We start from the raw sequence: 55,054 nt of genomic DNA, 5'->3' as shown, positions 1-55,054 counted from the left end.
GCGAACGGGTCGGGGTTGCTGCGCCACCACCGCGCTCCTGGCGATTTTGTCACCGCGGGCGAGCAGCTGGCGACCCTCGACTGACCCTCAACTGAACCTAAAGGCGGAGATTCCCGGGACACGCCGCGTCCGCCGCCCTGAGCTACGGCGTTTCGGGAACATCTCCGCCTTTAGTTCCGCTTGGGGTGAGGATCACGGCAGCCGCAGCATCAGGGTGTCGGCCACTCGGTCGGCAGCGGCCCGCCGATGCGGCGAGTCGCGACTTTGCCTGTACGAACAGGCGAGCGACGGGATCTGCCTGAAATCAGTCGGCGCGCGGAACCAGCCGGAACGTCGTCGCTTCGGCATCCGGCCCGGTGACGGTGCCCACGATCGTGGCCCCGTAGCGGTCGTACTTGGCGTGGTACGCGGCGTCGACAGCGGCGTGTGCCTCCGGTGCTGCCTCGGCGAAGGTCACGTCCTTCTCCACTCCGCCGGCCCGGATGCGGCCGGTGCCGCTTTTCCCGGCCCGCACGAACCAGGGGTTCGCCGAGCCGTAGGCGGAGCGGATGTAGATGTCGTCGCCGGCGCGCACCACCCAAATGGTGACGTAGGGGCGCAGCGTGCCGTCGGCGCGGGTGGACGACACCTGCAGTTCCTCGGCGGCGCCGATGCGGGTGAGTTCGTCAGCGGTCCAGGCGTTCATTCGATGCTCCGTTCAGGGAAGAGGGCTCGGTCGGCGGTGGGCCGGTGCCTCTCTGACGACGACGTTACCCACGAGCGGCCGCGGCGAACAGGCTCTGTCAGTACCGGCCGGCGGCCCCGGATGCGGACGCCGCCACAGCGCGGTGTGCCACGCTGGAGATCCGTTCCTTCACTGCCAGGAGTCCCATGCCCTTCGCCGACGAACTTCTCGCAGCGCCCGCCGCGCGGGCGCTCACCGCGGCGATCCAGGCCGCCGCCCCGCACGCCGCGCTTCCCGCGCTCGCCGCCGCCGCCGAGGCGCTCGACCCGCTGTCGCTGCGCGAGCGCAGCGACCTGCTCCGCGATGCCCTGCTGGCCGACCTGCCCGGCGACTACGACAGCTTCGCCGGCACCATCCGTTCGGCGCAGGCCGGCGCCCTGCCGTTCGCCGGCTGGCTGATCTGGCCGGTCACCACGGCCATCGCCGTGAAGGCCATCGAGGCCGGCACCGACGCCGCGTTCGATGACGGCATGCGGATGCTCGCCGCGCTCACCCCGCGGCTCACCGCCGAGTTCGCCATCCGGCTGCTGCTCGCGCACGACTTCGCCCGGGCGATGCCGATCGTGCAGTCCTGGACGACCGCGGCCGACCCGGATGTGCGCCGGCTGGCCTCCGAGGGCACCCGCCCGTTCCTGCCCTGGGCCATCCGGGTGCCGGCGATCCTGGCTGACCCCACCGCGACCCTGCCCGTACTGCACGCGCTCTACCGCGACGAGGATGAGGTGGTGCGCCGCTCGGTGGCCAACCACCTCAACGACCTGAGCCGGCTGCAGCCCGAACTGGTGGTCGCCACCACGGCCGCCTGGCTGGCCGCGCCGGACGAGAACACCGGCCAGCTGGTGCGGCACGCGCTGCGCACCCTGGTCAAGAAGGGCAACCCGCAGGCCCTGGTCCAGCTCGGCTTCCACCCCGCCGTGGTGGACGTGCACGGGCCGGAGCTGGATGCGCAGACGGTGGTCTTCGGCGGCACGATCGGCTTCACCATCGGCATCCGCAACGCCGGCACCGAGCCCACCCGGCTGGCCGTGGACTACGTCATGCACCACCAGAAGGCCAACGGCAGCCTCACCGGCAAGACCTTCAAGCTCGCCACCGTGACCCTGGCGCCGGGCGAAGACGTGCAGTTGACCCGGTCGCACTCCTTCCGGGCGATCACCACCCGGCGCTACCACCCGGGCGCGCACGCCCTCGAGGTGCAGGTCAACGGAGTGGTCTCGGGTCGGGCCGAGTTCACCCTGTTGGCGGAGTAACCGACGCCGGGGCCTGCGATGGAGCAGATCAGACGGTGACGAGCAACTGTGCGATCGAGTCCAGCGCCCCGGGCACGAGCCGGTAGTAGGCCCAGGTGCCGCGCTTGTCGCGGGAGAAGATGCCGGCGTCGACGAGGATCTTCAGGTGGTGCGAGACCGTGGGCTGCCCCAGGCCGAGCGGTTCGGTGAGATCGCAGACGCAGGCCTCGGAATCCTCGTGCGCGGCCACCATCGAGATCAGGCGCAGCCGGGCCGGGTCGGCGATGGCCTTGAGCGTGCGCGCGAGCTTGTCGGCGCCCTCGGCGCTGATGGTTTCCCGAGTCAGGGGGGCGCAGCAGGCGGTGACGTCGGTGAGAGGGAGGAGCTCGGTGAACGACATGGGTCCATCCTCGCAGATAAATTGACAAGCGTCGATGTACGAGGCTACTTTGTATCGACGGTGATCAATGTTCGCCGTCGTCAACGTTCGGAGCCCGATGACTTCCCCCTCCGCCAGCACGCCGCCTGCGCGGCTCAGCACGGTCGACCGGTACTTGCCTGCCTGGATCCTCGCGGCGATGGCGGTCGGTCTGGTGCTCGCGGTGTTCGCGCCGGCGGTGGGGGAGCTGCTGCACTCGTTCCAGGTCGGGTCTGTGTCGGTGCCGATCGCGGTGGGCCTTCTGGTCATGATGTACCCGGTGCTGGCCAAGGTTCGCTATTCGGATGCGCGGGCGGTGGCCGGCGACCGGTGGCTGCTGATCTCGTCGCTGGTGCTGAACTGGCTCCTGGGGCCCGCGCTCATGTTCGCCCTCGCCTGGATCCTCCTGCCCGACCTGCCGGAGTATCGCACCGGGCTCATCATCGTGGGCCTGGCCCGCTGCATCGCCATGGTGCTGATCTGGAACGACCTCGCCTGCGGCGACCGGGAGGCCGCCGCGTTCCTCGTCGCGGTGAACTCGGTGTTCCAGGTTCTCGCCTTCTCGGCACTGGGCTGGTTCTACCTGCAGATCCTGCCCACCTGGCTGGGCCTGGCCACGACCAGCGCGTCCTTCTCGTTCTGGGCGATCACGCTCAGCGTTCTCGTGTTCCTCGGCATTCCCCTGGCCCTGGGCTATCTCTCCCGCCGCGTCGGCGAAGCCACCCGCGGACGTGACTGGTACGAGGAGCGGTTTCTTCCCAGGGTGAGTCCGTTCGCTCTGTACGGCCTGCTCTTCACGATCGTCATGCTCTTCGCCCTGCAGGGTCAACAGGTTCTCGACCGGCCGCTGGACGTGGTGCGTATCGCGCTGCCACTTCTGGTCTACTTCGTGGTGATGTTCGTGGCCGGATACCTCGCCGGCCTGCTCATCGGGCTGACCTACGAACGCACCACCACCCTCGCCTTCACCGCAGCCGGCAACAACTTCGAGCTGGCCATCGCCGTGTCCATCGGAACGTTCGGCGCCACCAGCGGGCAGGCGCTCACCGGAATCATCGGGCCGCTGATCGAGGTGCCCGCCCTGGTCGCCCTGGTCTATGTTGCGCTGTGGCTGCGCCCCCGGCTCTTCCCGTCCCGCATCGACGAGCCGTCGGATGCGGCGGCCCGGCACCTCACTCCCGAACGTGTCTGACCCCACTCAACCAAGGAACCCGCTCATGACCGACAAGCCCACCGTCCTCTTCGTCTGCATCCACAACGCCGGCCGCTCGCAGATGGCCGCGGGCTACCTGACGGCCCTCTCCGGCGGCGCCGTGAACGTGCGCTCCGGTGGTTCCGAACCCGGCACCGAGATCAACCCCATCGCGATCCGGGCGATGCGGGAGGAGGGCATCGACATCAGCCAGGGCGTGCCCCAGCTGATGACTACCGAGGCCGTGCGGGCCTCCGACGTCGTGATCACCATGGGCTGCGGCGACGTCTGCCCGATCTTTCCCGGCAAGCGCTACGAGGACTGGGAGCTGGCCGACCCGAAGGGCAGGGGGATCGACGAGGTCCGCCCCATCCGCGACGACATCAAGGCCCGCGTCACCGCTCTGCTCACCGAACTCCTCCCCAGCCGCGACTGAATTCGACCGAAGGAGCACATCATGACCGCGACATCCGACGCCACCGAAAAGGCCGAGATCACCGGGCGCGTCCGGCAGCGTTACGCCGCTGCGGCGCTCCAGCTCACCGACGTGTCCGGCACCGCGAATGCCTCCTGCTGCGTGCCCACCGATCTCGGGAACGGCGACGTGTTCGGCTCCATCCTCTACCCGACCGGCGAGGGCGCCGAGATCCCGCGGAGGCGCTTCTGGCCAGCCTGGGCTGCGGCAACCCCACTGCCGTTTCCGACCTCCGAGCCGGCGAGACCGTTCTCGACCTCGGCTCCGGCGGCGGCATCGACGTGCTGCTCTCGGCCCGGCGGATGGGCCCGACCGGGTTCGCCTACGGCGTCGACATGACCGACGAGATGCTGGCCCTGGCGCGCGCCAATGCCGTCACGGCCGGCGCCACGAACGTCGAGTTCATCAAGGGGCAGATCGCGGCCATCCCGCTGCCCGAGAAGAGCATCGACGTCATCATCTCGAACTGTGTGATCAATCTCTCCGCCGACAAGGACGCCGTCATCACCGAGATGTTCCGGGTGCTCAAACCAGGCGGACGCCTCGGAATCTCCGACGTGGTCGCCGAAAACCCTCTCAGCGACCAGGACCGCGTCGACCGCGGCCACGGCGCCATCGTGAAGGCCGCAAAACCCGGTTAACTATAGGGTGTAGGTTATTAACTACACCGGATAGGGAGAGTGCATGAAGCGTCCGGGACTCACGGAAGCCAGGCTTGCCGAAGCTGCCGCCGAGCTGGCCGACGAGACCGGGCTGGCCACCGTCACGATCTCCGCCCTCGCCCGCCGCTTCGACGTGCGGCCGGCGAGCATCTACTCCCACGTCACCAGCCTGGATGCCCTGCTCGATGCGACCACTGCCCTTGCCCTCCGCGAACTCGCCGACAAGCTCGCCGAGGCACTGCCGGGCAAGTCCGGGCGCAGCGCCCTGTTGGCGTTCGCCCACACGCACCGCGACTATGCACGAGCGCACCCCGGCCGGTGGCAGGCGGCAGCGCGCCGGGTCGCCCCCGGGAACACGGCCGCCGACGCCGGCGGCCGGATTGCCCGGTCGGCGCGGGCCATCATGAGCGACTACGGCCTCACCCCCGACGACGAAGTCCACGCGGTGCGCTTGCTCGGCAGCGCCATCAACGGCTTCGTGGCGCTCGAGGCCGGCGGCGGCTTCGACCACTCCACCCCGCCTGCCGCCGACAGCTGGACCCGGGTGCTCGACGCCGTCGACACCTCGCTGCGCAACTGGCCGAGGGCCGACCCGCACCCCACCGACCGCTCCATCGATTGAGACCTTGCATGCTGCCTCTGACGCCCGAAACCATCAAGACCTCGTTCGTGAACGCCTCCCGCAAGGTCGTCGCCGACATCACCCTCCCGCCCCGATTCGCCGAGGTCGACTGGACCGAACTGGACTACTTCGGCTGGATCGACCCCAAGATGAAACGGCGTTCCTACGCCGTCGTGCCCCTCGACGGCGAACCCGTCGGCATCGTCCTACGACAGGCGGATGCGTCACCGCACAAGCGCGCCCAATGCTCGTGGTGCCGGGACGTCAGGCTGCCCAACGAGGTGGTGCTCTACAGCGCCCAACGGGCCGGCGCCGCGGGCCGGAACGGCAACACCGTCGCCACCTGGGTGTGCGACGAATTCCAGTGTTCGCTCATCGTGCGGAAGCTCGCGTCCCTGGCCTACATCGGCTTCGACGTGGCTTCGGCGCGCACCGAGCGCATCGAGATGCTCCGCCTCCGCTCGGCCGGCTTCATAGCGGAGGTCGTCAACGCCGGTTAGGTGAAGGAGCTCTCGTACACGGCCCGCAGGCCGGGAAGCCCGCCGGCATGGAACGCGCGCTGCTGCGTTTCCGCGCCCGTTCCGGTCTGCCAGAGCCGGTCGAGCAGCTCAACCACCCGGGGCCGGTCGCCGGCGGCATCCAGAACGTCACTGACGTGGCGCAGCAGGGCGTCGGTCACCCGCACCTCGAGCGTGGGATAGCGCTCGGACAGTCGGGCGTGCCAGGCCACCGTGGCCCGGTCGACGGTGCCGCCCACTCCCACCAGCCGCTCCACGCGGCGGTTGCCGGTGAGCACCATCAGGGTGGGCAGCCAGACCCGGGTGCGGTTGAGGGCGCGCACGCCGGCCTCCCGATCCGGCACGCCCACATGCACCTGGGTGGCGCCGATCTGGTGGTCGTCCAACACTCCACGGGCCTCCGCGCCGAGTGCGCGGTATCGGGGGGTGGCGGTGACGGTGGGCGTGGCCGCTTCGAACGGGGTGCCGGTGCCGGCCGGGAGGACCCCGTGCCGACGGGCGGCTACCGCGACATCGGCCCGGCACGCGACCAGGTCGCTCTCCGCCTCGGCGAGCTCCGTGCAGACCACCGTGGCCCGTTCGAGTTCGAAGGCAAGGAATTCGTGGGTCAGCTGGCCGTCCTCCTGTGGCGGCAGATCGTCCAGGACCGCCTCGGCCAGGCTAACCGGCTGAAGAGTGCCGGGATCTACGAGGAAATATTCCTCCTCGACGCCGAACGTCGTCATGCTCCCCGCCCCACTGTCCGAAGGTCTCGCCTGGCTCGGGATCATGGATCCGCGCGGGCTCGAACACGAACATCCTGACACCGCCCGGCGGCAAGGGAAACCGTGGCGCCGGGCTGGCGCACATCAGGCGTGCGTGTGCCCGCTGAACCGGTGGATCTGTGACGGAGTGTTCATGGCCCGCTGGTACATCTGCGTGAACGGGGCCGCGAAGACGCTGTTCGCGGCGTCGAGGCGGTCCTGCCAGGCGCGCAGTTCCACCAGCCGCTCCCCGAGCTCGGCGCGCACGGCCGCCTCGTCGATCGTGGTGATCGTGCCGTGGTCGACCACGATCCGGCCGGCCACCATCACGGTCTCGATGGAGGAACCGTTCTCCGAGTAGACCAGCTGCACGTCGAGCTTCTGCCGGGGCGTGAAGGCCAGGGTCTCCAAATCGAAGATCACGAGGTCGGCCTGCTTGCCGGCCTCGAGCGACCCGATCGTCGCCTCCCGCACGGCGCTGCGGGCGCCGCCCAGCGTCGCCGCGTGCAGCACCTCGCCCACGGTGGGCCAGGCGGTGAAGTCTGGCTCGGTCACCTTGTGCAGCAGGGCGGTGGCCTTGATCACGTCGAGCAGCCGCGGGGAGTCGCTGCTCGAGCAACCGTCGGTGCCGAGCCCGAGGTTCACGCCCGCGTTCAGCAGTTCCCGCCACGGGGCGATGCCGGAGCCGAGCTTCATGTTCGAGATCGGGTTGTGCGAGACGGACGCGCCGGCATCCGCCACCATCTCGATGTCCTCGGGGGTCAGCCAGATGCCGTGCGCGAAAGTGGTATTGCGCACCAGCGCGCCGATGCCCGACAGGTACCTGACCAGGGACTGGCCGTACTTCTCGGTGCCGGTGACCAGCTGGGTCTTGGTCTCCAGCACGTGGATGTGGAACTCCGCGTCGAACTCCTTCGCCAGCGCGGTCGCGCCCACCAGCACATCCTCCCCGCAGCGCTGTGGGGCCGACGGGGCGACCATGTATCGCAGCCGGCCGTCGCCGCGGCCGTCCAGGGTCTCGAACGCCCGCCGGCTCAGCGCCAGGTACTCCGCCGCGGTGGGCACGGTGAGGGTGCGCACCTGGGCGGCCACCGCCGGCGGCAGGTACTCGTCCATGAACGGGAGCGTGTCGGTGAACGGTTTGCTGATGATGTGGCCGCTGATATTCGCCCGCACCCCCACCTCGTCGTACGCGTCGAAGACGGCGGTGAGCTGCTCGAAGTCCTGGTCGGGGTTCTCGAGCACGTCGTCGACCAGGGTGGTCACTCCCGACTTCAGCGACTCGATCGCGAACAGCTTGCTGCGGAGCGCAATCAGGTCGGGTTCCACCCGGCTGTTGCCGAGGATCGGGTAACACAGCGCCATCCACAGTTCGAGCGGCAGGTTGTCGTAGCGGCCCTTGTACAGCGCCTCCCAGGAGTGGGTGTGTGCGTTGACAAGCCCGGGGATGACCAGCTTGTCGGTGCCGTTGATCACGGTGTCGCCGGCGACGGGTTCGAGGGTCGGAGCGATGCTCTCGATCACGTCGTCGACGATGCGGATGTCGCGGCGAACCGGGTCGCTGCCCGAGACGGGGTCCATGGTGATGACGGTGGCGTTCTGGATGAGGTACGGCATGGGAACTTTCGAGTCGGTGGAGCGGGTGCGAGAGGCTACGCGGGCAGGTTGCTGAGTTCTGAGTCGGCCGGCGCCGGGGTGGCGACCACGGCGCGCTGCCTGGTCAGCCAGACGCCGTGGCTCGTGCGGGCCAGGAGGTAGTAGCTGAGTGCGGCGCTCAAGCCGCCGGCCAGCCAGGACAGGTCGATGCCGCCCAGCAGCGCCGACACCGGGCCCTGCAGCACCGCGACGGAGCTGCTCAGGAACAGCCAGGTGAAAATCATGCCGATCAGGAAGGAGACGAGGGCGCGGCCGCCGATGTCGGCCATCCGCTTGCCGCCGATCGGGTCGAAGACGAACCCGAAGTCGGTGGAGCGGCGGTCGAAGACGAAGTAATGCACCATCATGACGCCGGCCCACGGGGCGACCCAGGCGACGATGCCGATCAGCCAGGCGTCGAGCACGGCGGCGACATCCTCCTGGAAGATGAAGACGATGCAAGCGATGAAGGCGAGCGCGCCCATCACGACGTTGAGCACCCGGCGGGGCACCTTCACGTCGAGGGCCTGCACGGCGAGGCTGAACGAGTAGATGTTGAGCACGTTGGTGGCGATCGGCCCATGCAGCACCAGCAGCAGCACCGGGATGGCCAGGGCGCCGAAGTTGCTGACGATCAGCTCGCCGGGGTCGACGCTTCCGTTGGTGGTGGCCAGGGTGGCGCCGAGCAGGCCGAGCCAGACGACCGGGATGAACTGGCCGAGGGCGCTGGCGAAGAACAGCTTGCGCTTGGGCTGCTTGGGGCCGATGAAGCGGGAGTAGTCGCCGGCGTAGGCGAGCCAGGTGATGCCCCAGCCGATGCCGATGGCGGTCATCACGATGGACATCGCGACGAGTCGTTCGGTACCGGTGAGGCCGACGCCGGCCGGTCCGGCGTAGTTCCAGTCGATGTCGATGAAGAACCAGGCGAACACCGACATCAGCGCGAGCACGACGAGGGTGGGCGGCACGGTCCAGCGTTCGAACGCGGCGATGGCCTTGTAGCCGGCGAGGGCGATGGCCACCTGAACGGCCATGATCAGGGCGGCGACGGCGATCTTCCAGGCGTAGTTGGGCTCCTCGGGGTTGAGCCAGCCGAGCTGGCCGAACAGCGCGATGACCAGGTCAAGCACGATCCAGGTGTTCACCGCGCACCAGCCGATCACGACGCCGGCCTGGATGGCGGCGGGCACATAGTTGCCACGGCGGCCGAAGACGGCGCGGCTGAGCAGCAGGCCCGTGACGCCGGTGCGCTGGCCGAGGAGCACGAACAGGCCGAAGATCGCCATGCCCACCACGTTGCCGGCGATCAGCACGGTCATGGTGTCCCACAGGCCCAGGCCCATTTGGATGCCCAGGGCGCCGAGCACCCAGTTGATCGGCGCGATGTTGGCGCCGGCCCAGATCCAGAACTGCCCGGACATGCGGGCGGTGCGCTGGTCCTCGGGAATGGGTTGAAGGCGGTCTTCGACGTCGTGCGTGCCTGAACTCGAGGCGGCGGTCATGGCTACTCCTCAGAAGGGTGAAAGTGTGGGGGCTCGGTGCGAGCTCGTGACTCAGTTTGCGAGGGCCGTATTTCCTGCGCCCGCGATGTTGTGTAAATTCGTCGTGACGCGGATTGGACAGAACGTATGGTGATGACGGTGCGGCAGATTTTCGAGGATGCCTACTTCTTCGCGGCGGACCCCACCGTGGTCGCTGGCTTCGCGCACCTGGATTCGCCGTTGCGGTGGGTGCACGCGAGCGAGCAACGGGACATCGCGCCGTTGCTCCGCGGCGGTGAGCTGGTGCTGATGGAGGCCGTGAACCTCGCGGCCGACACCGCCACCGATTCCGATCGAACCGCGTATCTGCGGGCCCTGCACGGCGCCGGGGTGGCCGCCCTTGCGATCGAGCTGACCGGCCGGATGCCGCAGGTCCCGCTGCAGATGGTGGAATGCGCCACCGAACTGGGGCTGCCGCTGATCGCGCTGGGGCGGCGTATCCCGTTCGTGCAGATCTGCGAGAGCATCAACACGCAGCTCGCCGACAGCTCGCTGGTGCGGTTGCGCTTGGCGGACAGTATGTCCATTGCGCTATCGGGCACGGTGCGGGAGCTCACCGAAATCCCGGCGATGCTCGCCGTGCTCAGCGCGCAGACGCACGCTGAAGTAGTGCTGATGTCGCTCTCCGGCGAGGAAATCGGCCGCGCCGCGGGCCCGGGCGGGCCGGTGTTGCCGCTGTCCTTTTCCGCCCCGGTCAGCTTCGGTGGGACCGTCGTGGCGCACCTCACCCTGCGGCCCAGGGAAGAGGCCGATATCTACCTCATCAATGCGGCGCTGGAGCGGGCGCCGGAACTGCTGGCGATCGCGCTGCTGCAGCTGCGCCCGCCGAGCATCGACGACCGGCTGATCGGCCAGTTCTTCGCCATGCTCAACGCGGGCGTGCCGGCGGAGGCGGCGCCGGAGCGTTTGCCGGAGATCGCCGACAGGCTGGGCGTGCCCGCCGCCGGCGCCTTTGTGGGCATCGTCGCCGACCTGTCCGGGGACATCCAGTCGCTACGGGCGGTGCGGGCGGCGCTCGACGGTCAGGCGCCGGGGCAGTTGAGCCACCTCGTCGGCACCGACTTCATAGTGATCCTGTGGTGCGCGGACCGCCTGGAACTGGAGAAGCTGCGCTCCGTTGTGCGCGCTAAACTGGACGACCTTGTGGCCGGCGGGCTGCCCGCGATCGTCGGCATCGGACCGGGCGGCTCCGGCCGGGCCAACCTGGTGCGGGAGGTCGCTGCCGCCCGGGGCGCCGTCGCCGCGGCCGAATCCTCGGCCGGCGGGCTGGTCGCGGATGCCCGTGAACTCGCCTTGCCCCGGCTCGTGCGCATTCTGGGTGGGCTGCAGGCCCAACCGGCGCTGGACGCCTTCGTCGAAGAACAGCTCGGCGCCCTGAAGGCCCTCGATCCCGACTTGCTGGCGACCGTCGCGGCCCTCATCGACAACTGGGGCAGCAAGACCGCGGCAGCGCGAGCGCTCGGCGTGCAGCGCCAGACGTTGCATCACCGCATCACCCGGATCGAGGGCGTCGTGGGACCCCTCTCGAGCCTGGGGGCGAGCACCGCACCGCTGGTGGCCGCCGCCCTGCTCGATCGGGTGCTGCAGGAGAATTAGAGCTTGAAGGGGAAGCCGAGGTCTTCGGGGTAGTCGCCGAGCGCGGTGAGCGTCGTGGCTGCACGCTGCAGGGAGGCGAGGGCCAGGCCGAGGGTGCCGGGGCCGAAGCTGACCCGGGAGATGCCGAGTTCGGCCAGGCGCCCCAGCGGAACCAGGCCGGGCGCGCCGATCACGGAGATGCGCCCGTTCACCTCGTCGAGGGCCCGCTTGACCTTGTCTTCATCGGAGAGGCCGAGAAAGAAGATCACGTCGGCGCCGGCGTCGAGGTATGCGTTGGCGCGCTCGACGGCCTCGGCCCATTCGCCGCCGCCGGCCAGGGTGTCGACGCGGGCGTTGATCACCAGGGGGACCCCGGCGGCTTCGGCGCCGGCACGGGCCGCGGCCACCCGAGCGGCGGCGGTCGGAATGTCGTACTGCGGGGCCTTGGCGGCGCCCACCGAGTCCTCCAGGTTGATGCCTGCCGCGCCGGCTTCCTCGATGAGGCGACGGACGTTCGTGGCCACGCCCGCGGCATCCGCGGCGTAGCCCTTTTCGAAGTCGATCGAGACCGGCAGCTCGGTGGCGCCGGTGATGATGCGGGCGGCGATGATCGCTTCGTCGACGCTGAGGCCTTCGCCGTCCTGGATGCCGCGCACATTGGAGACCGAGTGCGAGGCGCTGGCGAGCGCCTTCACGCCGGGGGCCTCTGAGACGATCTTCGCGGTGATGGCGTCCCACACGTTCGTGACGATGAGCGGCGTGCCGGGCACATGCAGTGTGTTGAGGAGTTCGGCCTTCTGGATCACTGAATTGGTCATGGCATCAGTCTGCCCGGCTCCCGGCGACGCGTGCCAGCGAATGTCGGACAATGACGCACTACTCAGCGCAGTGCCAGAGTGCACTCAGGTTCGCGGTCGCGCGGCCGCCGGCTTGTAGGCCGATACCGACGGCTCGCCGGGCAGCCAGTAGCGCCAGGGAAAGGCGACCCCGTCGCCGCTCGGGCCGCTCAGTCCCACCCGGGCGCCGGTGGCGTGCGGCAGCACCGCGAGGGTTTCCGGCAGCCAGACGCTCCACTGCCCGCCGAACAGGTCGGCGCCGTCGACGTCCCTGGTGGCGGCCAGGCATTGGGCGACGCAGGCCGGGCCGCGGGCCAGTTGCCAGTCGGGCAGCGGGCTGCTGCGCGGCTTGGCCTCGCGTCGGGCCCGGGCCAGGTCGGCTCCGAGCACCACTTCCCCGGCCCGCACCAGACAACCGTACGGCTGCCCCACCTGACCGGTGACCAGGTTGACCGCGTGGTGCATGCCGTAGGTGAAGTAGCAGTACACGTGCCCGGCCTCGCCGAACATGCTCGCGGTACGCGCGGTCTTGCCGCGGAAGGCGTGGGCGCCCGGATCGCGCTCGCCACCGTACGCTTCCACTTCCGTGAGCCTGATGGCGACGGTGCCGTCGGCGTCCGTGCGCGCCAGCACCGTGCCGAGCAACTGGGGCCCGACGACCAGCGAGTCGCGGGCGAAGAAGTCGCGGGTCGCCGGCACGAAGCCGGGTAGGAGGTTCATTGCACCACCCTAATCCGGGCGGGCCGGCGTAGCCGTACCGCCGGCACCGGCTTCGCCCCGGCGGGCGTCTCGTTCGGGCCCGTGTGGTGTCACGCGGTATACAGTCGGTGGCTTTGGCCCTAGCCTGAGGTGTTGGTTGAGGAGGCGCAGTGCAGGCAGTCACACTCACCATTGGCGAACGCCCGTTCCGGTTGCGCTTGACCACCGACGTGGCCGAGCTCTCTGCCCGCCTCACCACCGCGGTGCGGGCCGGCGGCGGCATGGTGGAGATCCCGGTGTGCGGCGAGGGCAGCAGCGTGACGGTGCTGGTGTCGCCTGGCGTGAGTGTGGTGCTGGAAACCCGCAAGGTCGAACCGGAGCAGATCTTCGATGAGGCTCGGATCATGCCGTGGCTGCCCGCGGACGACCTGGAGTTCTAACTCGGTCGCTTTCCGATTCCGGTCCGACGACGAGCGTGGTTGTATGCAACTTGGCGGGCTGGTCGGCGGAGGTGTTCCCGATCACCGGTACTCGCCACCACGCCGCTGCGCTAGCCGCGCCGCGCGGGTCAGGCGCCGCTACGCCCGTGGCACGCCACCCGCGTAGCGGCGCAGCACCCGCGTTGCGCAGGTGGCGGAGCCGGGCTGGCTGCGCAGCGCGGGTCAGGCAGGCGGACTAAGCCGCCGGCCGGGGCCGGGTGAGCACGAGCGGCCCGGTCTCGGTGATCGCGATGGTGTGCTCGGAGTGCGCGCCCCGGCTGCCGTCGGCGCTGCGCAGGGTCCAGCCATCCCGGTCGGTCTTGAGCTTGTCGGTGCCCTGAAGGAACCAGGGTTCGATCGCGATCACCAGACCGGGTCGGAGCGGATAGCCGCGGCCCGGCCGCCCGTTGTTGGCCACGTGCGGGTCGCCGTGCATGGTGCGGCCCACGCCGTGGCCGCCGAAGTCGAGGTTGACGCGCAGGCCCGCCGCTTCGGCCAGGCTGCCGATGGCGTGTGAGATGTCGCCGATCTTGTTGCCCACCACGGCCGCGGCGATGCCGGCGGCCAGCGCGTCTTCGGTGAGCTGGATCAGCGCGAGGTCTTCGGCGCGGGCGGTGCCCACCACCACGCTGACCGCCGAATCGGCCACCCAGCCGTCCACGGAGGCCGCGAAGTCCAGGGTGAGCAGGTCGCCGTCGGCGAGGGTGTAGTCGTGCGGCTTGCCGTGCAGCACCGCGTCGTTCACCGAGGTGCAGAGGACATAGCCGAACGGGCCGCTGCCGAACGATGGCGCGTAGTCGAGGTAGCAGGACTCGGCTCCGCGCTGCCGGATCAGGGTGTGCGCGTAGGCGTCCAGCTCCAGCAGGTTCATGCCGACCGCGGCCCGGGCCTTCAACGCCGCCAGGGTGTCGGCGACGAACGCGCCGGCCGCCTGCATCTCGATGATCTCCGCCGGGGTGCGCAACTCGATCATTCCGCCACCTTTCCTATCGTGTGAACTGGCGCACCGGTTGCGGCGCCACTCCTAGTGTGGCGGATGCGTCAGGCTGGCTGGACCCGCCGAGCCTTCACCGGCAGCAAGAACAGCAGCCCGACCAGCAGCACCAGCACGATGCCGAGGATGCCCCAGTAGGTCTCGCCGAAAATCGTCACCATGAGCGCGAACGCGGTGGGGGCGAGGAAGCTCGCCGCCCGGCCGGTGGTGGCGTACATGCCGAACACCTCGCCCTCCCGGCCGGCCGGGATGAGGCGGGCCAGGAACGTGCGGCTGGCCGACTGGGCGGGGCCCACGAACAGGCAGAGCGCGAGGCCGGCGGTCCAGAACACGATCTGGCCGCCGTCGTGCAGCAGGAAGACCAGGCTGCCGCTGACGATCAGGCCGATCAGGGCGGTGACGATCACGGGCTTGGCGCCGAGCCGGTCGTCGAGCACGCCGACGCTGATGGTGGCGATGCCGGCGACCACGTTCGCGGCGATGGCGAAGATGATGACCTCGCCTGGGGAGAAGCCGAAGGCGGAGGCCGCGAGCACGCCGCCGAAGGTGAACACCCCGGCCAGGCCGTCGCGGAAGATGGCGCTCGCCACGAGGAAGTACACGGTTTGCCGGCTGGTGCGCCAGAGCGCGGCCACGTCCCGCCCCAGCTCGACGTAGGACCGCAGGACGTTGACCCTGGCGCGGGCCTGGGCATCCGGCGCCTGGTTCTCGGGCACCCGAAGGAGCAGCGGCAACGCGAACAGGCCGAACCAGGCCGCTGAGACGAGCATGGCCACCCGCACGTCGAGGCCGTCGTCACCGGTGACGCCGAACAGGCCCACCTCGGGACCGATGAGGCCGAAGTACACGATGAGCAACAGCACGATGCCGCCGATGTAGCCCATGCCCCAGCCGAAACCGCTGACCTTGCCGATGGTGCGGGGAGTGGACACCTGGAAGAGCATGGCGTTGTAACTCACCCCGGCCAGCTCGAAAACCACGTTGCCGGCGGCCAGGAGCACCAGGCCCAACAGCAGGTATTCGGGCGACGGGAGCACGAAGAACATGCCGGCGATCATCGCCACCACCAGGAAGGTGTTCACGCCGAGCCAGAACTTGCGCCGCCCGGACGAGTCGGAGCGGGCGCCGGTGACCGGGGCGAGCACGGCGATGAGGAACCCGGCGATCGCCAGGGCCCAGCCCAGCTGGGCGGCGATGACGTCTTCGTCGCCGAACGACGAGCCGGTGAGGTATACGGCGAAGACGAACGTGGTGACGACGGCGTTGAACGCTGCCGAGCCGCAGTCCCACAGGCCCCAGGCGAGGACGGCGGCGCGGGTGGGGGTGCCTTCTGAGGGCGCGGCGGCGGCGCCGTTGCCGTCGAGGATCTCGGTCATGGTGCCACCCTAGGGCCGGGTGGTGAACAATGGGCGACGGAGCCGTGCGAGTCGCCGCGCCGCCCGCCGGAGCTAGGGCTGCGGGGCATCCGCCTCGAGGGAGCGGTGCATCACGTGCAGCCCCACGAAGCCGTGCCCGGGGTGCCGGAAGGCGCCGGGGATGGTGGCCAGGATGCGGAACCCCAGCGACTGCCAGAGGCTGACGGCGTTGGTGTTGGTCTCCACGACGGCGTTGAACTGCATGGCCCGGTAGCCCGCGTTGGCAGCCTGCTCCAGCACATGACCGGCCAGGGCACGGCCGATGCCGCGGCCTGCGGCGTGCGATGCCACCATGAAGCCGGCGTTGCAGACGTGGCCGCCGGCGGCCGGCTGGTTGGGGTGCAGCTCGGCGGTGCCGAGCACCCGGTCCGCGTCAGCCGCCACGAACACGCGCCCGCCGGGCTTGCCCATCCACCAGGTGCGCGCGTCGGCCTCGCTGGTGTCCCGTGGCCAGCAGTAGGTCTCGCCCGCCGCTACGACGTCCCGCAGGAACGGCCAGATCTGTGCCCAGTCGCCCTCCCGGGCCTCCCGTATCTCCATCCCCCTAAATTAGCGCCCTGGGGAGAGGGGGTAGGCAGCCAGGACCGTGCGGCCGGCGGCGTGGGCGCGGGGAAGCATGTCCACCAGCGCCAGCTGGGTGAGGGTGAGGGTGTCGCCGGGGTGCACGCGGACGGGCGGTTTGTGCGTGATGTGCGCGCGGAAACCAGGGCCGGTGAAGGCGGGCTCGTCCGGCTCGGCGGCGAACGGTCGGAGAGCTGCCACCAGAGTGCGGTGCAGCGCCGTGAGCTCGTCGTGCGGCTGGATCAGCGAGACGGGAATGTCGTGCCGGCGCCCGAACAGCTCGTCGGCGCCGGCGACCACCGTGAGGGGCGGCTGGGTGCCGGCGGCGGCGGCGATGGCCGCCGCGAGCGCCTCGGCAGGCGCATCGGTGAGGAACGGCGGCAGCACCGTGATGTGCAGCGGCCAGCCGGCGACGGGGAAGCTGGACCCCACCCGAAGGGGCGCCACCGGGAGAACGATCACGAGTCGGGGCATCCCGTTACGATTCGCGGGATTGGACGGACTCGAGGACCAGTGGATCCGTGCAGCCTCGCGCGAACCCCTGGATCCGGCGGTCGATGTCGCGCTGCAGGATGATCGCGCCGAGGCGTTCGGCCACGGGGGCCAGCCAGCGCGGCTTGCAGGCGAAGTTGTAGCGCGTCATCTTCATGCCGACGTTCGACGGCGGGTGGTACGAGACGTACTCGCTCTCCATCCGGAAGCCGAAGCGCTGCACCGTGAGGGTGCGCACGCCCTTCGCCGGCGCGACCGCCGCGCCCAGGAAATGCTGCGTGCGAATGAACAGATCCCAGCGCAGCCGGATCGCGCCCGCCCGTCTGCGAGACCGCGAACGCGGTGGCGACGTCGACCGGAACGACGCAACGGGATTCAACGACGGGCATGCCCCATCCTGACACGGCGGCCGCGGCGAGCAGGCAGGCGTGTCATCGGGCCAGCCAGCCACCATCGACGGGCAGCACGACGCCGGACACGTAGTCCGAGGCGGCGCTGGCCAGGAACACGGCGGCGCCGCCGAGGTCGGCCGCCCGGCCCCACCGGCCCGCGGGAATGCGTTCGAGGATTGACCTCGAGCGGTCCGGATCGTCCTGCAGGGCCTGGGTGTTGTCGGTGGCGATGTAGCCGGGGGCGATCGCATTCACGGTGACGCCGTGTCCGGCCCACTCGTTCGAGAGCGCGCGGGTGAGGCCGGCGATGGCCGACTTGGACGCCGCATAGCCGGGAACGTTGAGCCCGCCCTGGAAGCTGAGCAGCGATGCGGTGAAGATGATCTTCCCGCGGCCGCGGCCGACCATGCCGCGGCCCACCGCCTGGCTGAGCGCGAACTGGCTGGACAGGTTCACCTCGAGCACCCGGTCCCACGATTCCAGCGGATGCACCATGGCCGGCGACCGCTCGATCGTGCCGGCGTTGTTCACGAGGATGTCCACGGGGCGATCCAGGCCGTCCAGCCAGTCGGCGAAGGCGAGCACGGCGTCCCGGTCGGTGAAGTCCACGGCCCGACCGGTGAAGGAGCGCCCGAGCGCGGTCACGCGTTGTTCGATGGCACTCCCGGCGGTCTCCAGGGTGGCGCTGACGCCGATGATGTCGGCGCCCGCGCCCGCGAGCGCCTCGGCCATCGCAAAGCCGATACCGCGTTTGGCGCCGGTGACCACCGCGAGGGTGCCGGTCAGGTCGAACAGTGCCGTCACGCTCCGACCTCCGCCTGGCAGTCGATCAGGATCTTCATGGCGTGGCCGCGGGCGAGGGCCTCGAATGCGCCGGACGCGCGGCTGATCGGTTCGATCCGGGTAATCAGCAGGTCGGCGGGGATCACCCCACGAGTGAGCAGTTCCACTGCGGTCTCGTAGTCGGCGCGCTCGTAGACCCGGGCGCCGATGATTGTCAGTTCCCGCCAGAACACGCGCTGCAGATTCACCGGGCGGGGGTCGGGGTGGATGGCGACGATCACCAACCGTCCCCGTACCCGGGCCAGCTCGGTGGCGCCGAGCACAGCGGCAGCGGCGCCGGACACCTCGAACACCACGTCAGCGCCGACGCCATCGGTCCACTCGGCCACCCAGGCCACCTGGTCAACGACGCGCGGGTCGAGCACTGTGAAGCCCAGGTCGGCGACGGCCTGGCGGCGCCCGTCATCGAGCTCGACCACGACCACGTCGCCGCCGAACTCCCTGGCAGTGGTGGCGATCAGCACACCGATCGGGCCGCCGCCGATCACGACGGCCTTTTCACCCGGTACCAGGCCGGAGCGCCGCACGTCATGCACCGACACCGCCACGGGTTCGACCAGGGCGGCGTGGTCGAGGCGCAATTCGGCGGGCAAGGCCACGAGGACGTCGACGGGCACGTTCCAGTACCCCTGCAGCGCACCGGGGGAGTCGATCCCGATGAAGTCGAGATTGTGGCAGATGTGCGGACTGCCGGCCACGCAGGCCGGGCAGGTGCCATCCCAGGCCAGGGGCATCACCGTGACGGCGTCCCCCACGCTCCAGCCGGCCACGTGGTCGCCGAGTGTAGCGATGGTGCCGCTCATCTCGTGGCCGAGGATGGCGGGAGTGGCCACGCGCTAGTCCATGTGACCGAGCAGGATGTGCAGGTCGGTGCCGCAGATGCCCGCATAGGCCACCTTGATCTGCACCATCCCCGCGGCCGGTGCCTGCGGCTCGGCCTCCCGGACATCGATGGTCTGATTGCCGACGTAGTTGGCTGTGAGCACAAGATCTCCTTTTATTCCTGAGTTGACCCGGTACCGCGCCACCGTCCCGGCCGAGCTGTGGGCCGAGCTGCGCGCTGCCGGGCTGCTTCCAGCCGACACCACGGCACCCCCGAATCTGTCAGCACCCCACCCTCAGGAGATCCCATGACCACCATCACGTCCGTCGACGTCGTCGACGTGCGCTTTCCCACATCGCTGAGCATGGACGGCTCCGATGCCATGAACAATCCTGCACACCGACGACCCCGAGCTGGCCGGGTACGGATTCACCTTCACGATCGGCCGGGGAAACGACATCTGCGTGCTGGCCGCCCAGCAGCGGGCGCTGCCGCTGATCGGGCAGGACGTCGACATCCTCGTCGGTGACCTCGGGGCCACCTACCGCGGCCTCACGTCGGACTCCCAGTTGCGGTGGCTCGGCCCGGCGAAAGGTGTGGAACACCTGGCCATGGCCGCCGTGATGAACGCGGTCTGGGACCTGGCCGCGCGGAAGGCCGGCAAACCGTTGTGGCGCCTGCTCGCCGAGATGGAACCGACCAGGGCCGCACGTATCGCCGAGCTCGAGGGCACCGGGTACCCCTGTTACACCACCAGCGCCGGCTGGCTGGGCTACTCGGACAAGAAGCTGCGCCGGCTCTGCCAGGAGGCCGTGGACTCGGGCTACCGGCACATCAAGCTCAAGGTGGGCAGCAACCTGGATGACGACATCCGTCGCCGGCGCATCGCCCGCGAGGTCATCGGCGACGACGCGAACCTGATGATCGATGCCAACCAGGTCTGGGATGTCCCGGAGGCCATCGAATGGGTCACCGCGCTCGCTGAGTTCAAGCCGCTCTGGATCGAGGAACCGACCAGCCCGGACGACGTGCTCGGCCACGCCGCCGTGCGCCGGGCGGTGGCGCCGATCGGAGTCGCCACCGGAGAGCACGGCATGAACCGCGTGCTGTTCAAGCAGATGTTCCAGGCCGAGGCCATCGACTTCTGCCCGCACGCCGGCGGCGTCGGCCTGTGTGAACTGGTGCAGCACCGGTCCGCTTTCGACTACGTGGCCGTCTCCGGCTCCCTCGACGGGCGGGTCACCGAGTACGTCGACCACCTGCACGAGCACTTCACCGACCCGTGCATCGTCGAGAACGGTGCATACCGACTGCCCGCACTGCCCGGTTACAGCGCGCAGATGCACGCCGACTCGGTGGCTCGGTTCGCCTTTCCCGACGGCGGCTACTGGTTGTCGACGGGCTCGGGCAGGGCCTCGGCCGAGGTTGTGGAGTCTGCCGCGGTCTGAGTCCGCAGGAAGTCTTCCACGGCGAGCAGGTGGACTCCCATGCGCAGGCGGGCGGTGTCCGGGTCGTGGTTCGCCACGGCACGGAGCACCGCCCGGTGCTCGGCGTGCGTGGTGTGCTCGGCGCCATCCTCGCTGATCGCTCGCCACATCCGGCCGCGCACGGTGCGGCTGGCCAGGGCCTCGATCAGGGCTTCGAGCGCCGGGTTGCCCGAGGCCCTGGCGATCACCCGGTGGAAGGCGATGTCGGCATCCATGATGGCGTCGTGGTTGACCTCCGAGCCCGCGAGCAGCGGTTCGACGATTGCCAGAATCGCCTCGGCCTCCGCGATCGTCGCCGGATCGATGCGCACGGCCGCCTGCGCGGCGGCCTCGGATTCGAGCGCCCGCCGAACGGATTGAAGGTGCACGCTTCCTTCCGGGGTCTGCAGGTCCACCAGGAACCCCATCGGCGCCAGGAGCAGGCTGGAGTCCAGGGAGGTGACATAGGTTCCGTCACCCTGCCGGGTCTCCAACACTCCCATGATGCAGAGCGCGCGCACTCCCTCGCGGAGCGAGCCGCGTGAGACGCCCAGCTCGGCGGCGAGGTCCTTCTCGATCGGGAGGCGGGCTCCGGCACGGAGCACACCGGTGATGATCATCCGTTTCACCCCGTGCACCACCACGTCGGTCTGCGAGTGCGCCACGTGCGGGGAATCGGCCGGGGTAGTCATCGGATCATTTTACTCGCAGCCCGCCGGTCGTGTGCGGTGAGCCGTGAAGTTGCTGGGAGTTGAGCCAGAGTGACTCAAGTCTGCGTCGCTCGGCTTGACTCGATTTTCGGCCGGTGCCACACTTGAGTCTGCAACACTCAAGTCTTAGAAACAGGCCTTGAACCCAATTCTTTTGAAGGAGATACTCTCACATGGCTCGTGCAGTCGGCATTGACCTCGGAACCACCAACTCGGTGGTGGCCGTACTCGAGGGTGGAGAACCCACCGTCATCGCAAACGCTGAAGGCTTCCGCACCACGCCTTCCGTGGTCGCGTTCACCAAGGACGGCGAGGTACTGGTCGGTGAGACCGCCAAGCGCCAGGCGGTCACCAACGTGGACCGCACCATTTCGTCGGTGAAGCGCCACGTCGGCACCGACTGGACCGTCGGCATCGACGACAAGAAGTACACCCCGCAGGAGATTTCCGCCCGCATCCTCGCCAAGCTCAAGCGCGACGCCGAGCAGTACCTGGGCGACAAGGTGACGGATGCCGTCATCACCGTCCCCGCCTACTTCAACGACGCCGAGCGCCAGGCCACGAAGGAAGCCGGCGAGATCGCCGGCCTCAACGTGCTGCGCATCATCAACGAGCCCACCGCGGCCGCCCTGGCCTACGGCCTGGACCGCGGCAAGGAAGACGAGCTCATCCTGGTCTTCGACCTCGGTGGCGGAACCTTCGACGTCTCCCTCCTCGAGGTGGGCAAGGACGACGACTTCAGCACCATCCAGGTGCGCTCGACCGCCGGCGACAACCGCCTCGGCGGCGACGACTGGGACCAGCGCATCGTCGAGCACCTGATCAAGCGCTTCAAGGACTCCACCGGCGTCGACGTGTCCAAGGACAAGATCGCCAAGCAGCGCCTCAAGGAAGCCGCGGAGCAGGCCAAGAAGGAACTCTCCTCGAGCATGTCCACCAGCATCCAGCTGCCCTACCTCTCCCTGACGGAGAACGGCCCGGCCAACCTCGACGAGACGCTCACCCGCGCCCAGTTCGAGAAGATGACCGAGGACCTGCTCGACCGCACCAAGAAGCCGTTCCAGGACGTCATCCGTGAGGCCGGCGTCAAGGTCGAGGACATCGCGCACGTCGTCCTCGTCGGTGGTTCCACCCGCATGCCGGCCGTGTACGAGCTCGTCAAGGCCGAGACCGGTGGCAAGGACCCGAACAAGGGCGTCAACCCGGACGAGGTCGTCGCCGTCGGCGCCGCCCTGCAGGCCGGCGTGCTGAAGGGCGAGCGCAAGGACGTTCTGCTCATCGACGTCACCCCGCTGAGCCTCGGCATCGAGACCAAGGGCGGCATCATGACGCGCCTCATCGAGCGCAACACGGCCATCCCCACCAAGCGCAGCGAGACCTTCACCACGGCCGACGACAACCAGCCGTCCGTGGCCATCCAGGTCTTCCAGGGCGAGCGCGAATTCACCCGTGACAACAAGAACCTGGGCACCTTCGAGCTCACTGGCATCGCTCCGGCCCCGCGCGGCATCCCGCAGGTCGAGGTCACCTTCGACCTCGACGCCAACGGCATCGTGCACGTCTCCGCCAAGGACAAGGGCACCGGCAAGGAGCAGTCGATGACCATCACCGGCGGAACCGCGCTGGGCAAGGAAGACATCGAGCGCATGGTGCGCGAGGGCGAAGAGCACGCCGCGGAGGACAAGCGCCGCCGCGAAGCCGCCGAGACCCGCAACACGGCCGAGCAGCTCGCCTACTCGATCGAGAAGCTGATCAAGGAGAACAACGACAAGCTGCCCGAGGACGTCAAGTCCGAGGTCCAGGGCGACGTCGACGCCCTGAAGTCCGCTCTCGCCGGCGACGACGACGACGCGGTGAAGACCGCGTACGACAAGCTGAACGAGAGCCAGGGCAAGCTCGGCGAGGCCATCTACGCCTCCAGCCAGGCGGATGCCGCTGCCGGTGAGTCCGAGACGGCCGCGCCGGCAGACGACACCAAGTCGGATGAAGACGTTGTCGACGCCGAGGTTGTCGACGACGAGGACGAAGCGAAGAAGTAATGGCCGACTCCACGCGTCCGGACGACCACGTTCCGGAAGAAGAGTCAGCCGCCGCTGCCCGGGCGCCCGAGTCGGGCGCCCCCGCGGCGGAGACCGACGCTGAAGCCGAACTGGCCGCAGCGGTCGGCGCGACCGAGGCCTCGGAGGTGAAGCAGGGCGATGAGCCCGACACCGACGACGCCGCGAGCGCCGAAGGCATCGAGGAAGACGAGCTGACCGTGCAGGACATCCTGGACGCGGCCGACCTTGAAGCCTCCGACCCGTCGAGTGAGCACCTCGCCGACCTCAAGCGGGTCACCGCGGAGTACGCGAACTACCGCAAGCGCACCGAGGCCAACCGGGAGATCGAGCGCGAGCGCGTCACCGGAGAGGTCGCCAAGGTGCTGCTGCCGGTGCTCGACGACCTGTACCGGGCCGAGAAGCACGGCGACCTCGAGGGCGATTCCGCCTTCGCGACCATCGCCGCGAAGCTGCGCGCCAGCACGGAGCGGATCGGTCTCAAGCCGTACGGCTCCGTCGGCGACGTGTTCGACCCCACGGTGCACGAGGCCATCTTCCAGCAGCCCAGCGCTGACGTGGAGGTGGAGACCGTCGGCGATGTGGTCGAGACCGGCTACTACCTCGGATCCTCGCTGTTGCGGGTGGCCAAGGTCGTCGTGCAGGTACCGAGCGATGGCTAGCCAGGACTGGTTCGACAAGGACTTCTACAAGGTTCTCGGGGTCAGCAAGGACGTCTCCGCGGCCGACCTGAAGAAGGCTTACCGCAAGCTCGCGCGCAAGTACCACCCGGACTCCAATCCGGGCAACGCGGCGGCGGAGGCCAAGTTCAAGGAGATCAGCGAGGCACACTCGGTGATCGGCGACCCCGAACAGCGTAAGGAGTACGACGCCGTGCGCGCCATGGGCGGTGGAGCTCGCTTCACCGCCCCTGGCCAGGGTGGCCAGCAGGGTGGGTTCGATGACGTCTTCGGCGGCATGTTCGGTGGGGGTGGCGCCCGGCAACAGGGCTACTCCTACGAGCAGGCCGGTTTCGACGACATCCTCAGCGGCATGTTCGGGCGGGGCGCCCAGGGCGGCGGTGGCCGGTTCGGCACCTCCACCGGGGGTTTCCGCGGCCAGGGCGGGCCGACCCGGGGACGTGACGTGATCGCGTCCACCACGGTCGACTTCATCACGGCCACCCAGGGCGACACGATCACCCTGCAGACGCAGGAAGGCCGGCCGATCAAGGTCAAGATCCCGGCCGGTGTCGCTGACGGTCAGAAGATCAAGCTGCGCGGGCAGGGGCAGCCCAGCCCGGACGGCGGCGAGAACGGTGACATCGTGCTCACCGTCACCGTGCGCAAGCATCCGGTGTTCGAACGCGAGGGCCTCAACCTGCGTGTGAACGTGCCGGTGACCTTCGTCGAGGCCGCGCTCGGCGCCACCATCGAGGTGCCCACCCTTGGCGGGCCCCCGGTGAAACTGCGCGTGGCCCCCGGCACCCCGAGCGGCCGCGTACTGCGGGTCAAGGGGCGCGGCGTCGTCACTCCCAAGGGCTCCGGCGACCTGCTCGCCGTGGTCCAGGTGGCCGTGCCGTCGCACCTCTCCAAGGATGCCGAGGAGAAACTGCTCGCCTTCAGCGAGGCCCTGCCCAAGGAGAACCCGCGCGACGAACTGTTGCACCGGGCCAAGGGATAGTCGACCGCCATGGACGAGAACACCCGGGTCTTCGTGATCAGTACTGCCGCAGAGCTTGCCGGGATGCACCCGCAAACCCTGCGGCAGTACGACCGTCTGGGACTGGTCAGCCCCGGCCGCACCCCGGGTCGCTCGCGTCGCTACTCGATGCGCGACGTGGCCCGGCTGCGGGAGATCGCGGACCTGGGCGCCCAGGGCGTGAGCCTGGAAGGCATCCGGCGCATCCTCGCGCTGGAAGATGCCGTGCGCACCCTGCAGACCCGGGTGGGCGATCTCGAAGCGGCCCTGGCCGACGAGCTGCTGAACCGTCCCGGTCGCCGCGTGTTCGCGGCCGGTCCGGCCGGCGACGTCATCTCGATGCGCGCCGGCACCCGCACCCGCCGCTCCAACCAGATCGTGATCTGGCGCCCCCTCGAGAAGTAGCTCGCGGTCAGGCGGGCGCTGCCGTGAGCGCCTGCAAGCCGGTCACTCGCAGCAGATCGAGTTTCTGTTCGTCTGCGCTGCCGGGCACGACCGTGTAGACCACGATGCGCAGGTCGCCGCCGGGCACGGTCAGGACGTCGCAATCGACGGTGATGGGTCCGACAGCGGTCCCGGTGACGGTCTTCCGGCTCGAGCGGTGCTCGGCGACGCGTGCTTCGCCCCAGCGGCGTTCGAAGTCGCCCGACGCGGTGCGCAGCCGCGCCACGAGCTGCGCCAGGGCGGCGTCGTGCGGGTACTGGCCCACGGCCGTGCGCAGGTCGGCGGTGAGATCGCCGGCGAGGTCCTCTTCGTGTTGGGCGTCGAATTCCACCCCGTCATGCCCCCAGATGAAGTGCCGCCAGACCAGATTGCGTTCGATTCCGACATAGCGCGACGGGTCGCCGGTCAGCGCGGCCCAGAGCGGGTTCCACAACAGGATGTCGTGGGAGGCGGTGAACACGGCCATCGGCACGTCTCCGAGCCTGTCGACGATCCGTTGCACCCCCGGGGTGACGTGTTGAGGGACCGTGCCCCGCGCCGGAGGGGCGACACCGGCGACCCTGTAGAGGTGGTCACGCTCGGCCGGGGTCGCGCGCAGGGCCAGGGCCAGGGCGCCGAGTAATTGCGGGGACGGGTTCACCGCCCGGCCCTGCTCGAGTCGCACGATGTAGTCCACGCTCACGCCGGCGAGGGCGGCGAGCTCCTCCCGGCGCAGCCCCGTGGTGCGGCGCCCGGCGTCGGCCGGCAGCCCGACATCCGCCGGTCGTACCCGGTCGCGCCACGCTCACAACCGCGCCGGCCGCATCGAGTATTGAGCGGAGGGCGGGAGTCGGGCCAGAGCGTGAGCTTCTGAGCGGGCGGCGACTGAGACGTAGACTTGGTCAATGGAATTGCGCCAGCTAGAGCACTTCGTGACGGTCGCCGACGAACGTCACTTCACCCGGGCGGCCGAGCTGCTGCACATTTCGCAGTCCGGCCTGTCCGCGTCGATCCGGGCCCTGGAGATCGAACTGGGCACCTCCCTGTTCATCCGCAGCACCCGCCGGGTCGAGCTCACGGCAGCCGGCCAGGCGCTGCTGACGGATGCCCTCCGCACGCTGGCCGCCGCCGCCGCGGCCCAGAACGCCGTCGCCGCGGTGCGCGGCCTGGTGCGCGGACGCCTGACCGTCGGCGCGGAGCCGTGCCTCGGCTCCGTCGACCTGCCGGCCGAACTGGCCCGCTTCCGCACCGCGAACCAGGGCGTCGAGGTGCGGCTGCGCCAGGTGGGCTCCGTGGAACTCATCGAGGGCGTCGCCAGCGGCACCACCGATGTCGCGCTCGTCGTCGTCACCGGTGACATCCCGCCCGGAGTGCGTCTGCACCCGCTGAGCAGCCAGAAAATGGTGGTGCTCTGCCACCCCGACCACCCCGTCGCGGCGCTGGCCGAGGTCGACCTCGAGACCCTGCGGGGCGAGCCGCTCATCGGCTTCCAGGCCGGCTGGGGTGCGCACATGCTCGCCCGGCGGGCGTTCGCCGCGGCCGGGTTCGAGTACCGCGCGGCCATGGAGGTCAACGACGTGCATCCGCTGCTCGAATTGGTGGGCTACAACCTGGGCGTGGCGATCGTGCCCACCAGCTTCGCGTTGAAACGGCCCGAGGACCTCGTGGCCGTGCCGCTACCGGCCACCGTGCCCGAGTGGACGGTGGCCGTGGCGGTGGCCGACGAGCCCAGCCCGGCCGCGTCGGCCTTCCTCGACCAGCTCCTCGAGGACGTCGCCGCCGCGGTCGTGCCGACGGCAGCAGACGTGGTCGGTTCGGCCGCCTGACCTGCTAGAAGGCGAGCGGGATGGTCTCGGAGAAGATGGTCTTCACCGGCACCGCGGCGATGATCTCCCGAATGCGCCCCGCGCCTTCCGGGGTGGTGCGCCATTCGGCGTACGCGTCGTGGTCCGCGGCCGACGCCCACTTCTCGACGACGATGATGTGAGCCGGGTCGGCGTCGTCCACGATCACCTCGAGGCCCTCGTTTCCCGGCCACGCGCGGGTGGCGGCGAGCGTTTCGTTGAGAATGGCCGGCACGATGTCGAGCGTGGCGGGGTCGAGCTGCAGGTCGAGGTGGACGATGGCGGTCATAAAAGCTCCAGAGGTAGGTGGGTACTCGGTCAACACGGCAGTCGGGGAGGAATCCCCGCGGTACTGGCTCAGGCCGCGGCGAGGGCGGCCAGCTCGTCGGCCGTGAGGGCGAGGTCGGCCGCCTGGGCCGAGTCCCGGATGCTCTTGGGCCGGCTGGCGCCGGGGATCGGGATCACGCGCGGGGAGGCGGCCAGGTGCCAGGCGAGCGTGACGACCTGCGGGCTGACGCCGCGCTCATCCGCCACGCGCTGGAACGGCGCGAAGCGGGCGCCGAGCTCGCCGGCGGACTTGATGCCGCCCAGCGGGCTCCAGGACAGGAACGCGACCCCGAGCTCGGTGCAGAGGTCCAGCTCGGCCTGGCTGCTGCGGAACGCGGGCGAGTACTGGTTCTGCACGCTGGCCAGCCGGCCGCCGAGGATCTCGTAGGCCTCGCGGATCTGCTCCGGGGTGGCGTTGGAGATGCCGGCGAGGCGGATGACGCCGTCGTCGAGCAGGTCGCGGATGGCGCCGATGGAGTCGGCGTAGGGCACCGCGGGGTCGGGCCGGTGGTGGTGGTACAGGTCGATGGCGTCGCCGCCGAGTCGCTTCAGCGACGCCTTCGCGGCCTCCTTGAGGTACTCGGGCCGGCCGTCGACGTACCAGGTGCCGTCGCCGGGGCGCAGGTGACCACCCTTGGTGGCGACCAACACCCGGGAGGTGTCGCCGCCCCAGGAGGCGATGGCCTTCGCGAGAAGCGACTCGTTGTGGCCCACCTCGTCGGCGTGCAGGTGATACGCATCCGCGGTGTCGAACAGGGTCACGCCCACCTCGAGGGCGGCGTGGATGGTGGCGATGGAACGGGCTTCATCCGGCCGCCCCTCGATCGACATGGGCATGCCGCCCAGGCCGATGGAGCTCACGGTGCGGTCGCCGATCTGTCGGGTCTTCATAGGGTGTCCAATCTGGTGAAGCGGATGCCCAGGCAGCGGTGGCCTGGGCAGGGCTAGGAACGGGAGGAGTGCGCGCTTGCGAGCCGGTCGAGGGTGTCGTTCAGCGCCGCGTTGACCACCTGCTGCTCCGGATGCTCGTCGTACCAGGCGATCGCCTCGCGAAAGCCGAGCGCGACGGGGGTGGTGCAGACGAAGTCGGGAACGAGCGCCTTCACCTTGCTGTTGTCGAAGATCACGGAGTGCGACCTGTCGCCGAGCAGCCCTCCGCTCCACTCCGGGTTCTCGGCCGCCATGGCGTCACTGGTCACGTGCACGATCTTCGGCGCAGGGGCGCCGGCGGCGCGGGCGTACTCGGCATAGATGGCGTCCCAGGGCAGGTACTCGTCCGAGGTGATGGTGAAGCTGTGGCCCACGGCCTGGGACCGGCCGAACAGGCCCACGAGCGCCTTCGCGAAGTCGCTGCTATGCGTGAGCGTCCAGAGCGAGGTACCGTCGCCGTGCACCACCACCGGCTGACCGGTGCGCATCCGGTGAATGTCGGTCCACCCGTTCAACAGGGTGATCTGGGTGCGGTCGTAGGTGTGCGACGGCCGGATGATCGTGACCGGGAAGCCCTGCTCGCGGCAGGCCTCCCACAGAGCGTCTTCGCAGGCGATCTTGTCCCGCGAGTACTGCCAGAACGGGTTGTGCAGCGGCGTGGACTCCCGGATCGGTAGCGCGGCCGGTGGCTTCTGGTACGCCGAGGCCGAGCTGATGAACAGGTACTGGCCGGTGCGACCGGCGAACTGGGCGATGTCGGCACGCACATGCTCGGGGGTGAACGCCACGAAGTCCACGACAACGTCGAAGTGGCGCTCGCCGAGGGCGGCGCTGACCGCCGCAGCGTCGCGCACGTCAGCGGTGATGAGTTCCGCGTCGGCGGGCAGGTCCCGGAGCCGGGACTGACCCCGGTTGAGCACGGTCAGCCGGTGGCCGCGGGAGACCGCGAGGCGGGCGGCCGCGGCGCTGATCACGCCGGTGCCGCCGATGAACAGCAGGTTCAGACCCGGCACGGTACTCACCAGGCGTAATCTTCCGGCGCGGTCCTGTAGCCGGGGAAGATCTCGTCGAGCCGGGTGAGCGCAGCCTGGTCGAGTTTCACGGTGACGGCACGGAGGCCCGCCTCCAGCTGCTCCATGGTGCGTGGTCCGATGATCGGCGCGGTGACCGCGCTCTGGTGCATCAGCCACGCCAGGCCCACATCGCCCGGTTTGTGGCCGAGCTCGGCGCAGAACGCCTCATACGCTTCCAGGGCCGGCCGGTTCTTCTCGATCTTGGCCGCGGAGTCCGCCGACACCCGCCGGCCGGAGTCGTTCTGCTTCTGCAGCACCCCGCCGAGCAGGCCGCCCTCCAGCGGTGACCACGGCAGGATGCCCATCCCGTTGCCCTGCGCGGCCGGGATGACCTCGCGTTCGATGTCGCGCTTGAGCAGGTTGTACAGCGATTGCTCGCTCACCAGGCCGGTGAGGTTTCGGCGGCGGGCCTCTGCCTGCGCGGTGGCGATGTGCCAGCCGGCGAAATTGCTGCTGCCGGAGTAGAGGATCTTGCCCTGCGCGACGGCGGTTTCCATCGCCTGCCAGATCTCGTCCCACGGGGTGTCCCGATCGACGTGGTGGAACTGGAACAGGTCGATGTAGTCAGTCTGCAGTCGTTTCAGGCTCTCGTCCAATGAACGACGGATGTTCAGGGCCGACAGCTTGCTGTCGTTGGGGCGGTCGGACATGTTGCCGTAAACCTTGGTGGCCAGCACGGTGTTCTCGCGGCGGTCGCCGCCCTGGGCGAAGTACCGGCCGAGGATGCTTTCCGTCGCGCCGCGGCCCTGCTTGGAACCGTAGACATTGGCGGTGTCGAAGAAGTTCAGGCCGGCCGCCTGGGCGGCATCCATGATCTCGAAGGAGGTGGCCTCATCGGTCTGCGGCCCGAAATTCATCGTGCCGAGGCAGAGACGCGAAACGGACAGGCCCGAACGACCGAGGTGTGTGTATTCCATGACCTCAGGCTGCTCCTGCTGCTGCGCGCTGTCCAACAGGAGAGATGGATGCGATCCATCACCCCGCCTTCTCAATCGCGCGGCCGCGCGGGATCAGTCGGTGTCGAGGGAGCCGGGTCGCCCGGAATCACGCGGCTGGCGGGTGGCCGTGACGGCGAGCAGGTCGAGTGACAACCGGGGATCGGGGCGAAGCGGCAGGTTCACCACGGCCCGGATCTCCCAGCGCACATGCAGGTTGCCGATGGACAGCGACGGCGCAGGCAGGCCGACGGGCGTCTGCACAGCGAAGGGCAGGTCGACCGCGGTACCGGCCGTCAGAGTTCCGGCCGGCCCCACCGTGACGGCGGCCACCACGGCTTCCGAGTGCCGGTAGCCCTCGGACTCGCTCGCATCGGGGTTCGCCTCCTGGCCGGGGCCGCCCCACACTTCCTCGCAGCGCACCAGCTGCACGCGAACGCCGCGGGTGGAGATGTCCTCGCGTGCGCGTACCCGCAGCACCCCGGTGAGTGGAGTGCCCGGTTCGAGCACCCGGGAGGAGAGGGCGATGAATTCGAGGGCGATCTGCCCGAGGTGTTCGTCGACCGGCGGGTGGGCGATATCGGTCGCGCTGGTCTGGCCCCAGGACTGCACGTCGATCAGGCGTTCCCGCTTGATGATCTGGCCGTTGGCGGCGTGCAGCACGCAGCGCACCGACCATCCGATGTCGATAAGGTCACCCCGCACCGATGCGAGGCCGTCCTCGGGAATGCTCAGGCTCTCTGACAGCACCCGGGTCTGCCCGGCCGGCATGGCCCCGGGGGCGGACACCCTCACTGCTGTGAGCACCTCGCTGGACCGCTCACGGGCGGGAAACACGCCGCCGTAGATGTTGCCGCGGCCGTAGGTGTAGTTGACCTTGCGGATCAGGGCGATCTCGGCCCGTTCGATCAGTGCGGGGCGAAGAGCGGTGATCCGGACCCGGACCCCCAGCGAACTGCCTTCGATCACCACTCCGTCCACCGGAGAGAGTTCGACCGAAACTTGTACTGCCGTGTCGGTTGTTATGACCGCCATGTCGCACCAGACTTCCTGTTACCCGTTGCCATTGCCCCAGAAGGGGTCAACTTACGCACAGTAAAGCCGGGGTGGCCCCCACGTTCAAGGGGATTGACTTGCCCGACGCCGTCTGCTTTCCGGCGCAACACCCCGGTTGGGTCAGCGGATGCGCAGTTCCGCCACCGTGGGCGGGGTGGCGCCGGGTCGGGAGACAGTGATCGCGGCGCTCGCCAGGGCTGTTCGGCCCAGGCGCCCGAGGTCAGCGGCACCGAGCGCGTTCTGCAGGATCGGGTCGATGGAGTCGCCCACGAGAATGGCGTAGAGCAGCCCGGACATGAACGAGTCGCCGGCTCCGATGGTGTCGACGACTGTCACCGGATGCGCGGCGAGTTCCGTGGTGGCGCCGCCAGCGCGGAGCAGGGCGCCGTCCCCGCCGCGGGTGATCGCGAACAGCGCCACCCCCGCCGCGGTGTAGTCCCGCGAGATCTGGTCGAGGCTCCGGCCCGGGTACAGCCAGGCGGCATCCTCGTCGCTCATCTTCACCACCTGCGCCACCGCGGCGAGCTCCTCGACGGCGCGCACCACGTCGTCGCGGGAGCCCATGATGCCCGGTCGCACGTTGGGGTCGTAGCTGAGTAGCGTGCCGGCCGGGGCGGTGGTGAAGGCGCGGTGCACGGCCAGGGCACCGGGCTGCAGGGTCGCGGCGATGGAACCGGTGTGGATGAGGGTGCACGGCGCCGGCAGCGCCAGCTCCGGCAGGTCCCAGCGCAGGTCGAAGTCGTAGTCGGCGGCGCCGGCCGCATCCAGGACGGCCGTGGCGCTGGAGGTTGCGCTCGCCGTGACCGACCCGGGCAGCAGGGCCACGCCCGCTCCGCGGAGGTGGTCGGCGATGATCTCGCCGAACGGGTCGGCGCCGATCTGGGTGACCAGCGTGGTGGGCACCCCGAGCCTGCCGAGCCCGTACGCCACGTTCATCGGGCTGCCGCCGGCGTGGCTGACCGGGTCGGCGCCCGGGCGGCGCACGATGTCGATGAGGGCTTCGCCCATCACGAGGGCGTGGGTGTGCGCGGCGATCTGGCGGTCAGCAGTCATGGCCCCATTATCCCCAGCCGGCTCGCCAACTGTTGCCCGTGCGGACATTTGCGCCCGGTGCGCCGGGTGCAATTGTCCGATTCGGCGACAGTTGCGCGGCTGACCGGCGGGAACCTACCGGCGCACGCTGTAGCCCAGGTAGACGACTCCGTTGCGGAAGGCGTACTCGTCTTTCAACTCGAGCTCGACGCGCAGGCCGTCCGGCAGGAAGCTGATCCCGCCACCGACGACAACGGGGTTGATGAACAGCTGGACCTCGTCAATGAGTCCGGCAGTGAAGGCCTGCGCGGCCAGGTGCGGGCCACCGATCGACAGGTGACCGGATGCCGATTCCTTGAGTGCCCGTACCGCATCCGGGTCGAAGGTGCGCTCGATGCGGGTGCGCCGGCTCGCCGGTTCGGCCAGGCGGCTGGAGTAGACGATCTTGTCGGCGGCTTGCCAGATCGCGGTGTAGTCGCGCATCACGGCGGGCAGCTCGTCGTCGCCCTGGTGCATGGTTTCCCAGGCCACCATCACGTCGTACAGTTTTCGCCCGTAGAGGTAGGTGCCGACCGAACGCTCCAGGTCGTTGACAAAGGTGTGCACTTCGTCATCCGGGGCGCCCCAGTCGAAGTTCCCCTCGGCGTCGGCCACGTAGCCGTCCAGTGAGGTGATTGCGGTGTAGATGAGTTTCGCCATGGTGCGTGCCTCCTGCGCCCTGACGCTACTCCGGTCGCCCGGTCGCGGCCAGGCAGGAGGCGGCGCAATACGGCGTTAACGCCGCGTCACCTTTCGGGAAATGCGCCGCCACTGGAATGGGTTCTGACAAACGACGAAGGGCAGGGCATCCGAATGTTCCACATGGGCTGGTTTCTCAACTACACGGTTCCGGGCTGGGGCAAGGACTGGTCAGGTGAGCCGGCCAGGGACTGGACCAGCCCGGACCTCTATATCGAGCTCGCCAGGGCGATGGAACGCGCCCGCTTCGACTACATGATGCTCGAGGACGGCTCGTTCATCCCCGACGCCTACCAGGGCACCGCGGAGTACTACCTCGCGAAGGCGGCGCACGCGCCCAAGCACGAGCCGGCAATCCTGGTGCCGCTGCTGATGCAGGCCACCCGGCACCTCGGCGTGATCATGACCATTGCCACCCCGTACTACCCGCCGTTCGCCGCGGCCCGGCTGATGGCCAGCCTCGACCACCTCTCCAACGGTCGCGCCGGCATCAACCTGGTCACCGCACACAATGTGCGCACCGCGCAGAACTTCGGCCGCGACGAGCATTACGAGCACGACCTGCGCTACGAGATGGCCGACGAATGGATCGACCTGGTCAACCAGCTCTGGACGTCGTGGCAGCCCGACGCCGTGATCGCCGACTACGAGAGCGGCATCTACGCGGACCACGCCAAGGTGAACGCGGTGAACTTCGAGGGCAGGTTCTACAAGTCCCGCGGACCGCTGAACACCATCCCGTCCCCGCAGGGCCGCCCGGTGGTCTGCCAGGCCGGCGAGACCCACGACGAGGCCGTGGCCAAGAAGAAGCGCATCGACGCCACCACCGTGGAGGACGTCCTCGCCCGGATCTCCTGGACCAGTGGGATCGACTTTTCACAGTTCGACCTGGACGCCCCGTTGCCGACCATCAACACGGATGCGGCGTCCTCCACCACCCTCGGCATGCTGCAGGGGTCAGATCCCACCACCACCCTGCGTGAGATCGCCCAGCGGCCCGTGCGCCTCGGCTCGCTCGAGGTGAGCGGAACCGTCGACGAGGTCGCCAGCGTGATGGACGAGGCCATGCAGGAGGTCGGCGGCGACGGGTTCCTGATCGCCGGCCAGCTCTCCCGGCGCTACATCAGCGAGGTCGCCGACGGCCTGGCCCCGGTGCTGCGCCGCCGCGGCCTGATCCGCAGCGAATACACCGGAGCCACGCTCCGCGACAACCTGAGGGAATTTTAGATGTTCCACATGGGCTGGTTCCCGGGTTACGGCTTCGGTTCCTACGGCTGGAACCAGCAGTGGTCGGGCAATGCCGCGGCCGACCTGGCGAACCCGCAGTTGTTCATCGACCTGGCCACGTCGCTGGAGCGGGCGGGGTTCGAATACATGATGATGGAAGACTCCTCGGTCATTCCGGACACCTTCCGCGGAACCATGGAGGAGTCCCTGCGCGCCGGCATCGTGCGAGTGGACCCGATGCCGCTCATCCCGTTGCTGGCCGCAGCCACCAAACACCTCGGCATCGTGGCCACCGCCGCCACCACCTTCTACCCGCCGTTCCTGGCCGCGCGGCTGCTGACCACCCTCGACCACCTCAGCCATGGTCGGGTGGGCGTGAACCTGGTGACCGCGAGCCCGGATGCGGCGGCGCAGAACTACGGCCTGGCCAAGCACTACGAGCACGACCTGCGCTACCGCATGGCCGACGAGTGGGTGCAGTCGGTCAAGGCGCTCTGGAACACCTGGGAGCCCGGCGCGCTCACCCTCGACGAGGAGAGCGGCATGTTCGCCGACCACACCAAGGTGCACCGGGCCGACTTCGACGGCGAGTTCTACAAGACGCGTGGACCGCTCAACACGGTGCCGTCGCCGCAGGGCCACCCGGTGATCTGCCAGGCCGGCGGATCCCCGGCCGGCATGGACTTCGGCGCAAAGCATGCCGACACCATCCTCGCCTCGGCCGACGGTCCGGCCGGCATGAAGCGCTACCGCGACGTCATCTCGCGGCGCATGATCGGCTTCGGCCGGGAAGACGTCAAGGTGCTGTTCTTGGTGGAGCCGGTGCTCGCCGACACGGATGCCGACGCGATCGAGAAGAAGCGCCGCATGGATGCCGCGAACGAGGGCAACATCGAGGCCTCGCTGATGCGGATGTCGTACATCTCCGGCCTGGACTGGTCGAAGTTTGCGCTCGACGAGGAGATTCCAGACCTCACCGGCAAGCACAACGGGCACCAGAGCGTGGTCGACGACTTCCTCAAGGCGGCGGAGGGCAAGACCCTGCGCGAGGCACTGGCGTCCCAGCGCCGGGGCACGGTATCCGTCACCCTCGTCGGCTCGCCCGAGACTGTGGCCGGGCAGATGGACGAGGCGATGCAGGAGGCCGGCGGCGACGGTTTCCTGGTCGCGATGCCGGTGACCCGCAAGAACATTACCGAGGTCTGCGACGGCCTCGCCCCCGCGCTTCGTCGGCGCGGCCTCATCCGCGACAAGTACCTGCCCGGCACCTTTCGCGACAATCTCTTCGCGTATTAACTGCAGGGCTGAAAGATCCACATGGATCCCATTGTGCCCGACAATTTTCAGAAGTGGGGCGCCGGCCGCCCGTTACGGGAGGCCGCAGCGTCGGACGAGTTCGAGGCAGTGCCGCTCTGCGGCACCCCGGACACGGTCGCCGACCAGATGCAGGAGGTGTTCGAGGAGGTCGGCGGTGACGGCTTCCTGATCTTCGCCGGTGGCGGCGGCATGATCACCCGCCGTTACATCGACCAAGTCTGCGACGGCCTCGTTCCCGAACTGCAGCGCCGTGGCCTCGTGCGCGGCAGGCAGCCCGAGGGCTCGTTCAAGCAGCGCCTGCAGTCCAACGATTGACTGTGCCTTCATCGGTCACAACTATTGCCAGAACGGACAAATGCGCCCGGTACGCCGGGCGCATTTGTCAGTTGCGGGAACAGTCAGGCGGCGAAGACATCGCGGATCGTGACCGAGCGGAGGCCTGCCGTGGTGATGGCGCCCAGCAGTGCGGGCAACGCATCCTGCATCACATCAAGGTTGAGGTGGCCGATCACGATGCCGCCCGGGTGGAAGGCCACATCGGCCGAGGCGATCAGCTCCTCCGCGGTGCGGGTCGGCCCCTCGACGAGCAGACTGCTCCACATGGCCTGCACCGTGAAGCCGGCGCGCGCCGCCGCGGCATCCGTGCGGTCGTCGCGGGAGCCGTTCGGCGGCCGGAAATACGGCTTGGTGCTCAGGCCGTAGTGCTTCAGGAAGAACTCCTCGCTGAGCGTGAGTTCCTCGATTATTTCGTCGTCGGTGAGGTCGGTGAACTCCCGGTGCGACCAGGTGTGGTTGCCCACCTGGGCCTGCCCGCTGGCGACGAGCGGCCGCCACAGCGCGGCATGCTCGGCCCAGCCGGGGTAGCTGCCGCAGGGGAACAGGGTGACGCGCACCCCGGTCTCAGCCACGAACAGGCGAATCGACTCGGCGTTGGTGCCGTCGTCGACTGTCCACGCCACCGTGGTGCCGTGCGGGCGGGGCGCGCCGGTGTCTGTCATGACCCATACGCTAGGCGGCGGCTGTTTCGACGGATCGATCCCGTGTTGCCCGCGTATTGCGCCGCCCTCGCGTAATGCCACAGGTGCCATCGTGTAGCCGAGGTGAAATGCGCCGTTTCTAACCTCTCGTCATGGCAAACAAATTCCACCTCGGCTGGTTCCTCAACTTCTCCTCTCCGTCCTGGCTCGGCCAGTTCGACGGCAACAACGACGAGAGCTGGATCGACGGGGAGTTCTACGTCGACATCGTGAAGATGATGGAGCGCGGCAAGTTCGACTTCGTCATGTTCGAGGACTCGCTGATGGTCTCCGATGTGCACGGCGGCTCGATGGCGACCGACCTGAAGTACAACATGTACGCCCCCAAGCAGGACCCGCTGCCGCTGATGGCCAAGCTCGGCGAGCACACCAAGCACATCGGCCTGATCGCCACGGCATCAACGAGCTTCTATCCGCCGTTCATCACGGCCCGCATGTACGCCACCCTCGACAACCTCACCCACGGTCGCATCGGCTGGAACGTGGTGACCTCGAGTGAGGACCGCGCCGCGCAGAACTTCGGCCTTGACCTGCACTACGAACACGACGAACGCTATGAGATGGCCGACGAATACGAGGTCGTCAAGGGCCTGTGGAACTCGTGGGACCCGGGCGCTCTGGTGCGCGACCGCGACACCGGCGTCTTCGCCGACCACACGAAGGTGCACCCGATTGACCACGACGGCAAGTACTACAAGGTGCGCGGTCCGCTCAACATGATGCCCGGCCCGCAGGGTCAGCCCACGCTCTGCCAGGCCGGCGGCAGCCCGCGCGGCCGCGCGTTCGCCGCCAAACATGCCAACACCATCATCTGCTCCGCGACCGGCGTCGCCGAGATGAAGGCCTACCGGGACGACATCCGTGCCCTCATGGTGGAAACCGGCCGCAACCCCGACGATTGCAAGGTGCTGTTCGTGGTGAGCCCGGTGCTCGATGAGACCGATGAGCTGGCCCAGGCCAAGGCGGCCCGACGGGCGACGATGACCCCGGAGGGCATGGACGTCTCCCTGGCCCATCTGAGCGCCCTGACCAATGTCGACTTCACCCAGTTCGATATGGATGCTCCCGTTCCCGAGATCACCACCAATGGTCACCGCACCACCCTTGAGGCATTCCTGCGCAAGGGCGGAGAGGCCGGCACCGCCACCCTGCGCGAGCTCGCCTCGATGCCGAGCCTGAACGCGGTGCCGTTCGTGGGCACCCCGGCCACCGTCGCCCAGCAAATGCAGGATGCGATGGAGCAGGTCGGCGGCGACGGCTTCCTGATCTCCGGCGCGCTCAGCCGCCAGGCTGTGGCCGAGATCGTGGACGGCCTGGTGCCCGAACTGCAGCGCCGCGGCCTGGCCGGCACCGAATACACCCACGCCACCCTCAAGGAGAACCTGCTCGACTTCTGAGGCGCGCAAGGTCCCGGTGCGAACGGGGGCCAGCGGGCATCCGCTCACCTGGGCTAGCCTCGGCAGCAGACGACGGGGGTTTCAATGGCTGGCAATGGCGGTAGCGGTATGCGAAAAAGGTTGATCGTGGCCGGGGTGATCATCCTGGCTGTGGGTGTGGTCGCCCTGCTCGCCGTGCCGCCGCTGCTGGCGGCAGCCGAGACCGAACCCGCCGCTACCGACGCTCCGCCACCGGACGCGTCGCCCACCCCGGTGATCTCGGCCACGCCGGTGCCGGAGAGCCGGCCCGCGCCGATCACGGAGGCGTTGACGCCGGAACAAGAGGCGGAGATCGAGGCGCGACAGGGGCCGATCGGCACCGCCATCGAGCAGATCCGCACGACGTTCCCCGATGACTACGCCTACGGTTATATCGCCGACGAGGGTTTCGGCATGAGCTTCAAGGCCGACGCCCCACCGGTGGCCCTCGCCATTCTCGACGCGGTCGGCGACCCGTACGAGCTGCACGAGAATGTGGGTTTCACCGAGCTCGACATCCAGCCGCAGATCAGGCGCGTCACCGAGCTGGTGCAGAAGGCCGTGGGCGACCAATCCTTCATCACCGGGGCGAACGTTTTCACCGTGACCGTGGAGGTCGAGATCTACCCGGACTCCGGCACGAAGACCGACCACACCGTGCTCGAGGGCGCGGCCCTTCAGCAGCTGATCGACGACATCCGGCCCGAGCTGTACCCGGGCTTCGATGTCACGATCACCTCGGTACCCGGTGCTGGGATCGGCTGGTAGCCGGGCTTACCGCCGCCCCCGGCCAGGTCTACGCTGGCTGGGTCACAGGCCGCGCACGGAAGTGGGCCGCGTGCCGGAGCCCCTCGATCGGCCCACAATGCTGGGAGGGAACCATGTCCACCGCAACGCACACCCTGCAGGTGAAGTCGCATTCCTCACCCGACGAACGCCGCGCGCCCGAGAAGACCCTGTTGGAACTCGTCCACCTGGACGAATTCTCGATCGGGCGCATGACCATGCAACCCGGCTGGACGTGGGCGGACAACATCCAGCCCGTCGTGCACACCAACTCCTGCCAGCTGCTGCACGTGGGCTACTGCATCTCCGGCCGCTTGGAGACGACGCTCGACGACGGCACCAGCGCGAGCATCGAGCCCGGCGACTCCTACCTGATCCCGCCCGGGCACAACGCCCGCGTGGTCGGCGATGAACCGTATGTGGCGATCGAGATGCACAGTGCGGCGTCCTACGGCGTGCTGCCGCCCACGAGCTAGTCCGGCAGTGACTGTTCCCGATCCGGACAATTGCTGCCGGCACACCGGGCGCAATTGTCCGCTTCGGCAACAGATGGGGCAGACGGGCGCCGCCCGTCGGCGCCGGTCAGGCCGCGGAGGGGAGTTCGGCCAGGCCGGCCTCGATCGCCGCGATCACCTCGGGGGAGTCCGGCAGGGTGGTGGGGCGGAACCGGTGGATGGGGTCCGCGGGCGAGATCACGAACTTCTCGAAGTTCCACTTCACCTTGCCGGCCTTGCCCGCATCATCCGGCGTCTGGGTGAGCTCGGCGTACAGCGGATGCCGTGAGCCGCCGTTCACCTTCGTCTTCTCCATCAGCGGGAAGGTGACGCCGTAAGTGGTGGAGCAGAACTCGGCGATCTTCTCGCTGGAGCCGGTCTCACCGAGGGCGAACTGGTTGCAGGGGAAGCCGAGCACGGTGAAGCCCTGGTCGGCGTAGGTGCGCTGCAGCTGCTCGAGGGTTTCGTACTGCGGGGTGAGGCCGCAGCGGGAGGCCACGTTGACAACGAGCACGACCTTGTCGGCGTACTCGGCCAGCGAGGTGGTGGAGCCGTCGGCGGCGGTGAGCGGAATCTCGCGAATGTTCATGCCGCACCCAACTCCCAGCCTTGCGAGGCCGCGGGGCCGTACGGGTAACGGTCAGTGCCGCAGGAACGCGGCCCTGGCCACGAGGTAGAGGCCGAACGCGATCAGACCGGCGGCGACCAGGTTCAGCAGGATCGGCCCGGACTGCAGGGTGAGCAGGTATCGCAGCCCGGCGTCGAGGCCGCCCACCCAGCGGGAGTCGGCGAACACCGCCGCGGCGACCAGCAGCCCGCCCGTGACCAGGAACGCGACGCCCTTCGCGGTGTGCCCGAAGATACCCAGGGAGAGCACGATCACCTTGGTCGGGCCCCAGAGGTGACGCAGCTCCTCACGGAAGTTGCGGCGCACCCCGCGCCAGACCAGACCGCCGCCGATGATGCCCACCGTGCTGCCCACCACGAGCAGCAGGAACAGGCCGATCGGGCTGTCGACGATGGCGGCGTCGGCACGCCGCACGCTGTCAGCGCCGCCGGCCCGGGCGCCGAGGGCCACCCAGAAGGTGACCGTCCCGAGCAGGGCGAAGCCGAGCGCCTTGCCCACATTCAGCGACCGGCGGAACACCAGTACCCGCCGGTTGGGGGCGACGCTGAACGCGGCGTTGGTGCCCTGCCAGAGGGCCAGGCCCCACAACGCCACGGTCGACAGCCAGAGCACGGCGAGACCGCCCGGGCGAGTGGCGATGGCGCTGAGCGCGCCGAGCTGGTCGGCCTCGCCGGCGGCGCCGTTGGCGATCTGCAGGCCGATACCGCCGATCAGGGCGTGCACCAGGCCATTGGCGAGCAGGCCGATCCGGGCCGAGGCGCGTACGGACCGGCTGCGGTGGGCGCGCTGGGCGGCCTGCTTCATCCGCTCGCGGGCGTCGCCCGGCTGGTCCGCCTCGGAGTCGGCGGGAAGATTGCTCACGAGTGGACTACTCGAGCAGTTCGCGGATGTCGGAGGCGGTGAGCCCCTGGCCGGTGCCGCCCGTGGCGCCGTCGGTCATCACGCTGTCGAAGAGTTTGGCCTTAACCGCCTTGAGCGCCATCACCTTTTCCTCGATGGTGTCGGATGCCACCAGCCGGTAGACCATGACGTTCTTGGTCTGGCCGATGCGGTGGGCGCGGTCGACGGCCTGTGCCTCCGCGGCGGGATTCCACCATGGGTCCAGCAGGATGCAGTAGTCCGCCTCGGTGAGGTTGAGGCCGAACCCACCGGCCTTGAGGCTGATCAGGAACACCGAGGTGTCGCCGTTCTTGAACCCGTCGATCGCGGCGGCCCGGTTGCGGGTGCGGCCGTCCAGGTAGGAGTAGCTGACGCCGGCGGCGTCGAGGCGGGCGCGCACCTTGCTGAGATAGCCGGTGAACTGGCTGAAAATCAGGGTGCGGTGCCCCTCCGCGACGACGTCTTCGAGCAGTTCCATCAGCACATCGAGCTTGCTCGAGGGGATGTCGGCATATTTGTCGTCGTAGAGGCTGGCGTCCAGGCTGAGCTGGCGCAGCATGGTGATCGAACGGAAGATCTCGAACCGGTTCTGGTTGAGGTCGCCGAGCAGGCCGAGTACCTTCTGCCGTTCCCGCTGCAGGTGCATCTGGTACACCCGGCGGTGCCGGGGGTGCAGCTCGAGCTCGAGCACCTGCTCCTGCTTGGCGGGCAGGTCACTGGCCACCTGGTCCTTGGTGCGACGCATCATGAACGGGCGGATGCGCCGGCGCAGCTGGGTGAGCCGGTCGCCGTCGGCCTGGGTCTCGATGGGTCGCTGGTAGTACTCGGAGAACCGGGCGGCATTGGGGAACAGGCCGGGGGCGGTGATGGAGAGCAGCGACCACAGCTCCATCAGGTTGTTCTCCAGCGGGGTGCCGGTGATGGCGAGCTTGAACGGGGCCTGCAGGCGCTTGGCGCACTGGTGCGCCCGCGACTTGTGGTTCTTCACGAACTGCGCCTCGTCGAGCAGCAGGCCGGCCCAGCTGACGGCGTCGTACTCGTCGAAGTCCAGCCGGAACAGCGTATACGAGGTGATCACGACATCCGCCGTGGCCACGGCCTGGCCCAGTGAGGCGCCGCGCTTGGCGGTTGTCTCGGTGATGGCGGCGACCGAGAGACCGGGCGCGAACCGGGCGCATTCGGTGGCCCAGTTGTGCACCACACTGGTGGGAGCCACGACCAGGAACGGCTTGTTGTCGGACTGGCGTTCACGCGCGTCGACGATCAGGGCGATGGCCTGCAGGGTCTTGCCGAGTCCCATGTCATCGGCGAGCACCCCGCCGAGGCCGGTGTCGTGCAGGAAGCCGAGCCAGTCGTATCCGGTCTGCTGGTACGGGCGGAGGGACGCGTTCACCGCCGCGGGCAGCGGCCGGGTGGCGATCTCGGCGCCGTCGGCCAGGCCGGCGAGGGTGTCGCGCCAGGCGGCGGCCTCGGCTTCGGCGCTGCCGAGGTCCTGCAGCTCCTCCCAGAGGTCGGACTGGGCCCGGTTGATCCGCAGCGAGTCGTTCGGCGAGTCCTGCAGGCCGCGGGCTTCCTCGATGAGCCGGCGCAGCTGTTGCAGCTCGGGCCGGTCCAGACTGAAGTAGGTGCCGTCCTGCAGGATCATCAGTTCCTGGCCGGTGGCCAGGGCCCGGAACACCTCGTCGAACGGCACGTCGTCGCCGTCGACGGTGACCCGCACCGACAGGTCGAACCAGTCCCGGCTCTCCGAGCGGGCGGAGGTGGCGAAGGTGAGGGTGGGCGGGGCGGCGGCCTCGCGGTAGTCGGGGGCCTCACCGACGAACTGCACGAGGATGTCGTCGGCCGCGTCGAGTACCGGCAGAACGGTCTCGAGGAATTCGATCATGCGGGCGCCGTCGAGGGTGGCATCGGCGCGGAGCAGGCCGGGGGAGTCCGGGGCGCCGGCGGCGGCGGGTGCCGCATCGGCCTGGCCGGGCTGGGTCGCCGCGAACAGGGCGGGCAGGTGGGCGGGGAAATCGCGAAATATGCCGGTGACGGCATGCAAGATGCGGGCCTCGTCCGCGGTGTCCCGGTAGCCGGCCGGCGCGTGTGTGGTGGCGGCTCCGCGGAGGGGCGCGATCGTGGGGTCACCCGAGCTGCCGGCGCCGCCGGTGTAGTGCCAGTCCCAGTGCAGGGTGATGCGGGCATCCGCCTGGGCGCTGATCGACAGGGCCAGGACCGGGCGGGCGGTGTCGGGCAGGTCGAAGGATTCGTCGGTGCTGGTGAGCGAGAGTTGGCCGCGCAGGAACGGGTAGAAATCGGCCAGGAAGACGTTCTCCTCGTCGCGCGGCACGGTGATCGGGGTCTGCGACGAGGCGAGGACCCGCAGATCGCGGCCCACCGGACGGGCCAGCGGGGCGATGGTGAGGCGCAGGTCGGCGGTGTCGGGCGCCCAGGTGAACACGCCGTGCGCCGGGTCGCCGATGTAGCCCAGGGCGCTGCGGTCCAGGGTGCGCCCGTCCAGCGAGAGGGTGGGAAAAAGGGTGAGGCCGAACTCGCCCCGCCGGATGTCGAGGGACAGCTCCGCCGGATCCTTGGCGACGAGCACCGGGTCCTGCCCGGGCGTGGTGCCGATGAAGGGAATGCCGGCCTCACGGGCCTCGCCGAGCAGCCCCCAGAGGGCGCGATTGGCGAAGCCGTCCAAGTGCAGCCACGGGTCGGTGGTCACGTGGTAGCGCTGCCCCGCCGAGTACAGCTCGAAGAGGGCGCTGAGCACGCGCAGCTGGGTGCGGTTGAGCATGCCGCGCGAGTACGCGAGGTTGTCCCAGGTGAGATTGCCGCGGATCCACTTGCCCTTCTTGCCGCGCACCATGGGTCGTACGCCGAGGCGGGCCAGGGAGATCGCGGGGGCGGGCAGCCGGGCGGCGCGCGGGGGCGGCAGCAGCTCGAACTGCAGCGCAAGGGCGGTTCCGGTGGTCGGTTCGGCCTCTGGGGTGCGGGTGAGCGGAGCCAGGGCGCTCTGCCAGGTGGCGGGCGCGGCGGTGCGCGCCCGCTGGGCCAGTGCGGCGGCGTGCGGGGCGCGGGCGAGGTCGGCGGCGGTGGATCGGCTGGCCAGCAGCAGCGCGACGACGTGTTTGCAATTCAGGCCCACCGGGCAGCTGCAGGTGCCCGACGCGCGGACGACGGTGCCGCTGGCATCCTGTTGGAAGGTGACAGTGACGTCGTAGGGGCGTGCCTGGGTGCCGCCGACGGTGCCGAGCAGGCGGCTGCCGCCCAGCTGCCAGATCTGGTCTTCGACCCGGCCCTCCTTGGCATACCGCACCCCGCGCGAGTACGCCTGCGGCCCGACGAGGCGGGCGATCTGCAGGTCGCTGAGGTTGTGGGCCATGGGGTGCGGTTTCCGTGTCGGTTCGGTGAGCAGGGGTCTCTTATTGTCCCACGCCGCACCGGCCCTCGGGAGCCGTTCGAGTTCCGGGCCGGCCGGGCGGTCCTGGCCGGGTTCGGGCGGCTATTCTGAGCGGATGCCTGACTTCCCGTTCGAGAGCCTGCGGCGCCGGCCCGATGTCGAGGCGACGAACCTCTTCGCCGTCGACGCCAGCGACCGGCTGATCCTCGACGAGGCCGCGGCCGCGCTGGCCACGGCCGGCCCCGGCGAGGTCGTGGTGCTTGAGGACCACTACGGCGCGTTGACCCTCGCCGCCGCCGCGCAGCTAAGTGAGCGGCTGGACGTCCCCGCCGACATCCGCGTGTCCCAGGATGCCCTGTCGGGGCAGCGAGCCCTCAACCTGAACACGGCCCATCTGCAGGCCACCGTGCCCGGTCTGGCCGGGGCGTACCGGCACCTGCCACTGGCCGCTGAGTTGCTCAGCGGCGCCCGTCTGGTGCTGCTGCAGCTTCCTCGCAGCCTGGCCGCGCTCGATGAACTGGCCGGCGCCATCGCCCGGTTTGCTGCTGACGACGTGACCGTGGTGGCAGGCGGCCGCATCAAACACATGAGCGTGGCGATGAACGAGGTGCTGCGGCGGCATTTCGGTGAGGTGCAGGTGAGCCCGGCGCGGCAGAAGTCGCGCGTCTTGCTGGCGACGCAGCCGATCCGGCCGGCGTCGGGGGAGTCCGAGTGGCCGCGGTCGGTCGAGCACGCCGACCTCGGGCTCACGGTGAGCGCGCACGGCGCGGCGTTCGCGGGCACGACCATCGACATCGGCACCCGCTACCTGCTCGAATTCCTCGACCGCATGAAGCCGGGTGCCACGTCCGCGATCGACCTGGGCTGCGGCACCGGGGTGCTCGCCGCCGCGCTCGCCCTGCGCCGGCCGAGCCTGCAGGTGCTGGCCACCGACCAGTCCGCTGCCGCGGTCGCCTCGGCCGCGGCGACCATGCGCGCCAACGGCGTCGATGACCGGGTGCGGGTGCTGCGTGAGGATGCGTTGAGCGCGCAAGCGGATGCGTCGGCCGAGCTGATCGTGCTCAACCCGCCGTTCCACATCGGCTCGTCGGTACACGCGGGCATCGCGCTGAAGCTATTCGAGGATGCGGCCAGGGTGTTGCGCCCCGGCGGCGAACTCTGGTGTGTGTGGAACACGCACCTGGGCTACCGCCCGGCGCTCACCCGCATCGTGGGCCAGACCCACCAGGTGGGGCGCAACACCAAGTTCACGGTCACGGTCTCCACCCGCCGCTAGGCACGCGGCCTCGCAACTGTTGCCGAATCGGGCATCTGCACCCGGTGTGCCGGGACCAGTTGTCCGCAGCGGGAACAGTTGGCTGAGGGGAGGGGGTTCCGCGGACGGTCAGAGGGCGGCGAGGGCCCCGGCGTCGAGGGTGTCCGCGTCGAGGAGTTCGTTGTTGATGACGGTGGCGGTCCAGCCGGAGACCGGGTTGAACTGCACGACCGACATGGCGGCGTTCGTGATGGGCGGAATGTCCCGCTCGAGCGCGGCCATCAGGCTGAGCCGGATGAGCGTGCCGTGGCAGACCACGATGATCCGCGCGCCCGGGTAGTCCTCGGCCAGTTCCCGCAGCGCGCCCAGGCCGCGGCCCGACACGCTGTCCTCGGCCTCGGCGCCGCGGAACGAGCCGTAACTTCCGTCGACGCGCAACGCGTCGAGCTTGGGCCCGGCGGACAGCCCCTCGGCCGGTCCGTAGTTGCGCTCCACGAGTCCGGGCAGGTGCCGGATCACTTCCAGCTCAAGGTCGACCGCGATGATGTCAGCGGTCTCGGCCGCACGCGACAGCGGTGAGGCCACCACGAAGTCCCACTGGTACTGCGACAGCGGCGTGACAGCGTCGGTCGCCTGGCCGCGGCCGATGTCGTTCAGCGGCACGTCGGTCGCCCCCTGGATGCGCCCGGCGGCGTTCCAGTCGGTCTGGCCGTGGCGGACAAGGGCGAAGGTAGTCGTGGCAGTCACCGTCCTATTCTGCCTTGCGCGGCGGGGAAGCCCGGCACCGGGCTCCCGTCCGCCCTGCCCGGCCGCCACTCACGGCACATCCGTCAGCCGTCGCGCGAGGTGCCCTTGGTGAGGGTCTTGCCCTGGAAGAACGCCGGGTTGACCGCGCGCATGATGAACATCAGCACGATGCCGGCGATGAACAGCACCATCGCCAGGATGAACACCAGGCCGCCGCCGCCGATCTCTGAGCCGCTGCCGTACTCGGGATTGGTGCTGTCGATCAGGGTGGTGGCGAAGATCACGGCGAGGATGATGCCGCCCACAAGCGGTGCGAGCAGCTTGACCACACGCAGGCGAACGCCGTGACGCCGTAGTAGAAGCAGATCATGATGCCGAGGGTGAGGATGGTGTCGGTGAGCACGTCGGTGCTCAGCACCCGCATCACCGCGTAGAAGGCCCAGGCCACCACACCGGCGATGACGGTGGCGAATCCGGGTGACTTGAACCGGGGACTGATCGCGGCGAACCGCTGGGGGAACGCCTTGTAGTGCCCCATCGAGAGCATGGTGCGGGCCGGCCCGACGAAGGTGGACTGCAGCGACGCGGCCGAGCTGGACAGCACCGCGAGTGACATCAGGATGGCGAACGGGCCCATCACCGGTCCCGCCAGGGCGGCGAACACGTTGCCCTGGATCTCTTCGTTGCCCAGGCCCAGCTCGCCGGTGCCGACGCCGGAGAACATCAACGCCGCGACCGAGACCAGGATGTACAGAACGAAGATGATGCCCACGGTGAGCGTGGCCGCGCGGCCAGGCGTGCGCTCGGGATCCTTGGTTTCTTCGTTCATGGTGAGGGTCACGTCCCAGCCCCAGTAGATGTAGATCGACAACGACACCCCGGCGGCGAAGGCCGAGAAGGACGGGGCGAGGAACGGGTTGAACCAGGAGGCGCTGAACCCGAGGGTGTCGAAGGCGGTTCCGTCGGTGAAGTGGACGAGGGCAGCGATCCGTGACCTCGGGCTGTACAACACCCTGGCCGGGATCATCGTGCCATCGGTGATCACCGCGACCGGCATCTTCATGTTCCGGCAGTTCTTCATCACCGTGCCGGACGAGCTCATCGAAGCGGCCCGCATCGACGGCGTCAGTGAACTGGGCATCTTCTTCCGCATCATGCTCCCACTGGCCAAGCCGATCATCCTGACCCTGGCGATCTTCTCCTTCCAGTGGTGTTGGAACGACTACATCTGGCCCCTGATCGTACTGAACGACCCTAAGCAGTACACCATCCAGGTGGCCCTGCGCGGCCTCGTCGGCGCGGAGAACATCGACTGGACCGTGCTGCTGCCCGCATCTGTGATCTCGATCATCCCGCTTGCCATCATCTTCGGGATCTTCCAGAAGTACGTGATGAGCGCGGACCTCAACTCCGGACTGAAGGACTAGCCGTGGCTGGGACCGCACACACGGAGACCGAACTCGATCGCGCGTACCTCGACCTGCTGGTGCGCGGCTCCGATGCCGTCGTCGCAGGCCTGAAGACCGAATTCGCCGCCGGAGTTCCCGCGGACCTGCCGCACCGGGTGACCATGCGCGCCGTGCTCTCGGTGCTCACCGTGATGGCATCGCGCACTTCTCGCTGGTACGCGGATGCCAGCGTCCTGCCGCTGATCGATACCCTGCTCGGCCACCTCGAGGCCAGCCAGGGCGCCAACGGCCTCTTCGACGGCGACAACCTCAGTTCGCCGCCGGACACCTCGTTCACGATCAACGACCTCTGCACCGCCGTCGAAATCATCGCCGGGCAAGCCGGCGTGCCCGGCCCGGTCGCCGCGGTGCTGCCGAAGACCGCAGTGCGGCTGCAGGCCATCGCCGCCGCGGCCCTGCCCGCCCTGCTCGCCGGCGGTGTGCACACCCCCCAACCACCGCTGGGAAATCGCCAGCGCCCTGGCCCGCATCGACGAGCTCTGGCCGGACGCGTGCATCGCAGGCCGGGTCGACGACTGGTTGCGGGAGGGCGTCGACATCGACGCCGACGGCTTCTATTCCGAGCAGAGCCCCAACTACGCCGCCTACGTCTCCAACCCCAGCCTGCTGACCCTGGCCAGGCTGACGGCCCGGCCCGAGCTGCTCGACCCGGTGCGCCACCTCGCCGAGGTCCTGGTGGAGCCGATGCTCGCCCGCACCCTGCCGCCGGCGGCGCCTCAGGCCGCCGTCGACGAAGCGTTCTACTCCTGGGTGGGCCTGGCGAGGCGCCGGAACGGTCGGGACACCCTCACCGTGTTCGGCGGCGGCGACTTCGCCAGGACCCGACGAATCGCATCCGGCCTGGCCAACAGTGCGGTGTTCCTCCGGATGCGCCACGGCGACGCGATTCTGGACGCCATGCGGGTGTCGCCGCAGTTCTTCGACCTCGGCGCATTCCGGGCGGGCAGCATTGAACAGCACAACGACGGCGACGGCTTCGTGCTGCGCGAACGCCGAGCCAGCGGCTACTACCAGCCGCTGGCGGCCGCGAAGCTTTCCCGCACCGGGGAGTACGACCTCGGCGACGAGGGTCGCTTCTTCGGCAGCATGAGCTTTCCCCGGCGGGACCTGAGCCCCATCGTCCTGGACACCACGGTGAGTGTCGACGAGGTTGCCGGTGGGGTCGACGTGAGCATGGCCTTCGACGGCGTGTCCACCGACTACGCGATCGAACTGGTCTTCCGTCCTGGCGGAGTGCTCGAGGGCGTGACGGCCCTGCCGGGCACCGACGCCGCCGTTTTCGCCGACGGCACGGCACGCTACAGCGTCGGGGACGACGTGATCGAGTTCCGCGCCGCACCCGGCAGCGTGCTGCTGCCCGGCCGCCGGCCCCGCTTCGACGAGGGCGAGATGTTCGGCTACGTCGGCGGCATCGATCGGATCCCGGGCCTGCGGGTGCTCATCGCCGGCCGCACGGATGCCCCGTTCACTCTCGAGCTGCGCACCGGAACGGCGGCCGGCCCGGTATGAGCACCACGATGCTCGGCTATATCCACGACCAGCCGGCGGCACTTGAGCGCACTCTCGCCGAGGTGCCGGCCGTGGCGTCGGCGCTGGCCGCGGAGGTCGGGCGCGGCATCGACGAGGTGCGCCTGGTCGGTTCCGAGTCGTCGTACTACGCGGCCCTGGCCGCGGTCGACAGGTTCGCTCCGCATGGCCCGGGGGGCGCGGGCGCACCTGCCGAGCAGCTTCGTGCACTATCTTCCAGCCTGCCGGGACACGCCGCGCACGCTGGTCGTCGGCGTATCCCAGAGCGGGCGAAGCACCGCGACCGGTCGGGCCCTCGCCCGCGCCACCGACCTCGGTGGCCGCACCCTGCTCGTCACCGGCGACGCCGTAGCAAGCGCCTCGCGGCCGGTGCTCGACATCCGCTCTGGACCCGAGCTGGTCGGCGCCAAGACCAAGGGGTTCGTCTGCACCGTGGCCAGCCTCCTACTGCTCGGCGACGCCCTGGCCGGGCGCCAGGGTGCCGGTGCCGTGGCGCGGTTGCCGCAGGTCGTGCACGGTGCGATAGCCGCCGCACCCGCGGCCATCGACGCTCTGTTCGGTGATGCGGTGCCGGAGTCCGTCACGCTGCTCTCCTACGGACCCAACCTCGCCACGGTGCGCGAGGGCGGCCTTAGAAATATTCGAGACCGCGCGCCTCCCCGTCGAGGCCCTCGATGTCGAGGAATACCTGCATGGCCCTCATCGACGGCTGGTAGCGGGCAGCGTGCTGGTCATGGCGGCTCCGCACGGGCCGATGCTCGAGCGGGCGCTGCTGCTGCGCGAGTTCGCCGCGGGACTCGGCGCCCGGGTGCTCATGATCTCCGACACCCGGTGTGGCCTGCCTGCCGGAGCTCCTGAGCTGGTAGTGCCCGTCGTCGACGGGGACGCGCTCGGCGCGATCGCCTTCATCGCGCCGCTGCAGCTGCTCGCGGTCGAGCTGGCCGCCTGCCGCGGATACTCCCCCGAGGACCCGGTGTTCGCCGGGTTCCACGAGCGACTGGCGAGCAAGTCAGCCACCCAATGACCGGCGCCGTGCGCGCCCCGGAATGGACCTCCCCGTGAGAATCATCGTGTTGCCCACCGCTGCCGAAACGGCGCAGATCGGCGCAGCCCTTGTCGCTGCCGTCGTGGACCGGAACTCGCGGGCCGTGCTCAGCTTCGCCACTGGCTCCTCACCCGAGCCGCTCTACGCTGCCCTGAGGGAACACGCTGACCAGGGGCTCGACTTCTCCGAGGTCACGGGCTTCGCGCTCGACGAGTACATCGGGCTCGACCCGACGCATCCGGAGAGCTACCACTCCGTGCTCGCCCGGGACGTCGTGCGCCCGCTCGCCCTCGACCCGGCCCGCATGAACGTGCCGGACGGCCTGGGCGATCCCGACACCGCCGGTCCCGCCTACGACCGGGCCATCGCGGCCAGCGGCGGTGTCGCCCTGCAGATCCTCGGAGTGGGAGCCAACGGCCACCTCGGCTTCAATGAACCCGGCTCGTCGTTTGCCTCGCGCACCCGCGAGGTCACCCTCACCGCCCGCACCCGCGACGACAACCGCCGGTTCTTCGGCGGCGAATTGGCCACGGTGCCCGGCAGCGCCATGACCCAGGGCATCGGCACCATTCTCGAAGCCCGTTCGCTGTTGGTCGTGGCCAACGGGGCGCACAAGGCGGAGGCCATCGGGGCAGCCCTCGAGGGGCCGCTGTCGAGTTCCTGCCCCACGTCGGCGGTGCAGCTGCACCCCAGCGTGACGGTGCTGCTTGATGCGGACGCTGCTGCCGGGCTGACCCGCCGCGACTACTACGCCGAGGCGAACGCGGCCTGGCTGGAGCGGGTGCGCGCGTGGCCCGCGGTGCTGGCGCTCCAGAGCTGAGAATCGCAGAACCTGTCATACCGGAACACTGAGCAGCCACGCAGCAACAGATGCTGCGCGGCATCCGTGTATGACGCCATGTTTCATGGGGGGATGTGCTCCCGGCGTCCAACGGTGAGCATAGGTGAATGCCCAGACAGATTCGCTTCAATGCCTTCGACATGAACTGCGTCGCCCACCAGTCCTCCGGACTCTGGCGCCACCCCGACGACCGGTCGCAGAGCTACACCGACCTCGCGTATTGGACAGAGCTGGCGAAGCTGCTCGAGAAGGGCCGCTTCGACGGCATCTTCCTCGCCGACGTGCTGGGCACCTACGACGTGTACGGCGGCACCAACGAGGCCGCGATCCGCAACGGTGCGCAGATCCCCGTCGCGGACCCGCTCCTGGTCATTCCCGCGATGGCATATGTCACCGAGCACCTCGGTTTCGGCGTCACCGCCGGCACCGCGTACGAGCACCCGTACCCGTTCGCCCGGCGGATGTCCACGCTCGACCACCTCACCAAGGGCCGGGTGGGCTGGAACGTCGTCACCGGGTACCTGCCCTCCGCCGCCCGGAACATGGGCCAGGAAGACCAGCTCGAGCATGACGACCGGTACGACTACGCCGACGAGTACCTCGAGGTGCTCTACAAGCTGTGGGAAGGCTCCTGGGAGGAGGATGCCGTGGTGCGGAACGCCGAGACCGGCGTCTTCACCGACCCCAGCAAGGTGCACTCGATCGGCCACTCCGGCAAGCACTTCCAGGTGCCGGGCATCCACCTCTCCGAGCCGTCGCCGCAGCGCTCTCCCGTGATCTACCAGGCCGGTGCTTCCAGCCGCGGCATCGCCTTCGCCGCCGGCAATGCCGAGGCGATCTTCGTGGCCGCGTCGACCAAGGACGTGCTCAAGGGCACGGTCACCAAGATCCGCGACGCGCTCGAAGCCGCCGGCCGCGACCGGTACTCCGCCACGATCTACACGCTGCTCACGATCATCACCGACGAGACCAGCGAGAAGGCCCAGGCGAAGTACCTGGACTACCTCAGCTACGCCAGCGAAGAGGGTGCCCTGGTCTTCATGTCGGGCTGGATGGGCGTCGACCTGTCCGGGTTCGCGCTCGACGAGCCGATCGGCAACGTCAAGAGCAACGCCATCCAGTCCGCCGTGGCCAACTTCCAGGCCGTGAACCACGACGGGTCGGAGTGGACCGTGGGCGACATCGCCCGTGCCGGCGCCATCGGCGGCCTCGGCCCGTTCATCGTGGGCTCCGGTGTCGAGATCGCCGACCAGCTCGAGGAGTGGGCCGCGGAGACCGACGTGGACGGGTTCAACCTCGCCTACGCGATCACGCCGGGAACCTTCGAAGACGTGGTCACCTGGGTGGTGCCCGAGCTGCAGAAGCGCGGCGTGTACCCCACCGAGTACACCGAGGGCACCCTGCGGCAGAAGCTGCACGGCCGTGGCGACCGCCTGCCCGACGAGCACCACGGCGCGAACTTCCGCGTCGGCGTGCCTGTCGCCTGAGCCCCGCATGATCAGCCTCGAACAGCTGACCAAGGTCTACGGCCACGGTGACCAACGCACCGTGGTGCTGGACCGTCTCGACTTCAGCGTCGACGCCGGCGAGATCTTCGCCGTCGTCGGCCCAAGCGGCGCCGGCAAGAGCACACTGGCGCAGTGTGTCAACCTGCTCGAGCGACCCACCAGCGGCTCGGTGCTGGTGAACGGCGAGAACCTCTCACAGCTCACCGAGAAGCAGCTGCGGGTGGCCCGCCGGCGGATCGGCACAATCTTCCAGTCGGATGGCCTCTACTCGCGCCGCACCGCCGCCCAGAACGTGGCGCTGCCGCTGGAGTACCTCGGCGTCACGGCCGAAGAGACCCGCGCCCGGGTGGCCGAGCTGCTGGACCGGGTGGGCCTGGCCGGCAAGGCCGGGCATTACCCGCATCAGCTTTCCGGCGGCCAACGGCAGCGGGTGGGCATCGCCCGCGCCCTCGCACTCCGCCCCTCCGTGCTGCTCAGCGACGAAGCAACGTCAGGCCTCGACCCCGACTCCACCCGGTCGATCGTGGCGCTGCTCAAGGAGCTGCGTGACGACCTGGGCCTGTCGATCCTGTTCATCACCCACGAAATGGACACCGTGCTGCAGGTCGCCGATTCCGTCGCGCGGCTGGACCACGGCCGGATCGTGGAGAGCGGCCGCATCGTGGAACTGCTGCGCGACCCCGCCTCGGGGCTCGGCCGCGCCCTCCGGCCGGCCCGCTCGCACGAGAGCGCCCCGGCCGACGCCACCGAGTGGTTCGTCAGCTACACCTCCGCGGCAGTGCCCGCCGACTGGCTCACCCGGCTCGCCGGGCAGCTGGGCACCACGGTGTCGCTGCTGGGCGCCTCGATCGAGACCGTCGACGGCGCCACCGTCGGCCACGCCAGCATCGGCGTCGCGGGTGCGAACGCCGAGCACCTCATCAGCGTGGCCCGCAGCCTGGGCCTTGAGGCCCGCCCCGAGCAGGCCGCGCAGCCGGCCGAGATCCTGGAGCCGGTCGCATGAGCCTGCCGCTGAACAACAACGTGCCCCTCGCTGAGATCCCCGCGCTGGTTTTCCCTGCGCTGCTGGACACCCTGATCATGGTCGGCATCGTCATGCTGATCGTCGTGCTCGTCGGCATCCCGCTGGGGGCGCTGGTGCACAACCTCGCCCAGGGCGGCCTGTTCGAGAATCCCGCCCTGCACACCACCATCAGCTGGATCGTGAGTATCGGCCGATCGCTACCGTTCCTCATCCTGATGGCGTCGATCGTGCCGTTCACCCGGTTCATCACCGGCACCAACATCGGCATCGCGGCGGCGGTTGTGCCCATGGCCATTGCCGGCATCGCGTTCTTCACGCGCATCGTGGAGAACTCCCTTCGCGGTGTGCCGCCCACGCTGGTGCGCGTCGCCAAGGCGTCAGGGGCGTCTCCGCTGCAGATCATCCGCACCGCCCAGCTCAGCGAGGCGTTGCCGTCGATCATCGGCGGCCTCACCATCAACACCATCGCCATGATCGAGTACTCCGCCATCGCCGGCACCATCGGCGCCGGCGGCATCGGCTACGTGGCGGTCACTTACGGCTACCAGCGCTTCGATAACACGGTGATGCTCGCCACCATCGTGATCCTCGTGGCCACCGTGGCGTCGGTGCAGCTGATCGGCGACCGACTGGTGCGCCTCACCACGCCGCACAGCCGCACGCAGGCGCGCCTTCCGCGGGCGTCCCGCCGCGAAGCGAGCCTGGTGTGAACCGCCGCACTGTTCCGCTGCCCACGCCGCGCCGAATGCCCGGGGCGAGCTGTCCGGCCTGACGCCGAACTCGCCCGCTCGATAGCCCCACGCGCACCGGTTCTGCCCGTGCGCCCAGATCTTGCCTGCCTGCGCCCTCTCGCGCCGGACGGGCTCCCCGCACTTCGTTCGCTCGAGCCTTCCCGCATGCGCCCCCAGCCATGCACTCACCCGCACTCCTGCACAGCACGCAGACCTCACCCCGAAGGATCCCCCCATGTCTGAACCCACCACTCCCACCACTCCGCCCGTCGAGCCGCACGGCTTCGAACTCAAGAAGCGCCGTCGCTGGCCCTGGATCGCCGGCATCGCCGTGGTCGCCGTGGCCGCCGCGACCGCGATTGCCGTGCCACTGCTCAACCCGGCCAAGTCCGCCAACGCCACCGAGGGCGCCACCCTCATCGTCGCCACCGCAGAGGGCAACGCCGCCGAGCAGGCCCTGGTCAACTTCGTCGCCGAAGAGGTCGCACCCAAATACGGCATCACGGTCGAGTTCAAGGGCCTCGCCGACAGCAACACCATCAACCGGGCCGTGAGCGAGGGCGAGATCGCCGGAACGGTCTACCAGCACAAGCTCTGGCT

General features: G+C 69.2%; 57 protein-coding genes and 4 pseudogenes (1 of these 61 cut by a window edge). 30 read left to right on the top strand and 31 right to left on the bottom strand.

The window, feature by feature from the left end:
- Positions 1-84, top strand: partial view of a biotin carboxylase N-terminal domain-containing protein gene (locus JWP54_RS10155; RefSeq protein WP_297371285.1) — the end only. The gene continues 1,644 nt to the left of window position 1, outside the view; 84 of the gene's 1,728 nt are visible here — the last part of the coding sequence; the start codon falls outside the window, past its left edge; the stop codon is at positions 82-84.
- Between the two features lie 220 nt (positions 85-304).
- Here the strand turns inward: JWP54_RS10155 and JWP54_RS10150 are convergent, their stop codons facing one another.
- The gene (locus tag JWP54_RS10150) at positions 305-685 is read right to left on the bottom strand and encodes a DUF2255 family protein (RefSeq protein WP_297371283.1); all 381 of its coding nucleotides are present in this window, start codon (positions 683-685) and stop codon (positions 305-307) included.
- A gap of 185 nt (positions 686-870) precedes the next feature.
- On the opposite strand from JWP54_RS10150, the gene JWP54_RS10145 reads away from it, so the two are divergent.
- A complete protein-coding gene (locus JWP54_RS10145) occupies positions 871-1,974 on the top strand; it encodes a DNA alkylation repair protein (protein WP_297371280.1) in 1,104 nt (367 codons plus the stop codon).
- A gap of 28 nt (positions 1,975-2,002) precedes the next feature.
- On the opposite strand, the gene JWP54_RS10140 is transcribed toward JWP54_RS10145, so the two are convergent.
- Entirely contained in the window at positions 2,003-2,353 is a 351-nt protein-coding gene (locus JWP54_RS10140; protein WP_297371278.1) for a metalloregulator ArsR/SmtB family transcription factor, read from the bottom strand.
- A gap of 97 nt (positions 2,354-2,450) precedes the next feature.
- On the opposite strand from JWP54_RS10140, the gene arsB reads away from it, so the two are divergent.
- The 5 genes and pseudogenes from arsB to JWP54_RS10115 all read left to right on the top strand — a co-directional run bounded on the left by arsB (position 2,451) and on the right by JWP54_RS10115 (position 5,822).
- Complete coding sequence (gene arsB, locus JWP54_RS10135) at positions 2,451-3,563, top strand: ACR3 family arsenite efflux transporter (protein WP_297371275.1); 1,113 nt, start codon at positions 2,451-2,453, stop codon at positions 3,561-3,563.
- A gap of 25 nt (positions 3,564-3,588) precedes the next feature.
- Positions 3,589-3,999, top strand: coding sequence for an arsenate reductase ArsC (locus tag JWP54_RS10130; protein WP_297371272.1), 411 nt, complete (start codon positions 3,589-3,591; stop codon positions 3,997-3,999).
- Between the two features lie 111 nt (positions 4,000-4,110).
- A pseudogene (locus tag JWP54_RS10125) lies at positions 4,111-4,643 on the top strand (methyltransferase domain-containing protein); the annotation flags it as partial.
- Between the two features lie 79 nt (positions 4,644-4,722).
- A complete protein-coding gene (locus JWP54_RS10120) occupies positions 4,723-5,322 on the top strand; it encodes a TetR-like C-terminal domain-containing protein (RefSeq protein WP_297371269.1) in 600 nt (199 codons plus the stop codon).
- An 8-nt stretch (positions 5,323-5,330) separates the two neighbouring features.
- Positions 5,331-5,822, top strand: a complete 492-nt coding sequence (locus JWP54_RS10115) for an FBP domain-containing protein (RefSeq protein WP_297371266.1) — start codon at positions 5,331-5,333, stop codon at positions 5,820-5,822.
- Here the strand turns inward: JWP54_RS10115 and JWP54_RS10110 are convergent.
- The 3 genes from JWP54_RS10110 to JWP54_RS10100 form a co-directional block, all read right to left on the bottom strand.
- Positions 5,819-6,565, bottom strand: a complete 747-nt coding sequence (locus JWP54_RS10110; RefSeq protein ID WP_297371263.1) for a glutamate-cysteine ligase family protein — start codon at positions 6,563-6,565, stop codon at positions 5,819-5,821. The genes JWP54_RS10115 and JWP54_RS10110 overlap by 4 nt on opposite strands.
- A 123-nt stretch (positions 6,566-6,688) precedes the next feature.
- Positions 6,689-8,200, bottom strand: a complete 1,512-nt coding sequence (locus JWP54_RS10105; protein WP_297371259.1) for an amidohydrolase — start codon at positions 8,198-8,200, stop codon at positions 6,689-6,691.
- Between the two features lie 35 nt (positions 8,201-8,235).
- Positions 8,236-9,720 carry a cytosine permease gene (locus tag JWP54_RS10100; protein ID WP_297371256.1) on the bottom strand — a complete coding sequence of 495 codons (1,485 nt, stop codon included), beginning with the start codon at positions 9,718-9,720 and terminating at the stop codon, positions 8,236-8,238.
- Positions 9,721-9,852: 132 nt separating this feature from the next.
- On the opposite strand from JWP54_RS10100, the gene JWP54_RS10095 reads away from it, so the two are divergent.
- Positions 9,853-11,355: a PucR family transcriptional regulator ligand-binding domain-containing protein gene (locus JWP54_RS10095; RefSeq protein ID WP_297371253.1), complete on the top strand. Its 1,503-nt coding sequence runs from the start codon at positions 9,853-9,855 to the stop codon at positions 11,353-11,355.
- Here JWP54_RS10095 and JWP54_RS10090 read toward each other — a convergent pair.
- Positions 11,352-12,152 (bottom strand): isocitrate lyase/phosphoenolpyruvate mutase family protein, encoded by an 801-nt coding sequence (locus tag JWP54_RS10090; protein ID WP_297371250.1) that lies wholly within the window; start codon positions 12,150-12,152, stop codon positions 11,352-11,354. The two genes, JWP54_RS10095 and JWP54_RS10090, sit on opposite strands and share 4 nt — an antisense overlap.
- Before the next feature lie 84 nt (positions 12,153-12,236).
- Positions 12,237-12,890, bottom strand: coding sequence for a DNA-3-methyladenine glycosylase (locus tag JWP54_RS10085; protein WP_297371247.1), 654 nt, complete (start codon positions 12,888-12,890; stop codon positions 12,237-12,239).
- Positions 12,891-13,039: 149 nt separating this feature from the next.
- On the opposite strand from JWP54_RS10085, the gene JWP54_RS10080 reads away from it, so the two are divergent.
- On the top strand, positions 13,040-13,309 hold the full coding sequence (locus JWP54_RS10080; RefSeq protein ID WP_297371245.1) for a hypothetical protein: 270 nt from the start codon (positions 13,040-13,042) through the stop codon (positions 13,307-13,309).
- Between the two features lie 235 nt (positions 13,310-13,544).
- Here JWP54_RS10080 and map read toward each other — a convergent pair whose 3' ends face one another.
- The 8 genes and pseudogenes from map to JWP54_RS10040 form a co-directional block, all read right to left on the bottom strand.
- Entirely contained in the window at positions 13,545-14,321 is a 777-nt protein-coding gene (map, locus tag JWP54_RS10075) for a type I methionyl aminopeptidase (protein ID WP_297371242.1), read from the bottom strand.
- A 68-nt stretch (positions 14,322-14,389) separates the two neighbouring features.
- Entirely contained in the window at positions 14,390-15,718 is a 1,329-nt protein-coding gene (locus JWP54_RS10070; protein WP_297371240.1) for an MFS transporter, read from the bottom strand.
- A 72-nt stretch (positions 15,719-15,790) separates the two neighbouring features.
- Positions 15,791-16,297, bottom strand: a complete 507-nt coding sequence (locus tag JWP54_RS10065; RefSeq protein ID WP_297371237.1) for a GNAT family N-acetyltransferase — start codon at positions 16,295-16,297, stop codon at positions 15,791-15,793.
- Positions 16,298-16,306: 9 nt separating this feature from the next.
- The gene (locus tag JWP54_RS10060; protein WP_297371234.1) at positions 16,307-16,792 is read right to left on the bottom strand and encodes a 2'-5' RNA ligase family protein; all 486 of its coding nucleotides are present in this window, start codon (positions 16,790-16,792) and stop codon (positions 16,307-16,309) included.
- A gap of 4 nt (positions 16,793-16,796) precedes the next feature.
- Positions 16,797-17,199 (bottom strand): annotated as a pseudogene (locus JWP54_RS10055) (SRPBCC family protein).
- Between the two features lie 42 nt (positions 17,200-17,241).
- Positions 17,242-18,006: an SDR family oxidoreductase gene (locus tag JWP54_RS10050; RefSeq protein WP_297371231.1), complete on the bottom strand. Its 765-nt coding sequence runs from the start codon at positions 18,004-18,006 to the stop codon at positions 17,242-17,244.
- Positions 18,003-18,878 carry a zinc-binding dehydrogenase gene (locus tag JWP54_RS10045; RefSeq protein ID WP_297371228.1) on the bottom strand — a complete coding sequence of 292 codons (876 nt, stop codon included), beginning with the start codon at positions 18,876-18,878 and terminating at the stop codon, positions 18,003-18,005. The genes JWP54_RS10050 and JWP54_RS10045 overlap by 4 nt, the downstream gene beginning before the upstream one ends.
- A gap of 3 nt (positions 18,879-18,881) precedes the next feature.
- On the bottom strand, positions 18,882-19,031 hold the full coding sequence (locus tag JWP54_RS10040; protein ID WP_297371225.1) for an alcohol dehydrogenase catalytic domain-containing protein: 150 nt from the start codon (positions 19,029-19,031) through the stop codon (positions 18,882-18,884).
- A 144-nt stretch (positions 19,032-19,175) separates the two neighbouring features.
- Here JWP54_RS10040 and JWP54_RS10035 point away from each other — a divergent pair.
- Positions 19,176-20,316 (top strand): annotated as a pseudogene (locus JWP54_RS10035) (enolase C-terminal domain-like protein).
- Here JWP54_RS10035 and JWP54_RS10030 read toward each other — a convergent pair.
- On the bottom strand, positions 20,253-21,026 hold the full coding sequence (locus JWP54_RS10030) for a FadR/GntR family transcriptional regulator (protein WP_297371222.1): 774 nt from the start codon (positions 21,024-21,026) through the stop codon (positions 20,253-20,255). The pseudogene JWP54_RS10035 and the gene JWP54_RS10030 sit on opposite strands and share 64 nt — an antisense overlap.
- A gap of 191 nt (positions 21,027-21,217) precedes the next feature.
- Between JWP54_RS10030 and dnaK the strand changes: the two genes are divergently transcribed.
- From dnaK to JWP54_RS10010, 4 genes are read left to right on the top strand one after another with little or no spacing between them, the layout of a single operon-like run.
- Positions 21,218-23,083: a molecular chaperone DnaK gene (gene dnaK / locus JWP54_RS10025; RefSeq protein WP_297371219.1), complete on the top strand. Its 1,866-nt coding sequence runs from the start codon at positions 21,218-21,220 to the stop codon at positions 23,081-23,083.
- On the top strand, positions 23,083-23,763 hold the full coding sequence (locus JWP54_RS10020) for a nucleotide exchange factor GrpE (protein WP_297371216.1): 681 nt from the start codon (positions 23,083-23,085) through the stop codon (positions 23,761-23,763). Before dnaK ends, JWP54_RS10020 begins: the two co-directional genes overlap by 1 nt.
- A complete protein-coding gene (locus JWP54_RS10015) occupies positions 23,756-24,763 on the top strand; it encodes a DnaJ C-terminal domain-containing protein (RefSeq protein WP_297371213.1) in 1,008 nt (335 codons plus the stop codon). Before JWP54_RS10020 ends, JWP54_RS10015 begins: the two co-directional genes overlap by 8 nt.
- A gap of 9 nt (positions 24,764-24,772) precedes the next feature.
- Entirely contained in the window at positions 24,773-25,186 is a 414-nt protein-coding gene (locus JWP54_RS10010; RefSeq protein WP_297371210.1) for a MerR family transcriptional regulator, read from the top strand.
- A gap of 7 nt (positions 25,187-25,193) precedes the next feature.
- On the opposite strand, the gene JWP54_RS10005 is transcribed toward JWP54_RS10010, so the two are convergent.
- A complete protein-coding gene (locus tag JWP54_RS10005; protein ID WP_367274212.1) occupies positions 25,194-25,973 on the bottom strand; it encodes a helix-turn-helix domain-containing protein in 780 nt (259 codons plus the stop codon).
- Between the two features lie 136 nt (positions 25,974-26,109).
- Here JWP54_RS10005 and JWP54_RS10000 point away from each other — a divergent pair, with 136 nt between their 5' ends.
- Positions 26,110-27,030 carry a LysR family transcriptional regulator gene (locus JWP54_RS10000; RefSeq protein WP_297371207.1) on the top strand — a complete coding sequence of 307 codons (921 nt, stop codon included), beginning with the start codon at positions 26,110-26,112 and terminating at the stop codon, positions 27,028-27,030.
- Between the two features lie 4 nt (positions 27,031-27,034).
- On the opposite strand, the gene JWP54_RS09995 is transcribed toward JWP54_RS10000, so the two are convergent.
- From JWP54_RS09995 to JWP54_RS09965, 7 genes are all read right to left on the bottom strand, one after another.
- Positions 27,035-27,337, bottom strand: a complete 303-nt coding sequence (locus tag JWP54_RS09995) for an antibiotic biosynthesis monooxygenase (protein ID WP_297371204.1) — start codon at positions 27,335-27,337, stop codon at positions 27,035-27,037.
- A gap of 68 nt (positions 27,338-27,405) precedes the next feature.
- Positions 27,406-28,266 (bottom strand): aldo/keto reductase, encoded by an 861-nt coding sequence (locus JWP54_RS09990; protein WP_297371202.1) that lies wholly within the window; start codon positions 28,264-28,266, stop codon positions 27,406-27,408.
- A gap of 53 nt (positions 28,267-28,319) precedes the next feature.
- On the bottom strand, positions 28,320-29,327 hold the full coding sequence (locus tag JWP54_RS09985) for an SDR family oxidoreductase (RefSeq protein ID WP_297371199.1): 1,008 nt from the start codon (positions 29,325-29,327) through the stop codon (positions 28,320-28,322).
- A complete protein-coding gene (locus tag JWP54_RS09980) occupies positions 29,324-30,295 on the bottom strand; it encodes an aldo/keto reductase (RefSeq protein ID WP_297371196.1) in 972 nt (323 codons plus the stop codon). Before JWP54_RS09980 ends, JWP54_RS09985 begins: the two co-directional genes overlap by 4 nt.
- Positions 30,296-30,388: 93 nt before the next feature.
- Positions 30,389-31,348 (bottom strand): hypothetical protein, encoded by a 960-nt coding sequence (locus tag JWP54_RS09975; protein WP_297371193.1) that lies wholly within the window; start codon positions 31,346-31,348, stop codon positions 30,389-30,391.
- 141 nt (positions 31,349-31,489) lie between these two features.
- Positions 31,490-32,422 (bottom strand): carbohydrate kinase, encoded by a 933-nt coding sequence (locus JWP54_RS09970; protein ID WP_297371190.1) that lies wholly within the window; start codon positions 32,420-32,422, stop codon positions 31,490-31,492.
- A gap of 114 nt (positions 32,423-32,536) precedes the next feature.
- Positions 32,537-33,100, bottom strand: coding sequence for a dihydrofolate reductase family protein (locus JWP54_RS09965; RefSeq protein ID WP_297371188.1), 564 nt, complete (start codon positions 33,098-33,100; stop codon positions 32,537-32,539).
- Between the two features lie 162 nt (positions 33,101-33,262).
- Here JWP54_RS09965 and JWP54_RS09960 point away from each other — a divergent pair, with 162 nt between their 5' ends.
- From JWP54_RS09960 to JWP54_RS09950, 3 genes are read left to right on the top strand one after another with little or no spacing between them, the layout of a single operon-like run.
- Positions 33,263-34,366, top strand: coding sequence for an LLM class flavin-dependent oxidoreductase (locus JWP54_RS09960; RefSeq protein ID WP_297371185.1), 1,104 nt, complete (start codon positions 33,263-33,265; stop codon positions 34,364-34,366).
- A 9-nt stretch (positions 34,367-34,375) separates the two neighbouring features.
- On the top strand, positions 34,376-35,662 hold the full coding sequence (locus JWP54_RS09955) for an NtaA/DmoA family FMN-dependent monooxygenase (protein ID WP_297371183.1): 1,287 nt from the start codon (positions 34,376-34,378) through the stop codon (positions 35,660-35,662).
- A 33-nt stretch (positions 35,663-35,695) separates the two neighbouring features.
- Complete coding sequence (locus JWP54_RS09950) at positions 35,696-35,998, top strand: hypothetical protein (RefSeq protein ID WP_297371179.1); 303 nt, start codon at positions 35,696-35,698, stop codon at positions 35,996-35,998.
- Between the two features lie 83 nt (positions 35,999-36,081).
- Here the strand turns inward: JWP54_RS09950 and JWP54_RS09945 are convergent, their stop codons facing one another.
- Positions 36,082-36,681: a polysaccharide deacetylase family protein gene (locus JWP54_RS09945; RefSeq protein WP_297371174.1), complete on the bottom strand. Its 600-nt coding sequence runs from the start codon at positions 36,679-36,681 to the stop codon at positions 36,082-36,084.
- A gap of 131 nt (positions 36,682-36,812) precedes the next feature.
- Here JWP54_RS09945 and JWP54_RS09940 point away from each other — a divergent pair, with 131 nt between their 5' ends.
- The 3 genes from JWP54_RS09940 to JWP54_RS09930 all read left to right on the top strand — a co-directional run bounded on the left by JWP54_RS09940 (position 36,813) and on the right by JWP54_RS09930 (position 39,397).
- On the top strand, positions 36,813-38,117 hold the full coding sequence (locus tag JWP54_RS09940; protein WP_297371171.1) for an NtaA/DmoA family FMN-dependent monooxygenase: 1,305 nt from the start codon (positions 36,813-36,815) through the stop codon (positions 38,115-38,117).
- Between the two features lie 108 nt (positions 38,118-38,225).
- Positions 38,226-38,903, top strand: coding sequence for a hypothetical protein (locus JWP54_RS09935; protein WP_297371168.1), 678 nt, complete (start codon positions 38,226-38,228; stop codon positions 38,901-38,903).
- A 113-nt stretch (positions 38,904-39,016) separates the two neighbouring features.
- Entirely contained in the window at positions 39,017-39,397 is a 381-nt protein-coding gene (locus JWP54_RS09930; RefSeq protein WP_297371165.1) for a cupin domain-containing protein, read from the top strand.
- Positions 39,398-39,503: 106 nt separating this feature from the next.
- Here the strand turns inward: JWP54_RS09930 and JWP54_RS09925 are convergent, their stop codons facing one another.
- Genes JWP54_RS09925 through JWP54_RS09915 form a run of 3 tightly spaced genes read right to left on the bottom strand, consistent with a single transcriptional unit; the run spans position 39,504 to position 44,289 of the window.
- Entirely contained in the window at positions 39,504-40,004 is a 501-nt protein-coding gene (locus JWP54_RS09925) for a glutathione peroxidase (protein WP_297371162.1), read from the bottom strand.
- 51 nt (positions 40,005-40,055) lie between these two features.
- Positions 40,056-40,904, bottom strand: a complete 849-nt coding sequence (locus JWP54_RS09920; protein WP_297371159.1) for a DUF1206 domain-containing protein — start codon at positions 40,902-40,904, stop codon at positions 40,056-40,058.
- Positions 40,905-40,911: 7 nt separating this feature from the next.
- Complete coding sequence (locus tag JWP54_RS09915; protein ID WP_297371156.1) at positions 40,912-44,289, bottom strand: DEAD/DEAH box helicase; 3,378 nt, start codon at positions 44,287-44,289, stop codon at positions 40,912-40,914.
- Positions 44,290-44,422: 133 nt separating this feature from the next.
- On the opposite strand from JWP54_RS09915, the gene JWP54_RS09910 reads away from it, so the two are divergent.
- Positions 44,423-45,583 (top strand): methyltransferase, encoded by a 1,161-nt coding sequence (locus JWP54_RS09910; RefSeq protein ID WP_297371153.1) that lies wholly within the window; start codon positions 44,423-44,425, stop codon positions 45,581-45,583.
- 108 nt (positions 45,584-45,691) lie between these two features.
- Here JWP54_RS09910 and JWP54_RS09905 read toward each other — a convergent pair whose 3' ends face one another.
- Positions 45,692-46,309 (bottom strand): histidine phosphatase family protein, encoded by a 618-nt coding sequence (locus tag JWP54_RS09905; protein ID WP_297371150.1) that lies wholly within the window; start codon positions 46,307-46,309, stop codon positions 45,692-45,694.
- A gap of 83 nt (positions 46,310-46,392) precedes the next feature.
- Positions 46,393-47,270: pseudogene (locus JWP54_RS09900) on the bottom strand (APC family permease); the annotation flags it as partial.
- On the opposite strand from JWP54_RS09900, the gene JWP54_RS09895 reads away from it, so the two are divergent.
- Positions 47,254-47,736, top strand: coding sequence for a carbohydrate ABC transporter permease (locus tag JWP54_RS09895; RefSeq protein ID WP_367274211.1), 483 nt, complete (start codon positions 47,254-47,256; stop codon positions 47,734-47,736). The pseudogene JWP54_RS09900 and the gene JWP54_RS09895 overlap by 17 nt on opposite strands.
- Here the strand turns inward: JWP54_RS09895 and JWP54_RS09890 are convergent.
- Positions 47,733-48,203 (bottom strand): hypothetical protein, encoded by a 471-nt coding sequence (locus tag JWP54_RS09890; RefSeq protein ID WP_297371146.1) that lies wholly within the window; start codon positions 48,201-48,203, stop codon positions 47,733-47,735. The two genes, JWP54_RS09895 and JWP54_RS09890, sit on opposite strands and share 4 nt — an antisense overlap.
- Here JWP54_RS09890 and JWP54_RS09885 point away from each other — a divergent pair.
- The 7 genes from JWP54_RS09885 to JWP54_RS09855 form a co-directional block, all read left to right on the top strand.
- The gene (locus tag JWP54_RS09885; RefSeq protein WP_297371143.1) at positions 48,196-49,287 is read left to right on the top strand and encodes a hypothetical protein; all 1,092 of its coding nucleotides are present in this window, start codon (positions 48,196-48,198) and stop codon (positions 49,285-49,287) included. The genes JWP54_RS09890 and JWP54_RS09885 overlap by 8 nt on opposite strands.
- A 751-nt stretch (positions 49,288-50,038) precedes the next feature.
- Positions 50,039-50,329, top strand: a complete 291-nt coding sequence (locus JWP54_RS09880) for a hypothetical protein (RefSeq protein WP_297371140.1) — start codon at positions 50,039-50,041, stop codon at positions 50,327-50,329.
- Between the two features lie 34 nt (positions 50,330-50,363).
- Positions 50,364-51,170: a glucosamine-6-phosphate deaminase gene (locus JWP54_RS09875; RefSeq protein ID WP_297371137.1), complete on the top strand. Its 807-nt coding sequence runs from the start codon at positions 50,364-50,366 to the stop codon at positions 51,168-51,170.
- Between the two features lie 128 nt (positions 51,171-51,298).
- Positions 51,299-52,678 carry an LLM class flavin-dependent oxidoreductase gene (locus JWP54_RS09870; RefSeq protein WP_297371134.1) on the top strand — a complete coding sequence of 460 codons (1,380 nt, stop codon included), beginning with the start codon at positions 51,299-51,301 and terminating at the stop codon, positions 52,676-52,678.
- A 7-nt stretch (positions 52,679-52,685) separates the two neighbouring features.
- Positions 52,686-53,702 (top strand): methionine ABC transporter ATP-binding protein, encoded by a 1,017-nt coding sequence (locus JWP54_RS09865; RefSeq protein ID WP_297371131.1) that lies wholly within the window; start codon positions 52,686-52,688, stop codon positions 53,700-53,702.
- Entirely contained in the window at positions 53,699-54,433 is a 735-nt protein-coding gene (locus tag JWP54_RS09860) for a methionine ABC transporter permease (RefSeq protein WP_297371129.1), read from the top strand. The genes JWP54_RS09865 and JWP54_RS09860 overlap by 4 nt, the downstream gene beginning before the upstream one ends.
- Before the next feature lie 256 nt (positions 54,434-54,689).
- On the top strand, positions 54,690-55,054 hold a 365-nt coding region (locus JWP54_RS09855), incomplete at its 3' end, for a MetQ/NlpA family ABC transporter substrate-binding protein (protein WP_297371126.1).

This window comes from Cryobacterium sp. (assembly GCF_025463825.1).
Lineage (GTDB): Bacteria > Actinomycetota > Actinomycetes > Actinomycetales > Microbacteriaceae > Cryobacterium.
The sequence above is the reverse complement of the archived record's forward strand: the minus strand, read 5'-3'. Positions and strand labels throughout refer to the sequence as shown.

Coding starts and splice junctions, on each gene's coding strand:
- JWP54_RS09870 (WP_297371134.1), top strand. CDS start 51,299: ATGCCCAGACAGATTCGCTTCAATGCCTTCGACATGAACTGCGTCGCC.
- JWP54_RS10110 (WP_297371263.1), bottom strand. CDS start 6,565: ATGACGACGTTCGGCGTCGAGGAGGAATATTTCCTCGTAGATCCCGGC.
- JWP54_RS09880 (WP_297371140.1), top strand. CDS start 50,039: ATGGCGGCTCCGCACGGGCCGATGCTCGAGCGGGCGCTGCTGCTGCGC.
- JWP54_RS09990 (WP_297371202.1), bottom strand. CDS start 28,266: ATGAAGACCCGACAGATCGGCGACCGCACCGTGAGCTCCATCGGCCTG.
- JWP54_RS10105 (WP_297371259.1), bottom strand. CDS start 8,200: ATGCCGTACCTCATCCAGAACGCCACCGTCATCACCATGGACCCCGTC.
- JWP54_RS10070 (WP_297371240.1), bottom strand. CDS start 15,718: ATGACCGAGATCCTCGACGGCAACGGCGCCGCCGCCGCGCCCTCAGAA.
- JWP54_RS09865 (WP_297371131.1), top strand. CDS start 52,686: ATGATCAGCCTCGAACAGCTGACCAAGGTCTACGGCCACGGTGACCAA.
- JWP54_RS10140 (WP_297371278.1), bottom strand. CDS start 2,353: ATGTCGTTCACCGAGCTCCTCCCTCTCACCGACGTCACCGCCTGCTGC.
- JWP54_RS09945 (WP_297371174.1), bottom strand. CDS start 36,681: ATGACAGACACCGGCGCGCCCCGCCCGCACGGCACCACGGTGGCGTGG.
- JWP54_RS10085 (WP_297371247.1), bottom strand. CDS start 12,890: ATGAACCTCCTACCCGGCTTCGTGCCGGCGACCCGCGACTTCTTCGCC.
- JWP54_RS10145 (WP_297371280.1), top strand. CDS start 871: ATGCCCTTCGCCGACGAACTTCTCGCAGCGCCCGCCGCGCGGGCGCTC.
- map (WP_297371242.1), bottom strand. CDS start 14,321: ATGATCGAGTTGCGCACCCCGGCGGAGATCATCGAGATGCAGGCGGCC.
- JWP54_RS10030 (WP_297371222.1), bottom strand. CDS start 21,026: ATGACTACCCCGGCCGATTCCCCGCACGTGGCGCACTCGCAGACCGAC.
- JWP54_RS10065 (WP_297371237.1), bottom strand. CDS start 16,297: ATGGAGATACGGGAGGCCCGGGAGGGCGACTGGGCACAGATCTGGCCG.
- JWP54_RS09925 (WP_297371162.1), bottom strand. CDS start 40,004: ATGAACATTCGCGAGATTCCGCTCACCGCCGCCGACGGCTCCACCACC.
- JWP54_RS09915 (WP_297371156.1), bottom strand. CDS start 44,289: ATGGCCCACAACCTCAGCGACCTGCAGATCGCCCGCCTCGTCGGGCCG.
- JWP54_RS09910 (WP_297371153.1), top strand. CDS start 44,423: ATGCCTGACTTCCCGTTCGAGAGCCTGCGGCGCCGGCCCGATGTCGAG.
- JWP54_RS10095 (WP_297371253.1), top strand. CDS start 9,853: ATGACGGTGCGGCAGATTTTCGAGGATGCCTACTTCTTCGCGGCGGAC.
- JWP54_RS10090 (WP_297371250.1), bottom strand. CDS start 12,152: ATGACCAATTCAGTGATCCAGAAGGCCGAACTCCTCAACACACTGCAT.
- JWP54_RS09965 (WP_297371188.1), bottom strand. CDS start 33,100: ATGGCGAAACTCATCTACACCGCAATCACCTCACTGGACGGCTACGTG.
- JWP54_RS10010 (WP_297371210.1), top strand. CDS start 24,773: ATGGACGAGAACACCCGGGTCTTCGTGATCAGTACTGCCGCAGAGCTT.
- JWP54_RS10100 (WP_297371256.1), bottom strand. CDS start 9,720: ATGACCGCCGCCTCGAGTTCAGGCACGCACGACGTCGAAGACCGCCTT.
- JWP54_RS10120 (WP_297371269.1), top strand. CDS start 4,723: ATGAAGCGTCCGGGACTCACGGAAGCCAGGCTTGCCGAAGCTGCCGCC.
- JWP54_RS09970 (WP_297371190.1), bottom strand. CDS start 32,422: ATGACTGCTGACCGCCAGATCGCCGCGCACACCCACGCCCTCGTGATG.
- JWP54_RS10000 (WP_297371207.1), top strand. CDS start 26,110: ATGGAATTGCGCCAGCTAGAGCACTTCGTGACGGTCGCCGACGAACGT.
- JWP54_RS10015 (WP_297371213.1), top strand. CDS start 23,756: ATGGCTAGCCAGGACTGGTTCGACAAGGACTTCTACAAGGTTCTCGGG.
- JWP54_RS10115 (WP_297371266.1), top strand. CDS start 5,331: ATGCTGCCTCTGACGCCCGAAACCATCAAGACCTCGTTCGTGAACGCC.
- JWP54_RS09955 (WP_297371183.1), top strand. CDS start 34,376: ATGGGCTGGTTCCCGGGTTACGGCTTCGGTTCCTACGGCTGGAACCAG.
- JWP54_RS09940 (WP_297371171.1), top strand. CDS start 36,813: ATGGCAAACAAATTCCACCTCGGCTGGTTCCTCAACTTCTCCTCTCCG.
- dnaK (WP_297371219.1), top strand. CDS start 21,218: ATGGCTCGTGCAGTCGGCATTGACCTCGGAACCACCAACTCGGTGGTG.
- JWP54_RS09960 (WP_297371185.1), top strand. CDS start 33,263: ATGGGCTGGTTTCTCAACTACACGGTTCCGGGCTGGGGCAAGGACTGG.
- JWP54_RS09935 (WP_297371168.1), top strand. CDS start 38,226: ATGCGAAAAAGGTTGATCGTGGCCGGGGTGATCATCCTGGCTGTGGGT.
- JWP54_RS10150 (WP_297371283.1), bottom strand. CDS start 685: ATGAACGCCTGGACCGCTGACGAACTCACCCGCATCGGCGCCGCCGAG.
- JWP54_RS09975 (WP_297371193.1), bottom strand. CDS start 31,348: ATGGCGGTCATAACAACCGACACGGCAGTACAAGTTTCGGTCGAACTC.
- JWP54_RS09980 (WP_297371196.1), bottom strand. CDS start 30,295: ATGGAATACACACACCTCGGTCGTTCGGGCCTGTCCGTTTCGCGTCTC.
- JWP54_RS10060 (WP_297371234.1), bottom strand. CDS start 16,792: ATGCCCCGACTCGTGATCGTTCTCCCGGTGGCGCCCCTTCGGGTGGGG.
- arsB (WP_297371275.1), top strand. CDS start 2,451: ATGACTTCCCCCTCCGCCAGCACGCCGCCTGCGCGGCTCAGCACGGTC.
- JWP54_RS10020 (WP_297371216.1), top strand. CDS start 23,083: ATGGCCGACTCCACGCGTCCGGACGACCACGTTCCGGAAGAAGAGTCA.
- JWP54_RS09860 (WP_297371129.1), top strand. CDS start 53,699: ATGAGCCTGCCGCTGAACAACAACGTGCCCCTCGCTGAGATCCCCGCG.
- JWP54_RS10130 (WP_297371272.1), top strand. CDS start 3,589: ATGACCGACAAGCCCACCGTCCTCTTCGTCTGCATCCACAACGCCGGC.
- JWP54_RS09930 (WP_297371165.1), top strand. CDS start 39,017: ATGTCCACCGCAACGCACACCCTGCAGGTGAAGTCGCATTCCTCACCC.
- JWP54_RS09995 (WP_297371204.1), bottom strand. CDS start 27,337: ATGACCGCCATCGTCCACCTCGACCTGCAGCTCGACCCCGCCACGCTC.